Source organism: Leptospira paudalimensis (assembly GCF_026151345.1).
GTDB lineage: Bacteria > Spirochaetota > Leptospiria > Leptospirales > Leptospiraceae > Leptospira_A > Leptospira_A paudalimensis.
In genome coordinates this window covers 2,428,676-2,486,346 of the sequence record NZ_JAMQPR010000001.1, presented here as the reverse complement: position 1 = coordinate 2,486,346, position 57,671 = coordinate 2,428,676, and the positions used below count along the sequence as shown (strand labels likewise).

General features: G+C 39.3%; 58 protein-coding genes (2 of these 58 running past the window's edge). 34 read left to right on the top strand and 24 right to left on the bottom strand.

What is annotated here, in order from left to right; all coding sequences use genetic code 11:
* Together ND855_RS11570 and sppA are read right to left on the bottom strand one after the other, a co-directional pair.
* On the bottom strand, positions 1 to 49 hold the start of the coding sequence (locus tag ND855_RS11570) for an MBOAT family O-acyltransferase (protein WP_265358464.1). 1,379 nt of this gene lie to the left of the window's left edge; 49 of the gene's 1,428 nt are visible here — the first part of the coding sequence; the start codon lies at positions 47 to 49; the stop codon falls past the left edge of the window.
* Positions 50 to 69: 20 nt separating this feature from the next.
* A complete protein-coding gene (sppA, locus tag ND855_RS11565; RefSeq protein WP_265358463.1) occupies positions 70 to 1,068 on the bottom strand; it encodes a signal peptide peptidase SppA in 999 nt (332 codons plus the stop codon).
* Between the two features lie 55 nt (positions 1,069 to 1,123).
* Here sppA and ND855_RS11560 point away from each other — a divergent pair, with 55 nt between their 5' ends.
* A complete protein-coding gene (locus ND855_RS11560; protein ID WP_135604821.1) occupies positions 1,124 to 2,020 on the top strand; it encodes an aldose 1-epimerase in 897 nt (298 codons plus the stop codon).
* A gap of 219 nt (positions 2,021 to 2,239) precedes the next feature.
* Here the strand turns inward: ND855_RS11560 and ND855_RS11555 are convergent, their stop codons facing one another.
* Positions 2,240 to 3,088, bottom strand: a complete 849-nt coding sequence (locus ND855_RS11555) for a hypothetical protein (RefSeq protein ID WP_265358462.1) — start codon at positions 3,086 to 3,088, stop codon at positions 2,240 to 2,242.
* 34 nt (positions 3,089 to 3,122) lie between these two features.
* On the opposite strand from ND855_RS11555, the gene ND855_RS11550 reads away from it, so the two are divergent.
* The 5 genes from ND855_RS11550 (at position 3,123) to ND855_RS11530 (ending at position 7,162) form a co-directional block, all read left to right on the top strand.
* On the top strand, positions 3,123 to 3,887 hold the full coding sequence (locus ND855_RS11550; protein ID WP_135604817.1) for an LOG family protein: 765 nt from the start codon (positions 3,123 to 3,125) through the stop codon (positions 3,885 to 3,887).
* An 18-nt stretch (positions 3,888 to 3,905) separates the two neighbouring features.
* The gene (gene rpmB, locus ND855_RS11545; protein WP_100718729.1) at positions 3,906 to 4,190 is read left to right on the top strand and encodes a 50S ribosomal protein L28; all 285 of its coding nucleotides are present in this window, start codon (positions 3,906 to 3,908) and stop codon (positions 4,188 to 4,190) included.
* Between the two features lie 23 nt (positions 4,191 to 4,213).
* A complete protein-coding gene (locus tag ND855_RS11540) occupies positions 4,214 to 4,864 on the top strand; it encodes an endonuclease III domain-containing protein (protein ID WP_135604815.1) in 651 nt (216 codons plus the stop codon).
* A gap of 793 nt (positions 4,865 to 5,657) precedes the next feature.
* Positions 5,658 to 6,569 carry a UbiA-like polyprenyltransferase gene (locus tag ND855_RS11535; protein WP_135591278.1) on the top strand — a complete coding sequence of 304 codons (912 nt, stop codon included), beginning with the start codon at positions 5,658 to 5,660 and terminating at the stop codon, positions 6,567 to 6,569.
* The gene (locus ND855_RS11530) at positions 6,566 to 7,162 is read left to right on the top strand and encodes a UbiX family flavin prenyltransferase (protein ID WP_135604814.1); all 597 of its coding nucleotides are present in this window, start codon (positions 6,566 to 6,568) and stop codon (positions 7,160 to 7,162) included. The genes ND855_RS11535 and ND855_RS11530 overlap by 4 nt, the downstream gene beginning before the upstream one ends.
* Here the strand turns inward: ND855_RS11530 and ND855_RS11525 are convergent.
* On the bottom strand, positions 7,146 to 7,559 hold the full coding sequence (locus ND855_RS11525; RefSeq protein ID WP_100718725.1) for an acyl-CoA thioesterase: 414 nt from the start codon (positions 7,557 to 7,559) through the stop codon (positions 7,146 to 7,148). The genes ND855_RS11530 and ND855_RS11525 overlap by 17 nt on opposite strands.
* Before the next feature lie 66 nt (positions 7,560 to 7,625).
* On the opposite strand from ND855_RS11525, the gene pyrB reads away from it, so the two are divergent.
* The 12 genes from pyrB to ND855_RS11465 all read left to right on the top strand — a co-directional run bounded on the left by pyrB (position 7,626) and on the right by ND855_RS11465 (position 17,032).
* Positions 7,626 to 8,558, top strand: a complete 933-nt coding sequence (gene pyrB, locus ND855_RS11520; protein ID WP_265358461.1) for an aspartate carbamoyltransferase — start codon at positions 7,626 to 7,628, stop codon at positions 8,556 to 8,558.
* The gene (locus ND855_RS11515) at positions 8,551 to 8,919 is read left to right on the top strand and encodes a DUF2203 domain-containing protein (RefSeq protein WP_100718723.1); all 369 of its coding nucleotides are present in this window, start codon (positions 8,551 to 8,553) and stop codon (positions 8,917 to 8,919) included. The genes pyrB and ND855_RS11515 overlap by 8 nt, the downstream gene beginning before the upstream one ends.
* Positions 8,903 to 10,129 carry an LL-diaminopimelate aminotransferase gene (locus ND855_RS11510; protein WP_265358460.1) on the top strand — a complete coding sequence of 409 codons (1,227 nt, stop codon included), beginning with the start codon at positions 8,903 to 8,905 and terminating at the stop codon, positions 10,127 to 10,129. Before ND855_RS11515 ends, ND855_RS11510 begins: the two co-directional genes overlap by 17 nt.
* A gap of 52 nt (positions 10,130 to 10,181) precedes the next feature.
* Positions 10,182 to 11,171: an adhesin OmpL37 family surface protein gene (locus tag ND855_RS11505; protein WP_265358459.1), complete on the top strand. Its 990-nt coding sequence runs from the start codon at positions 10,182 to 10,184 to the stop codon at positions 11,169 to 11,171.
* A gap of 1 nt (position 11,172) precedes the next feature.
* A complete protein-coding gene (locus tag ND855_RS11500) occupies positions 11,173 to 11,811 on the top strand; it encodes a hypothetical protein (RefSeq protein ID WP_265358458.1) in 639 nt (212 codons plus the stop codon).
* A 47-nt stretch (positions 11,812 to 11,858) separates the two neighbouring features.
* Positions 11,859 to 13,064, top strand: coding sequence for a helix-turn-helix domain-containing protein (locus ND855_RS11495; RefSeq protein WP_265358457.1), 1,206 nt, complete (start codon positions 11,859 to 11,861; stop codon positions 13,062 to 13,064).
* 141 nt (positions 13,065 to 13,205) lie between these two features.
* The gene (rho, locus tag ND855_RS11490; protein ID WP_100726389.1) at positions 13,206 to 14,609 is read left to right on the top strand and encodes a transcription termination factor Rho; all 1,404 of its coding nucleotides are present in this window, start codon (positions 13,206 to 13,208) and stop codon (positions 14,607 to 14,609) included.
* A gap of 10 nt (positions 14,610 to 14,619) precedes the next feature.
* A complete protein-coding gene (gene rpmE / locus ND855_RS11485; RefSeq protein WP_002973045.1) occupies positions 14,620 to 14,820 on the top strand; it encodes a 50S ribosomal protein L31 in 201 nt (66 codons plus the stop codon).
* Positions 14,821 to 14,867: 47 nt separating this feature from the next.
* Positions 14,868 to 15,662, top strand: a complete 795-nt coding sequence (locus ND855_RS11480) for a pentapeptide repeat-containing protein (protein WP_265358456.1) — start codon at positions 14,868 to 14,870, stop codon at positions 15,660 to 15,662.
* Entirely contained in the window at positions 15,659 to 15,847 is a 189-nt protein-coding gene (locus ND855_RS11475) for a hypothetical protein (protein WP_265358455.1), read from the top strand. Before ND855_RS11480 ends, ND855_RS11475 begins: the two co-directional genes overlap by 4 nt.
* 54 nt (positions 15,848 to 15,901) lie before the next feature.
* Entirely contained in the window at positions 15,902 to 16,261 is a 360-nt protein-coding gene (locus ND855_RS11470; protein WP_100718918.1) for an STAS domain-containing protein, read from the top strand.
* Positions 16,262 to 16,267: 6 nt separating this feature from the next.
* Positions 16,268 to 17,032, top strand: coding sequence for an LA_1326/LA_4305 family lipoprotein (locus tag ND855_RS11465; RefSeq protein WP_265358454.1), 765 nt, complete (start codon positions 16,268 to 16,270; stop codon positions 17,030 to 17,032).
* Here the strand turns inward: ND855_RS11465 and ND855_RS11460 are convergent.
* The 7 genes from ND855_RS11460 to ND855_RS11430 all read right to left on the bottom strand — a co-directional run bounded on the left by ND855_RS11460 (position 17,021) and on the right by ND855_RS11430 (position 27,055).
* Complete coding sequence (locus ND855_RS11460) at positions 17,021 to 18,703, bottom strand: DUF342 domain-containing protein (protein WP_265358453.1); 1,683 nt, start codon at positions 18,701 to 18,703, stop codon at positions 17,021 to 17,023. The genes ND855_RS11465 and ND855_RS11460 overlap by 12 nt on opposite strands.
* The gene (locus ND855_RS11455; protein WP_265358452.1) at positions 18,704 to 19,771 is read right to left on the bottom strand and encodes a glycosyl transferase; all 1,068 of its coding nucleotides are present in this window, start codon (positions 19,769 to 19,771) and stop codon (positions 18,704 to 18,706) included.
* Positions 19,768 to 20,601 carry a TrmH family RNA methyltransferase gene (locus ND855_RS11450; protein WP_265358451.1) on the bottom strand — a complete coding sequence of 278 codons (834 nt, stop codon included), beginning with the start codon at positions 20,599 to 20,601 and terminating at the stop codon, positions 19,768 to 19,770. Before ND855_RS11450 ends, ND855_RS11455 begins: the two co-directional genes overlap by 4 nt.
* A 17-nt stretch (positions 20,602 to 20,618) precedes the next feature.
* Complete coding sequence (locus ND855_RS11445; protein WP_135591292.1) at positions 20,619 to 21,455, bottom strand: class I SAM-dependent methyltransferase; 837 nt, start codon at positions 21,453 to 21,455, stop codon at positions 20,619 to 20,621.
* On the bottom strand, positions 21,452 to 23,413 hold the full coding sequence (locus ND855_RS11440) for a SpoIIE family protein phosphatase (RefSeq protein ID WP_265358450.1): 1,962 nt from the start codon (positions 23,411 to 23,413) through the stop codon (positions 21,452 to 21,454). The genes ND855_RS11445 and ND855_RS11440 overlap by 4 nt, the downstream gene beginning before the upstream one ends.
* A gap of 16 nt (positions 23,414 to 23,429) precedes the next feature.
* Complete coding sequence (locus ND855_RS11435) at positions 23,430 to 24,719, bottom strand: citrate synthase (RefSeq protein ID WP_265355406.1); 1,290 nt, start codon at positions 24,717 to 24,719, stop codon at positions 23,430 to 23,432.
* A gap of 68 nt (positions 24,720 to 24,787) precedes the next feature.
* A complete protein-coding gene (locus ND855_RS11430) occupies positions 24,788 to 27,055 on the bottom strand; it encodes a lytic transglycosylase domain-containing protein (protein ID WP_265358449.1) in 2,268 nt (755 codons plus the stop codon).
* Between the two features lie 48 nt (positions 27,056 to 27,103).
* On the opposite strand from ND855_RS11430, the gene ND855_RS11425 reads away from it, so the two are divergent.
* The 7 genes from ND855_RS11425 (at position 27,104) to ND855_RS11395 (ending at position 32,853) form a co-directional block, all read left to right on the top strand.
* Positions 27,104 to 28,303 carry an LBF_1011 family protein gene (locus ND855_RS11425; RefSeq protein ID WP_265358448.1) on the top strand — a complete coding sequence of 400 codons (1,200 nt, stop codon included), beginning with the start codon at positions 27,104 to 27,106 and terminating at the stop codon, positions 28,301 to 28,303.
* Positions 28,304 to 29,077, top strand: coding sequence for a hypothetical protein (locus tag ND855_RS11420; RefSeq protein ID WP_108959555.1), 774 nt, complete (start codon positions 28,304 to 28,306; stop codon positions 29,075 to 29,077).
* Positions 29,078 to 29,145: 68 nt separating this feature from the next.
* Positions 29,146 to 29,586 carry a bactofilin family protein gene (locus ND855_RS11415; RefSeq protein WP_002973191.1) on the top strand — a complete coding sequence of 147 codons (441 nt, stop codon included), beginning with the start codon at positions 29,146 to 29,148 and terminating at the stop codon, positions 29,584 to 29,586.
* Complete coding sequence (locus ND855_RS11410; protein WP_265358447.1) at positions 29,587 to 30,516, top strand: PdxA family dehydrogenase; 930 nt, start codon at positions 29,587 to 29,589, stop codon at positions 30,514 to 30,516.
* Between the two features lie 7 nt (positions 30,517 to 30,523).
* Positions 30,524 to 30,946, top strand: a complete 423-nt coding sequence (locus ND855_RS11405) for a hypothetical protein (protein WP_265358446.1) — start codon at positions 30,524 to 30,526, stop codon at positions 30,944 to 30,946.
* Between the two features lie 15 nt (positions 30,947 to 30,961).
* Entirely contained in the window at positions 30,962 to 32,083 is a 1,122-nt protein-coding gene (locus ND855_RS11400) for a DegT/DnrJ/EryC1/StrS aminotransferase family protein (RefSeq protein ID WP_265358445.1), read from the top strand.
* A complete protein-coding gene (locus tag ND855_RS11395) occupies positions 32,083 to 32,853 on the top strand; it encodes a hypothetical protein (RefSeq protein WP_238760678.1) in 771 nt (256 codons plus the stop codon). The genes ND855_RS11400 and ND855_RS11395 overlap by 1 nt, the downstream gene beginning before the upstream one ends.
* A gap of 5 nt (positions 32,854 to 32,858) precedes the next feature.
* Here ND855_RS11395 and ND855_RS11390 read toward each other — a convergent pair whose 3' ends face one another.
* From ND855_RS11390 to odhB, 7 genes are all read right to left on the bottom strand, one after another.
* Positions 32,859 to 33,227 (bottom strand): TRL-like family protein, encoded by a 369-nt coding sequence (locus tag ND855_RS11390; protein ID WP_265358444.1) that lies wholly within the window; start codon positions 33,225 to 33,227, stop codon positions 32,859 to 32,861.
* Positions 33,202 to 33,531 (bottom strand): TRL-like family protein, encoded by a 330-nt coding sequence (locus tag ND855_RS11385; protein ID WP_135651756.1) that lies wholly within the window; start codon positions 33,529 to 33,531, stop codon positions 33,202 to 33,204. The genes ND855_RS11390 and ND855_RS11385 overlap by 26 nt, the downstream gene beginning before the upstream one ends.
* A complete protein-coding gene (locus tag ND855_RS11380; protein ID WP_265358443.1) occupies positions 33,528 to 33,845 on the bottom strand; it encodes a TRL-like family protein in 318 nt (105 codons plus the stop codon). Before ND855_RS11380 ends, ND855_RS11385 begins: the two co-directional genes overlap by 4 nt.
* Entirely contained in the window at positions 33,842 to 34,681 is an 840-nt protein-coding gene (locus ND855_RS11375) for a hypothetical protein (protein ID WP_265358442.1), read from the bottom strand. Before ND855_RS11375 ends, ND855_RS11380 begins: the two co-directional genes overlap by 4 nt.
* Before the next feature lie 197 nt (positions 34,682 to 34,878).
* On the bottom strand, positions 34,879 to 37,647 hold the full coding sequence (locus tag ND855_RS11370) for a 2-oxoglutarate dehydrogenase E1 component (protein ID WP_265358441.1): 2,769 nt from the start codon (positions 37,645 to 37,647) through the stop codon (positions 34,879 to 34,881).
* 34 nt (positions 37,648 to 37,681) lie between these two features.
* Positions 37,682 to 39,088 carry a dihydrolipoyl dehydrogenase gene (gene lpdA, locus ND855_RS11365; RefSeq protein ID WP_265358440.1) on the bottom strand — a complete coding sequence of 469 codons (1,407 nt, stop codon included), beginning with the start codon at positions 39,086 to 39,088 and terminating at the stop codon, positions 37,682 to 37,684.
* Positions 39,089 to 39,096: 8 nt separating this feature from the next.
* On the bottom strand, positions 39,097 to 40,329 hold the full coding sequence (gene odhB, locus ND855_RS11360; protein ID WP_265358439.1) for a 2-oxoglutarate dehydrogenase complex dihydrolipoyllysine-residue succinyltransferase: 1,233 nt from the start codon (positions 40,327 to 40,329) through the stop codon (positions 39,097 to 39,099).
* A 158-nt stretch (positions 40,330 to 40,487) separates the two neighbouring features.
* Here odhB and ND855_RS11355 point away from each other — a divergent pair, with 158 nt between their 5' ends.
* Together ND855_RS11355 and ND855_RS11350 are read left to right on the top strand one after the other, a co-directional pair.
* Positions 40,488 to 41,021 carry a gamma carbonic anhydrase family protein gene (locus ND855_RS11355; protein WP_265358438.1) on the top strand — a complete coding sequence of 178 codons (534 nt, stop codon included), beginning with the start codon at positions 40,488 to 40,490 and terminating at the stop codon, positions 41,019 to 41,021.
* 120 nt (positions 41,022 to 41,141) lie between these two features.
* Complete coding sequence (locus ND855_RS11350; RefSeq protein ID WP_265358437.1) at positions 41,142 to 41,783, top strand: hypothetical protein; 642 nt, start codon at positions 41,142 to 41,144, stop codon at positions 41,781 to 41,783.
* 94 nt (positions 41,784 to 41,877) lie between these two features.
* Here ND855_RS11350 and ND855_RS11345 read toward each other — a convergent pair whose 3' ends face one another.
* Positions 41,878 to 43,638, bottom strand: a complete 1,761-nt coding sequence (locus ND855_RS11345) for a GAF domain-containing SpoIIE family protein phosphatase (RefSeq protein WP_265359390.1) — start codon at positions 43,636 to 43,638, stop codon at positions 41,878 to 41,880.
* A 208-nt stretch (positions 43,639 to 43,846) separates the two neighbouring features.
* Here ND855_RS11345 and nirK point away from each other — a divergent pair, with 208 nt between their 5' ends.
* The 4 genes from nirK (at position 43,847) to ND855_RS11325 (ending at position 47,863) form a co-directional block, all read left to right on the top strand.
* Positions 43,847 to 45,241, top strand: a complete 1,395-nt coding sequence (gene nirK, locus ND855_RS11340; protein WP_265358436.1) for a copper-containing nitrite reductase — start codon at positions 43,847 to 43,849, stop codon at positions 45,239 to 45,241.
* A gap of 123 nt (positions 45,242 to 45,364) precedes the next feature.
* The gene (locus ND855_RS11335; protein ID WP_265358435.1) at positions 45,365 to 46,075 is read left to right on the top strand and encodes a formylglycine-generating enzyme family protein; all 711 of its coding nucleotides are present in this window, start codon (positions 45,365 to 45,367) and stop codon (positions 46,073 to 46,075) included.
* On the top strand, positions 46,072 to 46,689 hold the full coding sequence (locus tag ND855_RS11330) for an SCO family protein (RefSeq protein WP_265358434.1): 618 nt from the start codon (positions 46,072 to 46,074) through the stop codon (positions 46,687 to 46,689). The genes ND855_RS11335 and ND855_RS11330 overlap by 4 nt, the downstream gene beginning before the upstream one ends.
* 112 nt (positions 46,690 to 46,801) lie before the next feature.
* Positions 46,802 to 47,863 carry a BPSS1187 family protein gene (locus ND855_RS11325; RefSeq protein WP_265358433.1) on the top strand — a complete coding sequence of 354 codons (1,062 nt, stop codon included), beginning with the start codon at positions 46,802 to 46,804 and terminating at the stop codon, positions 47,861 to 47,863.
* Positions 47,864 to 47,891: 28 nt separating this feature from the next.
* Here the strand turns inward: ND855_RS11325 and ND855_RS11320 are convergent, their stop codons facing one another.
* The 4 genes from ND855_RS11320 to ND855_RS11305 are packed head-to-tail and all read right to left on the bottom strand — an operon-like array spanning position 47,892 to position 53,207.
* Positions 47,892 to 48,632: an SDR family NAD(P)-dependent oxidoreductase gene (locus ND855_RS11320; RefSeq protein ID WP_265358432.1), complete on the bottom strand. Its 741-nt coding sequence runs from the start codon at positions 48,630 to 48,632 to the stop codon at positions 47,892 to 47,894.
* Positions 48,633 to 48,635: 3 nt separating this feature from the next.
* The gene (locus ND855_RS11315) at positions 48,636 to 51,038 is read right to left on the bottom strand and encodes an ATP-binding protein (RefSeq protein WP_265358431.1); all 2,403 of its coding nucleotides are present in this window, start codon (positions 51,036 to 51,038) and stop codon (positions 48,636 to 48,638) included.
* A gap of 41 nt (positions 51,039 to 51,079) precedes the next feature.
* A complete protein-coding gene (locus ND855_RS11310) occupies positions 51,080 to 52,024 on the bottom strand; it encodes a sigma-70 family RNA polymerase sigma factor (protein ID WP_265358430.1) in 945 nt (314 codons plus the stop codon).
* A gap of 1 nt (position 52,025) precedes the next feature.
* Entirely contained in the window at positions 52,026 to 53,207 is a 1,182-nt protein-coding gene (locus ND855_RS11305; RefSeq protein ID WP_265358429.1) for an NAD(P)/FAD-dependent oxidoreductase, read from the bottom strand.
* A gap of 101 nt (positions 53,208 to 53,308) precedes the next feature.
* On the opposite strand from ND855_RS11305, the gene ND855_RS11300 reads away from it, so the two are divergent.
* Positions 53,309 to 54,559, top strand: coding sequence for an OmpA family protein (locus tag ND855_RS11300; RefSeq protein ID WP_265358428.1), 1,251 nt, complete (start codon positions 53,309 to 53,311; stop codon positions 54,557 to 54,559).
* Here the strand turns inward: ND855_RS11300 and ND855_RS11295 are convergent.
* Positions 54,552 to 56,060: a malate:quinone oxidoreductase gene (locus ND855_RS11295; RefSeq protein WP_265358427.1), complete on the bottom strand. Its 1,509-nt coding sequence runs from the start codon at positions 56,058 to 56,060 to the stop codon at positions 54,552 to 54,554. The two genes, ND855_RS11300 and ND855_RS11295, sit on opposite strands and share 8 nt — an antisense overlap.
* 70 nt (positions 56,061 to 56,130) lie before the next feature.
* Between ND855_RS11295 and ND855_RS11290 the strand changes: the two genes are divergently transcribed.
* Together ND855_RS11290 and ND855_RS11285 are read left to right on the top strand one after the other, a co-directional pair.
* Complete coding sequence (locus tag ND855_RS11290) at positions 56,131 to 57,330, top strand: metallophosphoesterase (RefSeq protein WP_265358426.1); 1,200 nt, start codon at positions 56,131 to 56,133, stop codon at positions 57,328 to 57,330.
* A 138-nt stretch (positions 57,331 to 57,468) separates the two neighbouring features.
* Positions 57,469 to 57,671, top strand: partial view of a methyl-accepting chemotaxis protein gene (locus ND855_RS11285; protein WP_265358425.1) — the beginning only. 1,579 nt of this gene lie beyond the right edge of the window; only the first 203 of its 1,782 coding nucleotides appear in the window; its start codon is at positions 57,469 to 57,471; the stop codon falls past the right edge of the window.

Below are 57,671 nucleotides of genomic sequence, written 5' to 3'. Positions count from 1 at the left end.
AATAGGTAAGCGCAAATAAAATTAAATACGGAATCGAATTGAATAACATGAATTAGGTAACCTTAAAATTTAGATATCCCATAGGTATAAAAACTTCGAGTTCGTATTTGTTCCAAGAAGTTTATCAGCGATACCAAATGAAATAGGATTTCCTTTCACGTCAGTTGCTTGGTAAATATTTTCCACAGGTACTTTTCCTCTTTGGTAAGTAACAATACGAGGTGATCCTTGTGGGTTGCCTTCATACTTAGGGTGTTTCATGAGTTCGATTACAAAATTATCAAAATAACCGATAAAATCAATCATCCCTTCTTTCTGTGCTTGTTCCGCTGTGAAGATCCTTCCATCACAAATTTCTTTGAGTCTGGATTCAGAAACTTTAGGTCTGCCTTTTTTCACAACATCAAAAAAGCGAGCATACAAACTATCAATGATTGACTGTAAAATTTTTCTTTGTTCCGCAGTCATTTCTGTTGTAGGTGAACCAAGGGCTTTGTTTGGACCAGAGGTAAAGGATTGGTCTTTCACTCCAATTTTGTCTAAACCTTCTTTCACATTGATCCCCGACATGATCACACCCACAGAACCTGTAACAGTTGTTGGGTGGGCACCAATGGAATCTGTTGCCATTGCAATGTAATAAGCACCACTAGCAGCTGTATCCATAAATCCTGCAAAAACAGGGATCCCTTTACGTTCTTTGAATTTTTTCACTTCTTGGTAGATGATGTCACTTGCCGTAACAGTTCCACCAGGAGAGTTGATTTTTAAGATCACACCTTTGACATCAGGGTCTCTCTCTGCACGTTTGAGTGATTCTTTCACTCTGACGACCATCGAATCAGAAGAAGGTCCAAAAAAGGATTCTTTTCCTTCATCAGAAATCATCCCTTCGATGGAGATAATTACGATTTTTTCTTGATCCTTTCCAGCAATGAGTTTCTCTTCGAATTCAGACTTAGCTGTTGGAGGGAATAAATTCATACTATTCCCAATGACACATGATTCTGTAAAAAGAATCGAAAGAAGAACGACGGAACTAATTAGACCAAACTTTCTTAAAGGCATACAAACCTTTCTAAGATGGCAAACTCTGACTTCAATCATTTTTGGGAGATAAATCTTGCACCTACTGAAAACAAAATACTCTAGTTTTGGGACAGAACCCACTGGAGGTGGCCAATGGTTGCATTTGAATCTCCATTCTCCCGTAGATGGCTCCAAAGTTTCTGTGGTTGCAGGCCACAAAGCCCCAGATCCATTTTTTGCTTCAGGTTCGTTTTTGATGTTTCCCTGGGTCAATCGATTGGAACCAAACCCATGGGCGAGAGAGCCATTTTATCCGAGTATCCATTGGTTGACAGATGGGAACGGAATCCCTCTCCATGGGCTCTTCCACAACCTGCCAAGAACCATCCTTTCCGAAACACAAGGGGAGATGGAATCCATTGTCAAATTTTCCATGGACATCCCAAAAACTTGGGAAGGGACATTACTTTCCAAAATCCAAGTGACGGAAGTGTACCAACTTACTCCTTCGGAACTCAAAATCATCTATGAATTAAAGAACCAATCAGAAGAAGAATTTCCCTTTGCACTTGGAATCCATCCCTATTTCCGTTGGAACGAAGAAGAAAGTATCGATGATCTATTCCTCATCGGATCTGGATTCCACCAGATTAAACTCGGAGATTACCTTTTACCTGAACGTATATTAGGTGGTGAGTTGTTACTCAATGGTGAACTTCCACTCATGGGAAAAAGTTTGGATGATTTGTACGGAGCCGCCGGAAATGAAACTCCCTACATTGGTCTATTTTCGATGAACAAAAAGGAGAAGTTACTCATCTCTGGTGGGAATTTTTACCAAGTGTACACTCCGCAAGATAGAAGGTCAATTGCGATTGAACCGATGACAAGCACTGGCAATTTTTTACATTTCCCTGGTGCAAATCCTAGTCTTATCAAAGCACATTCCGAAAAAAAAATTGAATTTTCGATTCGTTTGGATCAATTCTAAAAAAAAATATTCTCTTTATCGAACAAACTGTCTAACAAAAAAAAGAGGATAGTTCCCCAATGTCAGATGCCCTAGTGAATACTTGTAAACAAATTAGTAAAAACCTTTTGGAAATCAAATATTTCGCAGAGAAAAAAAACACTAGCCGAACTTCTGTTTACCGAGCTTTACAAGACCAAAAGATCAATGAAGTCGTGATCGGAAAAAATTCACGTTTCATTATTTTAGATGATGCTGCGAAGAAATGGAAACCTGGTAGACAGGCCTAAATTCATATTCTTCTCCGATTAAGTTGGTTTCAACCCAATCCGTTGTTTCTCCTTCGTTCCATTGGTTCCAAATTTCATTTGGGATCAAGGATCGAATGGAAGTTGGAACCAATGGTTTTAATCCAAAATAAGGTAATAAGTACTCGTCAGATTGGTTTTCGAATAGATAACCTAAAAAACTAAAATAAACCTTACCTAAACTTTTGTCCAAATGAGTGTCTCTTGTTTTGATGTAACACTCACCAAATTTTGGGTAAGGTGTTTTAAATGTTTTATGATGGAATTTGTATTGGATTCCCTTTAGATACCCAATCCTGAGTATCAGTTTGGATGCCCCTGAAACCATTTGTAGATGGCGATGGTCGATCGGGTTCTCTAGTCCATCCATATCCAAACTGGCATTTACAATTTTTACATTTCCTAATTCTAACTGAGATGGTTCCTTCCACCACTGTTCTATGAATTTCCAATCTGTTGTTTTCTTTTTAGGTGTTGTTTGATTTTCGATGTTTGATCGTAATATGTCTGTTAAGTGAGACTTCTTCTTTTTTCCAAATGACTTGGGAAATAAAAAAAAGGTAATCGTTTCCAAATTCGAGAACTCATACAAAAAATCGAAGGAAACGCTCGAATGAGACAATGCTTCCGGTTTGGTTTTCCAGGCGGTGACTTGGAAGGGATGGAAGTTGTGAAATCCCGATTCTTCCCAATCAAGGATCCTTTTTTGTAATTTGGTTTCTACAATAGGGAGATGTTTTAAGGAAATTGAGAGTTCAAATGTTTTTGGGAATTTCCACATCTTTTATACCAATCGGTCGATCTATGATAACAAGATGAATGATTTAGCCTTTGAGAATCAAAGTTTTTTATGGGGGAATGAAGCAGGGCCCATACGGATCCTTTCGGAATACCTACATCCCAAGGCGGAGTTCAATGAACATGGAATTACTGATACCATTGTTGTTTTTGGATCGGCGAGGATCCCGTCTCAGGAAAAAATCCAACCCGGAAAACCTTCACCCTTAGAAGGCTTAAGCCAATACTACGAGGAAGCCAGAGAGTTTTCCCGATTGATTTCGGAATGGGCAGAAGTTTTAAAACTAGATGCCCCAAATCGTAATTTGCTCATTTGCACAGGAGGTGGACCTGGGATCATGGAAGCAGGGAACCGAGGTGCCAAAGAAGCAGGGGCAAAATCGGTTGCGTTAAACATTGTCCTTCCTCACGAACAACACCCGAATCCGTATGTGAACAAAGAACTTACATTTGAGTTTCACTACTTTTTTATGCGTAAACTTTGGTTTATGAAAACGTGCCGAGGGATGATTGCATTTCCTGGTGGATTTGGAACCTTTGATGAATTATTTGAAACCCTTACCCTTGTCCAGACTGGAAAAAAAAGTAGGATTCCCATCCTTCTCTATGGAACAAAATTTTGGACGGAAGTGATCAATTTCAAAAAATTAGCGGAGATGAAGCTGATTTCGGAAGAAGACCTACATTTATTTGGATTTGCTGACAGTCCAGTGGAGGCACTTCGATTCTTTCAGGAAAAGATTCGTTTCGAATTGACCCATTCTGAGGGTACAAAAACATAGCGAAACAAGGTAATAATTATGGCTAGAACATGTGTAGTAACCGGAAAAGGAACAACGGCTGGGAACAACGTATCCCATTCTCATAAAAAGAATCGCCGTATCTGGAAGGTGAATGTGATCACAAAAAAAATCTTCTTGGAAGACGAGAACCGTTGGGTTCGCGTTAAGATTTCTACACGTGCTTTGAGAACCCTTCGTAAAAAAGGTTTGAAAGTGGCAATCAAAGACCACGGCGGTGATATCTCCGCAATCACTCCTAAAAAATACGTAGGAATCACTCCAAAAGCACAACCAGCAACTTAAATCTTAGATTTCGTTGTTCTGGATTGAAACGATCCAAAAAAACTCCCAATATCACCGAAGTATACCGTCTCCTTGAGGCGGAATTCGGTGTCGTCGAAACCCCCCTTACATTTACAAAACCTTATGAGTTGGCAATCGCTGTCATCCTCAGTGCACAGTGTACGGACGAACGTGTGAACCAAGTCACACCAGAACTCTTTCGTACCTTTCCGACTCTTGAGTCTTTTGCGAAAGCACCTTTATCCGCGATTGAGAAAAAAATCTTTTCCACTGGGTTTTATAAAAACAAAGCCAAAAGTATCCAAGGTTTTGCGAAAATGGTGTTAGCAGAATTTGGTGGTGAGATTCCTAAAACAATGGAGGAGGCAATCAAACTCCCTGGGTTTGGAAGGAAAACAGCCAATGTGGTGCTTGCTGAAATTTATGGTGTGGTGGAAGGGTTTGTTGTGGATACCCACGTAAAACGATTAACCAAACGACTTGGATTTACAAAAAAAACAGATCCCGTACAAATTGAACGGGAGATGATGAAAATCACGCCTAAGGAAATTTGCCGAAACCTATCTCTTTACCTAATATTTCTCGGTCGTAAGTACTGCCAGGCTCGCCGGACGTTTTGTTCGGATTGTCCTCTTTCTTCCCTATGTCCTTCTTATTCGGAGTCGGTTTCATAAGACCTTCTTCTGTTTCCGATTCCTTTCTCTGTTTCCAAGAACGATTGCGGTCTGTTAAATTGATGGATTCTACTTTGTAATCCAAACGAATCAGGTTTCGTTTGCGATAGTATAAATTTAAAGTACCAAGTCTTCCGTAGTCTTTAGGGCATTCCACTTGGTGGACATTGGAAAGGTAACGAAACCTTGCCTGTGGTTTCCCTTCGACGAGTAAAAATACTGGGAGTTCGGGATTGTTTTGAACCGGGATGAGAGGGATTTTCATTTCGTCTTCTGAACTGACATATACGATCCAACCATCAAATTCGTCGGTGTTTTTCGCATTTAAGAGCCCGTCTATGGAACCTAAACCGAGTTTGACGGGGCCATGGTCCATTTCGATGGTTTTTGTCAGGTTAAATCCATCGAAGGGGAATTCTAATGGTTTGTCTTTTTGGGAAAATGGGTACAACATGTACCCTTTCCCTCGTTTCAGATCTAAATCCATTTTTTCCCGTTCCACAAAACCAAGGAGGGCACTGAGACCACCACGCCCTTCCTCATCCATTTTTGTGAAAAGTTCCTTGCCACAGTGAAAAAACATACGTAAAGGTCGGTCTTCCAGGCTTTCATGCGCGAAACTGGAAGAAAGTGAAAGAAAGTACCCAATTGTCAAAATAGACCAAAGGTTTCTTTCAAGAAAGGAAAGACGGATATTCATATTTTGTGACCTTGGTTCTAAGAACGGAAGAATTCGAAACAGAATGAACCAAAAAACCTGATCTCTGTCTAAACTAAGGGCAGAAAGGATGCCATGAACTTCTTCAAAAATCTATTTCTCTACGCTAAAATGGTTAAATTTTCCCATACACTTTTTGCTTTACCTTTTGCTGGGATCAGCTTCGTCCTCGCTTACCTTGAATCGAGTCTCGATACAGGTGATCTGCTTCGAATCGGTGCCCTGATCCTTGTTTGTATGGTCAGTGCTCGTAGTGCTGCCATGGGTTTCAACAGGTATGTGGATTCAGAAATTGATGAAAAAAATCCCCGCACTCAAAATCGAGAAATCCCTGCCGGGAAAATTTCTAAGGTATCGGCGTTACTCTTCATAGGGCTTTCTGCCTTCATTTTTATCTTTGCTAGTTTTTTTGTGAACAAACTGGCTTTCTTACTTTCCTTCCCCGCACTTTTCATTTTATTTCTGTATTCTCTCACCAAACGGTTTACTTTGTTTTGCCATTTGGTTCTCGGTTTTGCGATCTCTCTGGCGCCACTCGGTGCTTGGATTGCCATCACAGAAACTGTGAATTTAGTTCCCATTTTATTTTCACTAGGACTTTTATTCCATATTTCCGCATTTGATGTGTTATATGCCATTCAGGATATGGATTTTGATGCCAAAGAAAAACTCCATAGCATTCCTTCCAAATTAGGGGAAACTAAATCCCGTATCATCGCTGTTATCTTGCATACTCTTTCGTTTGTATTTTTTATCCTCGCAGGGATTAGTGCCGAACTTGGGTTTATGTATTTTTTAATCCTCTCTGTGATTGGGATTTTGGTGTTGTATGAACACAAAATCTCTTACCAATACAAACAAAAGGATCTCCCACTTATTTTTTACCAAATCAATTCCTGGATCAGTGTAGTTTTGTTTTTGGCCATCCTATTTGATAAATGGAATGAGTTTTTACTGAAGATTTCCTCTGGAATTAGTTTTCGATGAAACTTGTTGTGGGTCTCGCAGGTGCTAGTGGTAGCATTTATGCTGCTCGATTTTTAAAAGCATTGTATGAGATCGAAGGGGAAACCTACATCACATCAAGTCCCGCATCTTTACGTATCTTTTCAGAAGAATACGAAACGACAGTGAAAACCACTGAAGACATTTTGTCTTTTGTGGAAGAGAAGTGGAAGGTAAAACCCAAACACAAATTCCATGTTCGTAATTTTTTTGATATCGGTTCTGACATAGCCAGTGGTTCCAATGTTTGGGATGCGATGGTTGTGATCCCTTGTAGTATGAAAACCGTTGCTTCTATGTCCGCAGGTCTCACAGAAAACTTAATCGAACGAGCCGCCGATGTGACCTTAAAAGAAAGAAGGCGTCTCATTGTAGTCCCGAGAGAAACTCCCTACAACCGCATCCACCTCAGGAACATGTTAGCGTTAGATGAAGCAGGGGCCATCCTCTTACCTGCATCCCCTGGTTTTTACCAAATGCCAAAATCTTTGGATGACCTTGGCGATTTTATCACGGGGAGGATTTTTAATCTAATCGGTCTCCCCCAAACTCTGTTCCCTAAGTGGGAGGGGTAAAGTTTCTAAAATACGCAGTTGGTTTCCCATTTTCACCTAAGCATACGTAGGTGATGTCACTTTCGATGACGGCGGCCATTTTCCCTGTTTGGGGGTGGTTAGTAATGGCAAGTGTTCTGGAAGTGATGGAAGATTTTCCATATTTTACAATCTTTCCATAAATTTGGATGATGTCACCTGCCCTTGCTGGGGAACGAAACACCACATTGTCCATACTCATCGTGACGATATTGGTGTACCGAATTTTGTTCATGACATACATCGCCATTCCCTCATCAATCCAGGAGAGCATTTTCCCACCAAAAAGATTGTTATGGTAGTTTAAATCGTCTGGTTGGACCAAGTGTTGGGTGACTAGTTCCATATCCCGCAGTTTGTTCTGAATTGTCTCGACCATAAATACCAAAAAATATGTTTTCGATTTATTCGATACCAAAAACCCTAGAGAAAAGATTTCTGCCCTATGTATGAATACTCCCACAAAAACATTTTAGACACCTTACAATTTTCCAAAGAAGACCTTAATTTCCTAATCGAAAAAACAAATCGAATGAGTGCCCTACATGAATCGGGAAAGGCGTTTGGGATCCTTCACGGGAAACTCCTGGCTTCCTTGTTTTTTGAGGCAAGTACCCGCACTCGGATGAGTTTTGAAGCTGCCATGGAACGATTAGGTGGAAGGCTCATCTCCACGGTAGGGTTTCAGTTTTCTTCCATTTCGAAAGGGGAAACTTTGTATGATACCATGAAGATGATTGAAGCCTATTGTGATATTGCTGTGATCCGCCACCCCGTCGAAGGTTCTTCTCGGATTGCCGCAGGTGCAGTCAACATCCCTGTGATCAATGCAGGAGATGGGGCAGGGCAACACCCGACACAAGCACTTCTCGATTTATATACCATCTTTTCGGAAAAGAAGAAAATAGATGGGTTAAACATTGCTTTCATCGGGGACCTAAAGTATGGACGGACCATCCATTCGCTCATCAACCTCTTACGCCATTATCCAGTGCATTTGTATCTCATCAGTCCCGAAGAATTAAAACTCCCTGAAAAGTACAAAAAGAACTTAGAAGGTTTTCCCATGACTTGGGAAGAAACAACCGACATCAAAGCCATCTGGGATGCAGATGTTGCGTATGTGACACGAATCCAAGAAGAAAGGTTTCCTGATCATAGAGAGTATGAAAAACTAAAAGATATCTATAAAGTGAATAAGGAACTTGTCCTTGCGTCCAAAAAAGACACAACTATCCTCCATCCACTCCCTCGTGTGAATGAACTATCCACTGATGTGGATGATTTGCCAAATGCAGCTTACTTTCGTCAGGCGAAGTATGGAGTTGTTGTCAGAATGGTTTTACTCTGCCTAAGTCTTGGGGTCAAATTTGACTAAAAAAATTTGGACTTTGGAAGAAGCAAGGGAGATCTTACCCCTTGTCAGAGATATCACAAAAGAATACTATGTTAAGGCAAGTGTTCTCGCAGATGATGTACGAAACAAAATGTTACCTGAAAATGTTTTGGAATCGAAAGAGGAAGAAATAGGGGACATCATCAAACATTGGACAAACGAAATCTTAAATTTGAAAATTGATGTTAAGGGTTTGTGGCTCGTAGACTTCGATCATGGCAACGGATTTTACTGTTGGACATGGGGCGAAGAAGATGTGTTATACGAACATGGTTATCATGAAGGATTTAGATCGAGAAAACTCATAGAGGAAAATAAAGAAGAAAATGACTCAGATAAATGAAAACTATTTAAAATTAAAAGCGGGATATTTATTCCCTGAGATTGGAAGAAGAGTAAAAGCTTATTCAGAAGCCAACCAAAATGCAAAAATCATCCGACTTGGAATCGGAGACGTAACACTTCCACTTGCACCAACCATTGTCAATGCAATGGTAGATGCGGCCAAAGAAATGGGAAGTGCAGGTGGATTCCATGGGTATGGACCAGAACAAGGGTATTCTTTCCTCATCCAAAAGATCATCGCTCATGATTATATAGCACGTGGTGTACAAATCGCAGAAGACGAAGTATTTGTTTCTGATGGATCCAAATGTGATTGTGGAAACATCCAAGAGATTTTTTCCCTCGATAGTAAAATTGCCGTCGTAGACCCTGTATATCCAGTATATGTAGATACAAATGTGATGGCAGGAAGAACTGGAGAAGTAGGACCTGATGGACGTTATGCGAACATCATTTATATGCCTGCGACTGAAGAAAATAATTTTGAACCTGATTTTCCAAAAGAAAAACCAGATATCATTTATCTTTGTTATCCGAATAACCCGACAGGAATGGTCGCAACCAAAGCCCGTCTCACAGAATGGGTGAACTATGCCAAAAAAATGGGAAGTATCATCCTTTACGATTCCGCGTATGAGTCTTTTATCCAAGACAAAGAGATTCCAAAATCCATTTATGAAATCCCAGGAGCCAAAGAAGTGGCAATGGAATTTCGTTCCTTCTCCAAAACTGCAGGGTTTACGGGAACTCGTTGTGCCTACCTTGTGATCCCGAAAGACCTAAAAGGAAAAACAAAATCAGGAGAAGAGGTGAGTTTTAACTCTCTTTGGAACAGACGCCATACAACCAAATTCAATGGTGTATCGTATGTCACACAGAAAGGGGCGGAAGCTGTGTTTTCCACCCAAGGACAAGTGGAGATCAAAGAACAAATTTCCTACTATATGGAAAATGCAAAACTCATTCGCGAAGGTCTTGCTAAGGCAGGTTACAAAGTGTTTGGTGGAACGAATGCTCCTTACATTTGGTTAAAAACCCCACGTGGACTCAAATCTTGGGAATTTTTTGACGAACTCCTAGGAAACGCACAAGTGGTTGGAACTCCTGGATCTGGGTTTGGACCGGCTGGAGAAGGGTATTTCCGACTTTCTGCGTTTGGAAAACGAGAAGATGTCATTTCTGCCATCGAACGCATCCAAAAAATGTAAAATTTAGTCCTGGTTTTTTCCATAGCTCCGATATATAAAACAAGGTAGAGCTATGGGAAAATGGAAATTCATCCTCTTTTTTGCAATGGTTGTGGGACATATCTCCCACATCAATGCAGTATCTCCAGAACAAACGAATTTGGGGATTTTGATCTTTGAAAACAAAGAAAACTTAAATTTTATCAATGTGGCACTCAGTAATTTGGCTCCTTCACAAGAAGAAGCACAAAGCACTGCCCAACCAGGAACAACCCAAACCCCAGATCCTTCCAAAAAGAATTTGGATTTTGATTATTTCAAACTCCTAAAAGCAGCAAACCAATCTGACTTTAGTGGAAACATGTGGTACTTACAAAGTAATTATGTGTATGGATTCCGCCAACTCAGACAAGCCCAAGGGGAACTCAAAAATATCTTTGAAATCGTATTACAAAAATACATCGAAGATGCAAGAGCACTTTTGGAAGCAGCAGCGCCTGCCATCATCAGATCAAATGATAGCAACGCAAAAGCTTTGTTACGTTTAGGTTTTCGTGACCTTCGTTCCTCGGAAGATCTTTACACAACTGGTCTCAATTCAAGCCCTCACCAATACCGTTATAAACTTACGCTCTACAAAGAAGGGATTTTGACACTTCGTCGTGCAAAACGTTTTGCCATCCTTGCGATGATTTATAGCAAAACTCCAGATGAGGATAAACCTGAATACCAATACCGTTCCAATGAAGACCTAAAAGAAGCTCGTAACGAAGAAAAACAACGTAACTACGAAAAGGTGAGAGATACCCTCATCAACTTCATTGAAAACAAACGTATGGAAAGAACTGTTGTCCCTCCAGGAAACCCAGATGCAAAACCATTGGATTTACTAGAACAACATGATGATAACTACGGTTTCATCACTTCTAAAAAATTAGATCTACTGCTTGAAGCTAATGCACAAATCAAAGAGACGGAAGGGGCAAGACGTGAATCAGTTCCTCCAACTCCAAAATTTGATGAAAACGGCAAAGCGATTTATCCGGAAGAAAAGAAGAAATAAAATGAAGTTTTTTACAAGTGTGATTTTACTTTCTTTTTCGTTAGGACTCGTTGCCAAAAGTACGATATCTTACCGGGAAAGGAAAAAACAATTGGATGGAAAAATTGCACTTGTATTAGAGCTGAAAGAACACCTTAAACTTGAACCTGAGGTAGGAAAATCTTCTGTTGAATCCATTCGTGACCAAGTAGAAGAAACCTACCGCGTAGGAAAACGTGCGGAAATCGAAAAAGTTTTAACCCTTGCGGAAGGTGAGATCCTCATCACACAACGAAAACTTTGTATCCCCATGGAAGAAGTCACAACTGGGCTCTACCAAAAAGCCATGGGGCATTGGATCCAAATGGAAAATGACGAAAAGTCTGGGTCGAGTCGATTGGAGTGGGATACAAAAGATAAAATCCAACGTTATTTAGTGATGGCAAAAAGTGAAAAAGACCATGCAAAAGAATACTTTTTGTCTGGAAATTACCAACTTTCCCTACATACCTACAAACGATCGCTAGTGTATAGTTTACTTACGTTACGTACCCAAAAATCAGAAATTCCAGAAACCTACCAAAGTGCAGATACCGCATGGGTGCAACCCATTTGGATGAACCTCCACAAACAAAAGCAAAACTCCATCCAAGAAAACTAAAAAATTTTCATTTTCATTCACACTAATTTTCAAAGAATGACTGCTTAGTGAAGTTTGAATCACTTTATCGTCATTTTTTGCTCACAAGAGCCACTCACATTCCCGTTGTAAACGAGAAGGGGGAACTTGTTGGATTACTTTCCAAAGAGAGAGTCCATCGTGAGTTGTCTGACCTCGGGAAAGAAAGAGAAGATCTGGACAAAATTCCTTTAGAGATTTTGGAAACAGAACTGAACGAATCCATTCTATTATATTTTAAAGAAACTTCTCTCATTCCCGTGATTGGCATAGATGGTGATAAAAAAGACAATTGGGACAAACCAAGATTCCTTGCAGCTTTCACCAAACTAGAATCCAAACAAGTCCGAGATCCAAAACTGGATGGTATCGAATCCAAACTCGAGAAAAAAAAAGAAAACGTGGATTCCGTCCAGTGGTTTATGGAACTCATCCTTTCCCATTTCCCTGATGGCCTTTTTGCAACTGACGTAACAGGTGGAACTATTTTTTATAATGAAAGTTTTGAAAGGGATATTCTCACAAAATCATTGTTTGATGACTCGATAGAAACTGCTGAGAAGTATTTACACAATTTAAATAGAGAAGTCCTCGCATCTTACCTAAAAGAACATGATTTGAGTTTGGGAAAAGAAGCGGATACAAATGTCCTAACAACCATGTTACCAGACTTACAATCCCAAGTAAGGATCATCACTTTAAAAAAAGAGAAAAAGGTAGTTGGATTTTTGTACCATTTTGTTTCAAGTAGTGTTGGTTTTGGGGCTGGAAAAACAAAATCGGAATTCCCTGATTTGGACATGGCTTTTTTTTCGAAACTCCCTCTGGAAACTGTCCTTGCGGAAATGGAAGCCCACTATATCCACAAATCCTTACAAAGGAATTCGCAAAATATATCCCATGCTGCAAGTGAACTCGGTATTCCACGTACAACCTTACAAAATAGAATTCGATTTTTAAATTTATCGGAACGTTTCCAAAACAATAAAAAGGAACGAGTGGTCATCCCGAGAAAACGATCCGAAAAACAACTGGATTCGGAAAAACAGTCCTCTTCCCAACCCAAAACATCGCAAAAAAAACAAAGGCTCCCTAAGAAAAAACAAAATCCAAACTCAACCAAAAAAGGAAAATCAGAGAAACGAACCACTTCTCCTCCGAAAAAACAAGGAAATGGGAAACAAGGGACCAAAACGAAGGCAAAACCAACACAAAAGACAAAAAAAAGACGTTGACGAAAATGGTGCAGAAACGATTTTTTCATTACCGTTTGAGAAAACACCTCCGCACTTCGCTGTTTCACTTGCATACATAACTTGCACAAATGGTTTCCCGAATTTTATCAAATACTCTAACAAATCAATGTAGAACAATCTATGGCATCACGCAAACAAGAAGAAATCCAAGTTAATCCCCCCGAAGAACCAACTGAATATACAAATGGCATCATGGACCAAGACGATGCTTCCGAACCACCGAAACAATTTAAGAAAAAAAAGAGCCGGTATGAAGGACCTATTCCTCCTCCACTTGATTTAGTAGAACTCAAGAAAAAAAACATCAATGAACTTGCTGACCTTGCGAAAGGTTTGGGAGTGGAAAACACTCATGGTTTGAAAAAACAAAACTTGATGTTCGCTCTCCTACAAGCACAAACCGAAAAAGATGGACAAGTGCATGCTGCCGGGGTAATGGAAAGACTTCCTGATGGTTATGGTTTCTTACGATCACCTGACTACAATTATGTGCCAGGTCCAGATGATATTTATGTTTCTCCATCTCAAATTAAGTTATTTGGTCTTCGTACGGGGGATACTGTAACAGGTCTTATTCGGCCACCAAAAGAAGCAGAACGATTTTTTGCGATGTTACGAGTGGAATCCATCAATGGTTTCCCTGTTGAAGTTGCTCAAAAGAGAAATTTATTTGATAACTTAACACCTCTTTATCCTAACGAAAGGATCAATATGGAATTTGATCCAAGCCATTTGGATACACGTGTGATTGATCTTATGTGTCCAATTGGAAAGGGACAAAGAGCACTCATTGTGGCTCCTCCAAGAACTGGTAAAACAGTTCTCATGCAATCCATTGCCAATGCGATCACTCGTAACCACCCAGAAATTTTTCTCATCGTTTTACTCATTGATGAACGTCCGGAAGAAGTAACCGACATGGCTCGCCATGTAAAGGGTGAAGTTGTGAGTTCTACGTTTGACGAACCAGCACAACGACACGTACAAGTGGCTGAGATGGTCATCGAAAAAGCGAAACGACTTGTGGAACACGGCAAGGATGTGGTCATCCTTCTCGACTCGATCACAAGGCTTGCCCGTGCTTACAACCAAGTGGTTCCCACATCTGGAAAAATCCTTTCCGGTGGTGTGGACTCCAATGCCCTCCACAAACCAAAACGTTTTTTTGGTGCAGCAAGGAATATTGAAGAAGGTGGGTCACTCACCATCATCGCGACCGCCCTCATTGACACGGGTTCCCGAATGGACGAAGTGATTTTTGAGGAATTTAAGGGAACGGGAAATATGGAAATCCATTTGGACCGAAAACTCGCTGACAAACGAATTTTCCCTGCCATCGACATCAACCGCTCAGGAACTAGGAAAGAAGAACTCCTCCTACCACAAGACACCCTCACTCGTGTCTTTATCCTTCGAAAAGTACTTTCTCCTATGAGTATCACCGAAAGTATGGAACTATTGATTGAAAAAATGCGTGGCGCGAAGACAAACGACCAATTCCTCGCCAGCATGAATACGAACTAAAAGGGCCACCATGAAAACTGACATCCATCCAAAATACGTTGCTGCCAAAATTAAATGTGCTTGTGGTACTGTGATTGAAACACGTTCCACTGCAGGGGACATCAGTGTGGAAATTTGTTCCAACTGCCACCCGTTCTTCACAGGAAAATCCAAACTTGTGGATACAACAGGCCGCGTAGACAAGTTCAAGAAAAAATACAAAATGAAGTAAGAGGTCTTTGCCTCACAACCGTCTAAACTATAACGGGGGAACAACTCATGGCAGTAATGGACTTTGCTCGCTACAAAGAAATCAACGACCAAAGGATGAATTACCGTGAGATGGAAGACGCAACTGTTGTCTCCTATTACCGCAACACAGGTTGCGGAGACGGTTACCGCATCTATCTTAAGTTAAACGAGAATCAAGTTGTGGAAGACGCAAGTTATACCACAACAGGTTGTGGGTTTGGGATTGTGGCACTTGCCATGGCAACTGAATATGCCAAAGGGAAATCCATTTCTGATTTAAAAACCCTTACCCCAGAAACTCTCGAAACATTATTTGAATTCCCAGAACGTAGGAAAAATTATCCAGAATCGGCTGTTGCTGCTCTCAAAAAAGCGGTAGAAGATTTTGAATCGGGCCAAGGTGTTCCGAAAGAAAATCGAATCACAAAAGCACAAACGATGGAACTCCTTCATAAACAAGGCCACCTAAGGGAGGCTAAGTTATCTAGTGTCATGTTAGAAAAAGAAAAATTGGACGGAGTCGATTTTTCAGGCGCTGACCTTCACAATGCCTTCTTACAAAACTCTAGTTTTGTGGGAGCGAACTTCCAAGGTGCGAATCTGAAGGCTTCTTTTTTTAACGGAGCAGATTTGCGTAACGCCAATTTTCGAGGTGCCGACCTACGTTTTGCAAAACTAGCTTCGGCCAAAATTGAAGGTGCTGATTTTACTGACGCCATATATGATATTGGAACTCGGGTAGACCATAGCCAAATGTACATCTTTGATGTGATGAAAAAAGCAGGGAAAGATCTCTATTTAAAAACTGGGGAAGGGGAATGAAACCTGGCGATAAAGCTAAACTCACCAAACAAACCTTTCTCCATAAAGGGATTTTTATTTTTACTGGTTCCACCGTTGAAATCAAAGAGATCCAAAATGAGAAGGCAATTGTCGTTTATAATGACAAAGAAGGATACCCTCACGATTTAGAGATGGATCTCGCTGATTTGGCACCAGTTTCCTAAGCCCGATTTTCTTGACACAAAAGAAGAGAATCGTAACGTATTGTTAATCCAAGTATGTTGATTCAAAGCCACCGTCAGGAAAACCACCTGTTACTCTCCATCCAAAGGGATGTCCTGATGGAAAATTCACGCGAGTTTTACCAAGAGTTTGAGAAAGCAATTGAAGGTTCCAATTTTGGGAAACTGACAATGGACTTTCATTTGGTGAAATTTTTGGATTCGAGTGGGATTGGAGCTGTGATCAAAGCATCATCTGCCCTTCACAACCGTGGTGTGGAAATTTTTGTGACCAACCTCAATAAAAATTTAAACTCTGTTTTTCGTTTGTCTGGGCTGAATCATATCCTTTCGATTTTGACTTTGGATGAATACCTTTCCAAATTCCCAGAGTTCCAACAAACTCTAGAGGCTTAAACTAATATGAAATTCTTTTCACTCCTTCTACCATTTTTCCTTTTGATCGGTTTTTTACAATCCTGTGCCTCTGGAGTTAAATCGAGATCCTTACTCTTTCGAAGTAATGAGTTTGCGATTTATACAGTTGCAAGGGACAAAATCAATTTAAAACAAGAAACCTCAGTTGCCAAAACATTCGCTCACCCAGTAGAACTTACGGAAGATAAAATTTTAGACCTACTCGGTAATATTCGATTCCGAGAAGAGAGTTCCTATGGAGATGTGAACCAATACATCTTTGAAGAAAAAGAAATCAAAGAGTTTGCTCTCGATTTGGTGGATGGATTACAAAAATTAAAACCAGACCAACTATTACTTGTGATCTCAAAATACAACCCAGTGAAATCTGTGGTTTCTCATTACTCAAGAACTGCGTTTTATATTTGGTCAACAGACACATCCATTGAGATTTTATTTGGCGAATTACAAAAAGAAATCTCTTATGATGAACAAGGGAATTATTTTGATTGGTCAAACATCCCTGATATCCCTTTTGAACATTTCCCTCAATCTACTTATGTTTTACAAGGACAGGGTTTTAGTTTTAAAAAGGTAGGCGGGTTTCGTAACCGCCACTGGCTTGTGTTTGATAAAACCGACTTGTCGAAATTGAAATTTGAAAAACGAAAAAAAAATTCGAATGAAATTTCTAACTCAGTGGATGCGGATATGAAAGCAGATAAAAAAATATCTCGAGATGAAGAGGATGGAGTGTTATTAGAGGAGTAAGTCATCCTCTTTTCGAATCACATTTCGTTCTGTTTGAATAGAACCATCGGTTCCTAAATAAAATTTCGTCTTTCCGACAAGTGAACTCATTCCCATCCGGTAATTTTTCCCTGCACCAAAACTCAAGTCCACACCTGGGTATACTTCTCGTTCAACGTCTACAAAGGCATCTGGATTTGGTTCATAGGATCCTAGTGCAGTTTCAAACTGTTTGATTTGAGTTTCTAAAACTTTTGTAAATTTATCATTGGCATCTTTTAATTTGGTGATGGTATCTTTTTCTTCTTGGCTCAGTTCTTTTTTTTGGCTTTTTTCCACAAGTTTTGTGAGTGTGAGTTGGACTTTATGAAGGGTGATTTCTTTTTCTGAAATTTCTTTTTTCATTCGGTTGAGCTCATCTAAGAGTTCAGGTGGAGTACCGATGGCTACCTTGGTTTTCGTTTCGACGACAGCACCGAGTTTCGCACAAGTGAGTGAATTTCCTGCAATGATGGTTCCTCCAATCACTTCTCCACGACCACCGATCACACGGATAAAATCCTTTGCTGAAATTTCCGAGTGCATCACAGCTTCTTCGACAAAAATAGAACCTTGGGCTGTGAGTTTTCCTTGTTCTACAAATTTGGCGTAAATATTTCCTTCTGATTCGATGTAACCTTCTCCTCGGCCCATAAAACCACCAGAAAGGACAATGTCACCTTTGGCTTTGAGAAAGGCTTTTCCAACAGAGTTACGAATGATGATACTGCCACTGGTTGTAAGACTAAATCCGTCTCCAATTTTTTCTTCCACAATGATGGTACCAGGAAAATCAATATTCCCAGTGGAATAATCCACAGCTTCTAATTGGATCACTTCATCTACTTTGATTTCCCATGCTGCTGATAGAACAGGACGACCTGCAATTTTAGCGTACAGTTTGTCCTCTTTCAGTTCTACATTTGGTCCAAGGATCCATTCGACAATTTTTTCTTCTTGGTAGGGTAGGATGGTGCCTGTAACTGTTTTGCCAAACTCACCTTTTTTCGGTGGGATTTTTTCAGCGATTAAGTCACCCGGTTTAACGGATTGGATGACACCAATGTTTTTATAATTGATTCTTCCATGTTCATCTTCTTCTAACTGTGGTTTGTTGTCAGATCGGAAGTAAATTTTAATTTCACCATCTTTGCCAGGGATCGGTTGGACACCTCTTGCAATGATATACGGTACAAAAAATTCAGGATTTTTGATTTGGTTTTGGATGACAGAATCGATGATCCCAACTGAAATTCCGACGGCTGCGATTTGTTCCCTTAATTGGTATTCGGTAAGGAGTGGCCCACCATGTTTCGGAGGGTGGAGTACCATTTTTGCTTCCATACCATCATCGGAAACACTGATGTCTGCATAAGAGGGAACTGGATCCCCTTTGGACCATGTTCCAATTTCTACTGGTTTTCCATCGGCAAGCACTACGATTTTTTTTAATTGTTCGGTTTGGTAACCTTCGACTCCGAAGAGTTGCACACGTGCAAGGACATCTTTGTATTCTACTTTTTTGCCTTTTGCACCAGGTTTGGTGATTTTTAATATGGCTTTTCCATTGGAATTTTCGATTTGGAAATAACCATTTTCGGATGCTTCCAAGTCTTGTAAGATTCGATCGGTATAAGAGTCAGGGCCTGGCATTTATGTATATTCTAACAAATGACGAACCACATCTTCTTCACCATTTGTTTTTAGTTCCGATTTGGGAGTCATTCCATCCACTGTTCTCATGTATGCCAGGGCTTCTTCAAATTCACAAGAAATAATTTTTTCTAACGGCAAATAGACCGATTGAAAATACAAATCAAGAGCACCAACGAGATAAAGATACTCGCTGAAGTCTCCACGATCTGTATAAAGAATTGGAGTTTTTGCATAATAACATTCTGCTAAAATTCCATACCCAGGTTTTGTACAAACAAAATCAGAAGCTGCCACCAAATCCGGGTAATGTGAGACTTCAGGTACCAAAATTCCATCAGATTGAATGCCAGGAACTCCAAACGCAACAAGTTGGATATGATTAGGCAATAAATCTGTATGTAACCTATGTCCTTCTAAACCGTAAGCTCCAAAGGAAAGCAGGATATAAGTGATTTCATCTCGGAACCCAAATTGTTTACGAGCCATCTCCTTCGATAGAGTTGGTTTTCTCCCAACAAGACCGATACTCGATCGTTCTAAAAAATTGGGCATAGGGCATTGAAAAGGTAAAACCAGAGCCTCTGTAACAAACCCATATTCCACTTCCAAATGGTCGCTCAAATTTCCGAAGTAAGAATCGGATTTTGCATAATTACGATAAATAAAATCCCATGTAAAATTTCCAATGAAGACACTGGGAATCCCTGTTTCCAATGCAATTGTAATCGGGAAGGAAGAACTATCGGTAAGGATCAGAGAGATTTTGTGATCCTTACAGTATTTGGTTTCTTCCTTTAATAAAATGGATTTGGATTTTTCAAATTGGATCAGTTCCTCTTTTGTGGTTTCAATGTCTATGGAAAGTGAATCTTTTTGTGAGATACCTACATCTAATTTGAGAGAACGCAGTTTTAATTTGGGATGTTCATAGTCGATAAAACCGATACGGGTGCTTATTAAATGGATTTCTTCAATGAAATCTTCGTTTAATAACCGTTTAATGATGCTCCCCGAGCGACTAATATGTCCGAACCCATGGCCTGATATATAATAATAGAGTTTCATTTGGATCTTTGGCGGATGGATTCGTACAAAACAATTCCACAGGACATAGCTAAATTGAGAGAATCTGCTTCACCGAGCATGGGAAGGTATAATGTTGTATCTGCGAGTTCTTTAGCAATCGGACTCAGACCATACTGTTCACTGCCAAACAAAAAAACAGATTTTTCTTTCATGTCCACTGAACTGTATAAGGTTTTCCCTTCTGGTGTGACCGCATACCGTTTGTATCCTATGTTATGAAATTCAGATAAAACTTCCTTTAAGTCTCCGATGTATACAGGGAGTGTGAAAATAGTTCCAGTGCTTGCTCGGACCACATTGGGATTAAATAAATCAATCCTTGGGTCTGTTACAATCACAAGTCCAACACCAGCACCTTCAGCAGTCCGAAGGATGGTGCCAAGATTCCCTGGTTTTTCGACACCTTCGATGATGAGGATGGGATTGGTTTGGATGGAACTAAATTGTTCCCATGGAATATTTGCATTTGGTGTGTCTGCAACAGCAATGAGACCATCAGGCCGATCTCGATAGGATATCTTTTCAAATATTTTTCTTGGTAATTCGTAAATCGGACAACGAAGGGACGAAATGAGTTCTTCCTCATTTTCTCCTAAAAAACATTCGGGAGAAACGAATAGACTCGTAATCTTTACCGGCAAACAAGGGATAGGTGAATTTTGATTCCCTGTGATGGCTTTTTTGATTTCTCTATAACCTTCGATGAAAAATTTTTTTTCTTCATCTCTGTTCCTTTTTTCTTTGAGGCCGCTGACCCATTTGACCTTTGGGTTTGAGAAACTTGTGATGTTGAATCGTTGTTGTTTCATAGAAGGCAAAGTGGAACTTATGATTTTTTAAAAAATGTACAAAAACCTGCAGGGTATTTTTTTCCTGAAGTTTCTGGGATATAAAGTTCAGTGGTTTCGTAATTCCCTTTGGTTTTGATCCGAGAAGAAAGAATTCGTTCTAAGGTGAGTGGGCTAAAACCTTGGCTATGGCAACTGAGTATGACAAATTCTGGTTTGGAGTCAGAGAGTTCCATCAGTGCATCCATAAGCTCTGATAAGTTTTCTTCAATTTTCCAAACTTCTCCTTTGGAACCACGACCAAAACTGGGTGGGTCTAGGATGAGGCCTTGGTATTTTTTTCCACGTTTGATTTCACGACGGATGAACTTCATCACATCATCTACGATCCAACGGACTGGTTTGGAATCGAGTCCTGAAAGTTTTGCATTTTCCCTTGCCCAGTCCACCATACCTTTCGATGCATCCACATGGCAAACACTCATGCCTGCATCAAGGCAAGCCAGTGTGGATCCACCAGAATAGGCGAATAAATTTAATACTTCGAGGCCTTGTTTTTTTTTGCCAATCTCTCGGATCCGGTTCCAATTGGTTTCCTGTTCTGGGAAAAGACCAATATGACCAAAGGGAGTGAGTTTGATTTTGAAAGTTAAATTCGAAAATTCAATGGTGAAACTTTCTGGAACTTTTTTTTGGAAATTCCAATGTCCTGAGCCAGAATCATTTTTAATATAAGTGGCATGTAAGTCTTTCCAGATCCCAGGAGTTTCTTTGCCATAGGCGGAAGTAGGGGAGGATCGTTGCAGTTTGTAACCGCCCACAATTTCTAATTTGGATAGGTCACCGGAATCCAATAATTCGTAACTTTTTGTCATACCAATTCCAGAAAAATAAAGGTTAGGTCGTCCTCCCAGTCTTTTATTTCTCGATTTGAAAATGACTCCAACTCTTGGATGAGTTTTCCCTTAAACAAATGGTTGGGAAGTTCACGGTTTGTTTTTAAAAAATCGATAAGGCCTGCATCACCGAACATATTTCCTTTGGGATCAAAACATTCCAGGACCCCATCACTCAAAAGTAAAATGCGGTCTTTCGGGAAAACGGGATATGTGATTTCATCAATTTGGATTTCAGGGAACACACCTATAATTTTCCCTTTGGGATGGACTTTGATGATTTCTCCACTTGCCCTTTGTAAAAATGCACTCGGGTGACCTGCACGTCCAAACCTCCATACATTTGTAGAACTATTTAAATACAAATAGGAAGCAGTCACATATTGAGGAGAACAGTTTCCGTATAAAACTCGATTCATTCCTTCTAACACCTGTTTTGGGGATGAAATCGAATCTTTTTGCGTTGTAAAAGCAACTTTACCCATCGCTGAAATGAGAGAAGCAGGAATTCCATGACCAGATACATCACATAAAACAATTCCTAGTTCGTATTGATTGGGAGAGTGGTATTCATAAAAATCCCCACCTACATCTTTCATCGGTTGGATGTAAATTTGGATTTGTAATCCTTTGACATCTGGATTTGTTTTGGGAAGGGATTGCATGAGAATGTCACGAGAAATTTTCCGTTCCCTTCTAAGGCTTGTGACTTGGGCAAGAGCCAAATCTTTCTCTTGGCGGAGTAATTGGATTCGATCTGCCAAAGCAAATGCAAATAATGTGATATCAGCAAGGGATGCGATGGGAAATAACATCTCTTCTAAAAATGAATTACTTGGTAAAATTCCAAACTTGAGTAAACCATATACGATACATGTTAAGAGTAATAAAAAAAATGCGATTGAGATATAATAAAAAGACCTGATACGTTTTTTTAATCCCCAAACCAACATACCAAATAAAGTAATACAAATACTAACTGATAACCAACTCACACCGATTGATGCTTCAGCGATTCCACCAAACAAAGCGATACAAACATTAAATAAAGAGAAGGCACCTAAAAGTTGATACAACCTAGTTGTCCTAGGTAAGCGTACTTTGATTTTTAAAAAATTAGCTGTGAATAATACGAAGAAAAAAAGGCAAATACTAAAAAAGACAGGGATACCGACTCGTTTCCAATAATACGAATTTGGAACAAAAAAGTATCCCCAAAATCCAAGGAGGGATAATTGGCCGAGTCCAAAAAAGAAAACATATCCTATATAGAAAAAATAACTTTTGTCTCTGACAAAAAATGCGATTGCTAAATTGTATAAAATGATAATTCCTAAACTTCCAAAAAATAATCCATAAACCCATTGGTTTAAATAATCTTCTCTTTGAAGGTTCCTTTGGTTTGTGAAAACAATTGAAAACTGTAAGGAGATATCGGATTTGATTGCTATTAGTATGGTTTCTTTTTGGTGTCCCAAACGAAACACAAAATTCCTATGTGGGAATTCTCTTTGGAACATAGGTTGTAAATGCCCAGATTTAGAAACAATGAAACTGTCTCCATCATGTTTATGATACAATTCCACCAAATCGATATTATGTGCCTGAATTAATAGAAGAGGGAATTTTGTTGGATTGGGAAATTTTTCTGGATCAAGTCGTAACCATAATGTTCCTTTTAAGAAACCAAAATTGACAAATTCATCTTGGACTTGTTGAAACTTTCCCTCTTTTAATACGGAGTCGACTCCCGTATTCGATTTTGTATCGATCCAATAACTAAATTCCTTTGTTGCAATATATTTTTCCCCAATATCTTCCTTATCCACGGAATAAACAGGAAAGTTGAGAAAGAAAAAAACTTGGAATAGGAAAGTGATTTTGAAAAAGGATGACTTCAATGGTAGGTAGGGACAAGGGAAAACTCCCTTGTCCATTTTTGTTAGTATCGTCTTACGCTTGTTTTTTTGCTGTTTCGTAAGAAATTTCTTTTGGACCAGTGTAAATTTGTCTTGGACGACCAATTTTTAAATTCGGGTCTTCAATCATTTCTTTCCATTGTGCAATCCAGCCAGGTAATCTTCCCATAGCAAACATCACAGTGAACATGTTTGTAGGAATTCCGAGTGCCCTATAAATGATACCGGAATAGAAGTCTACGTTCGGATAGAGTTTTCTTTCGACAAAGTATGGATCATTGAGAGCTGCTTCTTCCAATTCTTTTGCGATGTCAAGGAGTGGGTCTTTGATTCCAAGTTTGTTTAACACTTTGTCACAAGCAACTTTGATGATTTTGGCACGTGGGTCAAAGTTTTTGTAAACACGGTGACCAAATCCATTCAATCGGAAACTGGAGTTTTTGTCCTTGGCTTGTTCTACGATTTTTTTCACAGACAAACCACTTTTTTTAATCCCTTCTAACATCTCCAAAACTTCTTGGTTGGCTCCACCATGGCGAGGCCCCCACAGAGCAAGGATCCCTGCAGAAATGGCACCATACAAGTTTGCAAGTGATGACCCTACAAGACGTACAGTAGAAGTAGAACAGTTTTGTTCATGGTCTGCGTGAAGGATGAGGAGTAAGTTGAGTGCAGAAACAATCTCCGGATCGATGTGATAGTCTTCTGCAGGAACAGCAAACATCATATTGAGAAAGTTAGATGCATAATCCAATTCGTTTAACGGATGGATGATAGGTTGGCCAATCGACTTTTTATACGCATACGCCGCGATGGTTGGGAATTTTGCAAGTAGGCGAATGATGGAAATTTCTCTATGTTCCTCATTCATTGGATCATAACTATCTTGGTAGTAAGTAGACAAACAACCCATCATACAAGACATGATCGCCATCGGGTGTCCATCTTTTGGAAATCCATTGAAGAGACGTTTGAGGTCTTCATGGATCATTGTATGTTTCGTGATTGAACTATTCCATTCTTTGAGTCTGGCATCATTTGGAAGTTTTCCATAAATGAGTAAGTGAGCAACTTCGGTAAAGGTTGACTTTGCTGCTAAATCTTCAATGGGAATTCCGCGGTATCTTAAAATTCCTTTTTCCCCATCCAAAAAGGTGATTTCACTTGTACATGCACCTGTATTTAAATAACCGGAATCAATCGTAACATAACCTGACAATTGGCGGAGTTTTGTAATATCAATTGCCTTCTCGTCTTCACTTCCCGCTACAATCGGAAGTTCATACTCTTTTCCATCCACTTTCAGAATAGCCTTTTCGGACATATCTTCTCCTGTATATCTCTGTCTATTTCAAAGAATAGACAGGGGAAAGGGAGGGGAAAAGCCATTTTTTACAACTTGTGGTATTTTTTCATGATATCGTATGCGTAGTAATTCGAAACCACAATGCGACAATAGTCCCTTGATTCTTTGTAAGGTAAGTCTTCCAGAAAATGATTAAAATCACCGGAGTAGACAGATTTTTTCCATTTTCGTAAATTCCCAGGTCCACCGTTGTAAGCAATGGATGCCCATTTCAATTCATTCCCATTCGATTTGAGTAAATAGGCTAAAAATTTTGTTCCCAACCGAATGGAAGTATCTGGTTCGTAGAGTGAGTAAGACGAAATTCCCATCCTTTGGGCAAGTTCTCTTCCTGTGGCCGGCATGATTTGCATAAGACCACGAGCGTTCGACCTCGATGTTGCCGTTTCCTTAAAAAAGGATTCTTGGCGCATCAGTGCATATATATTGTCTTCTGAGATTCCGTTTTCATTCGCGTACTTGGAGACTAAATTTTGGTGAGGCCTTGGATACATCCGAACAGAAAGGGAAGTGGGAAGTAAAATCGGATCGTCTGGGATGAGGTAACGTTTGAGTAAAGACCTTGTATGAAATGCCGAATAATAGGTGTTACGCGTAAGGTCTCCGATTCCAACTAAAATTTCATCTTTTTCATCTTCGGATAAATTTTCTCTTTTGACATGGAAGTTGACTAGATGGAGACCCAGGCTATCTTCTCCCACGCGGAAGTATTCTTTGGCTAGGTTCAAAAGTTTATGGCCTTGGATCCTTGAACTCATTCCTCCCAATTTGTTTCCGAGTTCATAAGAGTCCTTTGGATACACAAAACCTAAATTACGGCCAATGAGGGCACTTGATTCTTCCGGAATACCAGCTGTGTAGGACAGATACTCAAATAAATATTCTTTGTTGTAAGTTGGATTTTCTGGTTTATTGGATTCTTTAATGGTCGATAAAAACTCTTCTCTGATCACACGAGTGTAATAGGAACCTGGGCAAAGTGCATAGTATCGTTTTAATTCTTTTTTAAATCGTTCCGTTTCTCCGTTTTCTTTTAAGGAACGTAAATACCAATACACAAGCCTTCCTTTGACAGGTAAGTTTGGAATTTCAGCGAGAGCTCTTTCAAATTTGGCAAGTGGTGCATATTGTGATTTTTCACCTTTACGATCGACTAAGTATTCGATCAGTCGGTCTTGGTAAAATAAGTTAAAAGGGTATTTGCCTAAGTATAAAATAAGATTTTCAAAATAGAGTTCTTTCTCACCTAACCTGTCGTAGGAAGCAGCGAGCACACGGTAATACCCAGCATCTTTTCCTGGAAAGGTTTTTAAAAGTTCGATGGCTTGTTGGAATTTGTTTTGTTGGTATAAAGTGTCAGCAAGTGCGACAATCCAAGACGAGTCCATATCTACGAAGGCTTTATTGGCGCGTAAAACTCGAAATAGTTCATTTGTTTTTCCTACTTTGGTCAGGACAGAAGTTAGGTGTTTAAAACCTTCGTAATAATTCAGACGGCTAGAAAAAAGTTCAGGTCTTGAGCGAAACAAAGCTTCTTTGTCATTTGAATTGATGGCAGGTAAAAATAATGTGAGCTCTGATGGACTTAATTGTAAAATACTACCACTCCCTTTGTATTTACCCCAATCGGATGCGATCATTTGCACGGTTTGGTCTTGGAGTCCTTCTTTTTGTAAACAACCAAGCCATTCTTCTGTAGCACCTTTTTCGTCACCTAAAATCAGTTTTGCTTTTCCATATCGATACAAACTATCACCCGTTAAAAGGTAACGTTTGTGAGAATCTTGGATGGATTGGACTTTATCTAAAATTTCCTTCCATTGGTTGTTCGAGGCAAGTAATCGGATTTGTTCATCCAATACTTTTCGACAAATCGGATCTTCTTCCATATTGAGCCGATTCAAAAACTGAATCCGTTCGATTGGAGTTAAAAAGTTTTTTGCTGTGATCTCGTTGTATAATTTCCAATAACTCAATTTGAAAAGAGTGGTTTGGAAAGGCATGGTTTGCGTGAGAATCTTCCTTACTTCTTCTTCATTTGCATCAGTGACAAATACACCTCGGATGAGAGATAACAAATACCGAAATCGTTTCTCCTTGTCTCCGTTAGGTGATTTTTCATGGAATTCAATGAGAGTGTATACTTCACTTTCCCTGGATGGAGATGTATTTCTGAAATGAGATTCAATTTCTCCCCATTGGTGGGATTTGATTAGATACTGAAGGTCTGTTTCGGCAAGTAATGATGTTGTGAAAAAGAGAAGAATTCTACTTGCTAACCAAAAATGCCTCATGCATACTTCCTATGATTACGAATTTAGAGAGGGAAGGTTCCCCTCCTTATGAGCTTACAAACAGAATACAAACTGCGCTGGCCAGAATACAGAATCGAATTCCATCCAACGGAAGAAATCCCTAAAAAAGTTTCTCTCCAGGAGTTATGGCCAGACCTACGTGCCTTTTTTTCAGGTTACCAGTCTCGTTTTGCAAACTATCTCTTCTATTTATCGACCGATTTCTCTGGGGGGTTCAGCCTTTGTTCGGTTCTTTCCGAAAATGATGCGAGCTTTCGTTTCCACGATCCTGTTTTACAATCACCTACGGCTTTCCCCAAAACAAGTTTGGAACTGATTTGGAAACTCTGCCAAAACCGTGAATTTGAGGAAATGGAACGAGAGGATTGGGAACTCATTGGTTATGGACTTTTGTATGAAGGAAATGTTCCTGAATTCCGGAAATGGGTTCTCACCACAAAAGAGTTTTTTGGGCAAACCGATGACAACCGTCGTTTTTTAACCCTACTTGGTTGGGAATATTCTGAGGTTCCATTTGAGAACTCCATCTTGCATATGTTAGTTGAATATGCAAAAGGCAAATTCGAAAAAATCCATTTTCCAACATTGGTGGATGCTGCATTACAAGAGTCACATTGGCAACTTATAGGTGTATTGTTCCATGCCATTGAACTTGGTTTGTTACCTGAAAAGGAAGCATTTCGTGTTTGGAAGTTTATGATTGGATTTTATGAAGAATGGGAAACTTGGGAAAAAGAAAAGTTCCAGTGGGTATCTTTTGGAAAAATTCCTCCTTTTTCTGCACTTCGGTATGCAAAACGTTATTTGCCTCATTCTGTTTTTTTGAAATACCAAACGGACTTAGAGACTGAACTACGCGGGGATTGGATGAGTGGTAATGAGTTTGGGTATGAACTCACACATACAATGAACCCGTGTATTGATACCGTGGTAAGGTTTAAGAATGAAGGGGAAGAGTTTGAAAGGGAACTAACATCTGAATATAATTTAAAACCGTATTCGTATCTGATCCCGTTACAACTTGCTTGTATCCAGTTTGTGAAAAAAGAATATGATCAGTTTTTAAAACTCTATCAAAAATCAGGTAGGCTTAAACACTTACCATTGGCTCTCAATCTGTATTGGAGAGTTTTATTAGCAAAAGGGGATAATACTTTAAGTTCTGCCATCAAACGTTCATTAGAGAATGGTCATGAGTCCATCACATTACCGGAAGGTTGGGAATAAATGCCTCTTACGCAAGAACAGATCATGGAACTCTCCAAATTGCAGAAAATGCTAAGGAATTTGGAGAAAATTGAACGTAATGCTAAAAACGATCTTCAAAAAGAACGTGTAGCCTTTGACATCGAACGTTACAGACGTCGTATGCAAGAAGTTTCTCCGGATGGAATTCCAGATAACTTGGAACAAACCATGCGGAATGCAAAAACGAGAGAAGAAAATCCAGAAAACCTCAAACACAAAATCATTTCACAATACCCTGTGATGAAAATCACTCCCAATTCCAATGATAGTGAAATCAACCAAATTGGAACTCTCATCAATATTATGGATTTGGAATACATTCCAATCCTTGGGGATGCTCATATCAAATTTGACTATTCCCATGCAACAGAACGTGACTCTGTATTAAAATATATGGAGAACCTTCGTAGGAATATGAAGATCCTTGTGGAAACAATTGAGGAGTATGCGGCAGCAGACAAACAAGAGTTTCGCGAACAGCTCTCTCGGATGAAAAACAAACAATCTAGGATTTTCATTGCTGAGTCATTTGAGACCTTGGGTAAGTTCCGCGACTTCCTTGTTGCCGTAAACAATGACATAAAAGATGGAAACAATGTCATTATGAACATGGAAGAACCAATCAAATTTAATCCACGTTTTGAAAAGGCAACGGTTTTAGAAGGTCGTTCCATTATGGAAGGACTCCGAGAATTTGAGGAATTTGCCGAGGAAGCATGTGATTTGATTCGTCTCCCGTCGTTTCGAAAGTAAAAAAACCTTTTCATTCCTAGGGGGAAAGAGGACACTGTGAAAAATCACATACACGGACTCGCAAACGCATGGCATTAGTCAAAAATCAGACCGAAGTTACCAATTCAACTATTGGTGAGAATTCTTACTTCAACGGAAAATTCTTCATCAATGGATCTCTCAAAATTGACGGTAAATTCGAGGGAAAATCCCTCCAAGCCGAACACCTCTACATCGGGGTAACTGGAAAGGTCAAAACCAATATTACAGCTGCGAGTGTGATCGTAGAAGGGATTGTGGTAGGGAACGTAACGGCTAGAAACCGCGTGATGCTCCTTCCTACTTCTAAAATCCTTGGGGACATCAAAACTCCCGAACTCATCATCCAAAACGGGGTGATCTTAGAAGGTCGTTGTATGATTTCGAATGACCTCAAACACAGTGCAAAAGACCTCATCGAATTGGAATACTCCAAAGACTCACTCAGTGTAGAAAAGATTTTTGGGAAACAACCAAACGCCAAAGAATAATTGAAAACCATCTTCATTTCGGAAGGGGACCCGACGAGTATCAATTACGAACTTTTGGGTTCTTCCTTCCCACTCTTAACATCTTTAGGAAAACACCACCGCATTTACCTCATCCGAGGGCCTCACAACCAAACCCTTTCCAAGGCCAAACAGCTCACAAAACCCGTAGACGAACCTGGATTTTATTCGATTTCCTGGGGGACTGGAAAACCCAAATCCTTTGTCCTTGGGAAACCATCCAAAACCTCAGGGAGAATGGCTTACGACTCGCTCCTTGCGGCCATCGACTTCCAAAAACAATTTGGCGGTGACCTCATCACTCTCCCTCTCTCCAAAGAGTGGGTTCAAAAAGCTGGGGTGAGGGGATTTCGTGGTCATACGGAAACTTTGGCAGAGGCTTACAAACGACCTACCTTTATGATGATGTCTGGGGAGAGGCTGAATGTGATTCCCTTAACCACTCACGTCCCCTTGAAGGATGTTGTGAAAGAACTAAAATCATTCGATTGGAAAGAACTAAAGAATGCAATCCTTCGATCTCCTTACCTAAACCAACCTAGCATCGGTTACCTTGGCTTAAACCCACATGCAGGAGAAGGGGGAAAAATTGGCACTGAAGAAACCACAATTCTAAAAACGGGAGTTGGTGTTCTCAGAAAGGCAAAATTGACAGTGGAAGGTCCACTTTCTGCAGATTCTGCATTTTTACCAGGAGCCAAACTGTACGATTTGTATTTGGCAGGTTACCATGACCAAGGCCTCATCCCATTTAAATTGCTTGAAGGAAAGAAGGGTGTGAATATAACCTTAGGTCTGGATTTCACACGAGTGTCCCCTGACCATGGAACTGCCTTTGGCATTGCCGGAAAAGGATGTGCTGATCCCACGGGACTCATCTCCTGTTTAGAACGACTTGTGGAGACAAAATAAAACCAATATGACTCTTTTGGAAACCTTAGCTTTTCCCGTTTTATTCATTTGGTTTGTGGGACTTCTTCTCACTTTTTTTCGAAAGGACCTTGAACCACATTGGAAGTTCTTTTTCTTTCTTGTGTTCTGTTTTTACCTCGTTCAATTTTTCCCTGAGTTTTGGCTCGGGGTCACTCGTTGGAAGGAAAACCCCAAAGGAGAAGTGCTCCAGTGGATTTCTGCCATGGGGAATTCCATTTATGTGTTTTTGTTTTTTTTATGGCCCCTTGTCCTCATACGAATTTATTATTCTGCATCCAATAATTTAAGTAAAACCTTGATTCCAACACTTGCCTATGGGACGGTTCTGTATTGGGCATTATTTTTTCTTTGGACCTTGTATTCAAAAGAGTTCAATGAATGGCTTCATCAAATATTTGCAAATAAGTAAAGAAAAGGGCGAACAATGGCAGTTCCATTTATAGATATCAAACGATTTGAACCAGGATTTTTGGACACCTGGAATGAAAAAGTAAAGTCCATGTCAGAAAACGCACAATTCATTGGCGGAAATGAAGTGACTGATTTAGAAACAAACCTTGCCACTTGGGCAGAGACCAAATATGCGATTGGTTGTGCGAATGGAACCGATGCCTTACAACTTGCGTTACGCGCTGTTGGAGTTGGTCGTGGTGATAAAGTATTATTACCAGACTCTACTTTTTGGGCAACCTTCGAAGCGGTTGTAAATGTGGGAGGAGATCCTTACACTGTGGATACAAACCCAGTGGATTTACAAATGGATTTCCAAGTGTTCCAAGAAGCGGTCGAAAAAGTAAAACCAAAGGCAGCTCTTGTTGTTCATTTATACGGATGGGGAACTGCAAAGATTGAAGAACTCCGTAAGTTCTGCAAAGAAAAAAATGTAGCCCTCATTGAAGACGGTGCACAGTGTTTTGGTGTCAAACACAATGGAAAATCTCTCTACAAAGAGGCACTGATCTCAACAACTTCCTTTTACCCTGCGAAGGTGTTAGGTGCTGCAGGTGATGGTGGTGCTGTATTCACAAATGATGAAGAATTATCTGTTGTTACAAGACGACTTGTGAACCACGGAAGAACTTCACATTACGAACACGGACTTGTAGGTTGGAACTCAAGACTTGATTCGTTACAAGCAGCATTTCTCAATCTCTCACTAAAACACTTACAAAAAAGAATCGAATCACGAAAGTCTTCACAAAACATCTATTATAAGGAATTACCAGGACTTGGGATTGGAGTGATCCAACCACCAAAAGGGTATGATGAAAATGGATACTGTAACGTCACTTTGGTGGATCCAGAAGTTCGTCCCAAAATAGAAGCCGTCTTAAAAGAAAAAGGAATTGGTTTTGGAAATATCTATCCAGGTGCAATGTCAGACCAACCTGGGGCTAAACCATACCTCATTGAACGATTTGGAAACGAAGGAAATGCTCGCCGGATTTCAAAATCAGTTCTCAACTTTCCTCTCTTTGCTTATATGACAAGTTCGGAAATGGATGAAGTGTTGAGTGCGATCAAGGCGTATAACGCTAGTAAATAATGGAAAAACTTCGGGTAGGAGTCTTTTTATTCTTTTTACTCATCCTTGCGGTGTTAACTTTTAGTTTGTCTAAAAGTTGGCGCCTCTATGATGGTGGTTATGAAGTGACTGTGGAGAACCCAGAGTCAAAAGAAAAAGACACCTCACCTGAACCTACTGACAGTTTAGATTTAGAAGATGGGAATGGTAAAATTTATTGGAAACAATACTTTATCTACCCACATGGGCTTGTGACCGAATCAGGTGGATTTGGACCTGATGGCATTTTAACACATGCGCGTAATTTATATTCGATTAGTTTGAAGGATGGGAAAATCCAAAAACTTTTCCCTCATGATGTCTATATTTGGGATTTTTTTGTGGGAGAGTTTTCTAAAAAATCAGTGGCCAACACCATTGATGATCCAAAGGAAGATGTCCTACAAATTGAGAAAAAACTTTTGATCTTCGCTGTGACAGAAGATAGCAATTTGGATGGAGTTCTCAATTACAAAGACCACAAATTTGTGTATCTCTTTGATCCAGAAACAAATAAATTAGATTCCGTATTACCGCAAGGGTATCATTTCAGAAAACTTTTATTTAATTCTTTGAGAAATCACCTAACTTTGATTTTGGGAAATAATCCAGAACCTCAACCAAAAAATGTTAGGAAAAAACTCCCTGAACCAAACATCAAACTTCATGTATATGATTATGATGTAATCACGACAAAAGGAATCTTAAGTGGTTCATTAGAATCCCTGACAACTTCTGAACAAAACCAGTAAACGAATCATTCCCCCCAAACTTGGACACAATCTTCATTAAAGATTCCCATGATGGTTTTGTTTGCAAATTCTACCGCTGAGATTTTTTTAATCCCTGCTTTTTCAGCGGCGTCCCGAATATTGCCACCACGTTTGAAATAATACATATTTACATATAAGTATGAGTTTGTACAAGAACGTCCTACCTTTAGTATTTTACCTTCAGCGAGACTTGCCGCAATACCTGGATTCCCGGTTTGCGAACCATCCCGAGAACTATGAGTTTCGTTGATCACAAGAGAAACAAAAGGCACTCGATACTCAGGGATACATTGGTATGTGAGGCAGAATAAACAAAAGATGCTGAACTTATAAATTTTTTTGGCCATGCACATAAGTACAATACTTCCCATAGATAAATAAAAATTCCACCAAGTGGTGATCGATATACGAAATTTTGATGATCCCATTCTCTTTTGCGATACTTCCTGCCCCAGCATTACCCCACGAATACAACCGAAGGAAATGTTGGACACAACCTGTTGCGATCGTATCTTCTTTTACATTATTTTCAGGATCAAAGTCTCCATCAAAATGGATGTTGGTGTAAAGTAGGCCAGGTAAAGGTTTGTACACTTCACCATAAAAACAAGAAACAGTAAAAAAAGTAAGCAGAAGTAAACCAAGATAAGGTTTCATCGTTCAATTTCTCCAGTCAAAATAAGACAATGCCTGACGATCACAAAGGTTAGGATGGAATGAACTTGGATATCAATAGATCGGATTCTTGTGATATTGGAAATTCGTTTGGCTTCTTCAATACTTGCATCTCCTGTAGAGATCAAATAAAGATACGAAAATGCACATGCTTTGCCTTCAACCGATCCTTCCGCTTTGCCTAATTTTCCTGGGTAATTGTCCTCTCTATATATAGAACCCAAGCGACAGTTTTGTGAGGTGATAATTAATAAAACTAGTAGGAGAATCCATTTTACAAATTTAGATCCATTCATCTTTGGTCTTTACTCACATTATCTAAGTTAAAGATAACACCAAATTGAAAACCCACTTGTTCAAATGATTCGCTGGAAAAAGAATTTGATTTTAACATTCGTTTCATGCCATGTAATTCAAAGGAAAATCCAAATTCGGGAGTAAGGTAATAATTGATCCCTAAAGCAGCTCTTCCGCTAACACCCATACCACTTGCCATTAAACTTTGTAGGTATAGGTTTGTGTAACCCATTGACCGATAAGAAGCATTGAAGTTAACAAGTCCTAATTCTAAACCAACATAAGGATCAAATTTATTTTTTGTTAAGAAATGATAATTGAGTCCAAGACCATACACTCGATCTTTATAGAGTGTATATTTGTTTTGAGAATATTCTAAAAAGGGAGAAAATCCTGTTGGGTTACTTCTATCGATAGAGATAAATTGATCAGATCTTTCTCCTTTTACGGAATTTGTGGCATAGGATAGAAAAATTCCCAGATGATCCGTGAGTCCATATTCGAAAAACACTCGCCCAGTTTTACCGGGCTCAACCTTCCCTTCAGGTAATGGGATGACAGATGGAACGGTTTGTGTAGCTAACAATCGTACGGGTAATAACCCATATTGGGTTTGAGTTTTCATTGCATTTTGTAAGGATGTTTCTCTTTTTTGAAGGCTACCTCCCGTATAAACAGTTTCTCCACCTTGTAAATTTAAGTAAAATCCACCTTGGTAAAAACCAATGGGATACTCTGCTCGTGGTGTAGGTGTTTGCGAGAAAATGGGTAAAAATCCATTCAAAATCACTAAAATAGATAAAAATAACCATTTAGAGAGAAAGTTTTGATTCATTCGCAAATTCTAACGGGTGCTTGTTGGTGTGTCAATGGAAAAGATGTAACATTTGGAAAAGAATTTCCTAAGGAAAGGAAATAAAAAACCCCAATTTGATTTGGGGCTTTTAGGTTTTCGTTTGGAATCAAATAAGAAGCAGTGGTCAATTCTTTACAGAATTATCATTCCTGCTCCCTAATCGATCGGTGTTTGTTTTAAGACAAAGCATCCTTTACTAAATCGTCTTGTTCCTTTAAGTGAGTGACTACGTGTCCACAAGCTGGGCTTGGGAATTCCGAACGACCTGCATAATGTAGACGTTTGTTTTCCGGCATCACTGCTTCGATACGATCTCTCACAAAGAACCAAGCACCTTGGTTTTTCGGTTCTTCCTGTACCCATACAAATTTTTTCAGTTTTCCGTAACTCGTGATCATTTGTTTGATATGGTTTTCAGGGAAAGGATAGAGTTGTTCGATACGAACGACTGCTACATTTTCTAATTTTTGAGCATCAATCGCCTTACGTAAGTCATAGTAAACTTTACCCGAACAGAAGAGAAGTTTTTCTACTTTTTCTGGTTTTGCCACTGGATCTGGAAGGATCTTTTTAAACGCACCCGTTGTGATGTCTTCCAAACTGGAAGCTGCATCTTTCAACCGAAGGAGTGACTTCGGTGTCATGATGATGAGTGGCTTTCTAAAACTTTGTAAGATTTGGCGGCGAAGGATATGGAAATACTGCGCTGGAGTGGTGAGGTTTGCCACTTGGATGTTGTCGAGTGCACAAAGTTGTAAGAACCTTTCAAGCCTTGCGGATGAGTGTTCTGGACCTTGGCCTTCGTAACCGTGTGGTAATAAACAAACAAGACCCGACATCCTTTGCCACTTGATTTCAGAACTAGAAATGAACTGGTCAAAGATGACCTGTGCATTGTTAGCAAAGTCACCAAACTGTGCTTCCCACATCACGAGGCTACTTGGATCCGCAAGGGAATAACCATATTCAAAACCAAGGCAGGAGTATTCCGAAAGAGATGAGTTTACAATTTCGATCTTTGCTTGTTTGTCGCTGATATGATTGAGAAGTGTGAGTTTTTTACCATTCATAATATCCGAGAGTGTTGCGTGCCTATGAGAGAATGTTCCCCTTTGCGCATCTTGTCCCCCAAGTCGGATTGGAAATCCATTTTCCAAAATCGAACCAAAGGAAAGTGATTCCGCAAATCCCCAATCAATCGGAAGTTCACCAGCCCCCATTTTTTTACGGTCTTCCAACACTTTGATGTGTTTTGGATTGGCTGTAAATCCTTCTGGAAGGGTCGTTACAGCTTTCACAATTCCACCTAATTGTTGTTGGAGGAGTTCCGTATGGACATCCGAATCTAAAGGTTCTTTGGTGTATCTTGACCAAACCCCGCCTAGTGTATCCACTGTAATGCGGGTGTCTTTTTCCTTTGCTTGTTGGAAGGAAGTTTCGAGTCCTTGTTGGATCCCGTCTTTGATGAATTGGATTTCTTCTTTTGTAATGTCCCCACGTTGTAATAATTTTTCTTCGTAAAGAGAAATTGTTTTTGGGTGTTTTTTGATGATGTCATACATCTGAGGTTGTGTGAAAGTTGGTTCGTCAGTCTCGTTATGACCAAGCCTTCTATAACAAATCAAATCGATGATCACATCTTTTTTGAACTTTTGACGGTATTCTAACGCAAGTTTTGTGACGCGGTATGCTGCTTCTGGGTCGTCTCCATTCACGTGGAAAATAGGAACTTGGAACCCTTTGGCAAGGTCTGTTGCATACAATGTAGATCGTGATTCACTTGGGAGAGTGGTAAATCCAATTTGGTTATTGATCACAATGTGGAACGTTCCACCCACAGTATACCCTTCTAGGTTCATCATGTTGAGTGTTTCTGCAACCACCCCTTGGCCGGCAAATGCAGCATCCCCATGGATGGCAACTGGCATAAATTTCGAACGGTCCATGTCCTTGGCCATTTCTTGTCTTGCTCGGACAGATCCAAAAATCACTGGGTCTACAGCCTCTAAATGAGATGGGTTGAAGGCAAGGGATAGTTTGACTTCTTTTCCATAATGGGTCATCACATGGTTGGAATAACCTAAGTGGTATTTTACATCTGCATAACCAAGTTGGCCTGGGTTTAGTTTTTCTTCAAACTCAGCAAAGATAAGGCCTGCAGGTTTACGGATGATGTTTACAAGAACATTGAGTCGTCCTCTATGGGCCATACCAATGACAAGGGCATCCATTTTATGACCACCCGCTTCTTCCACAAGGGTATCAAGCATCGGGATCATGGTTTCCCCACCTTCGAGAGAAAAACGTTTTTTCCCTACGAATTTTTTGGCGAGGAAGTTTTCAAAACTATCTGCTTGGTACAATTTTTCAAACAAACGTAAGGCGGTCTTTTTGCTGATTGGTTCGTTGTTGGCAAGTGGTTCCATTCGGTTTTGTAACCACTCACGTTCCTCATCATTGACAAGGTAGTAGTGTTCACAACCTATCGAACCACAGTAAGTTTTTTCAAACCAATCAATGACATTCTTCAGTTTTGTTTTTCCAAGATTGTTGATCCCTGAATCCACCTCTGTATCGAGATCGGATTGTTTGAGGGCTTTGATTTTGAGATCAATGAATTCGCGGTTAGGTTTGTTGATTCCGAGTGGATCTAGGTTTGCAGCTAAGTGACCTTGTCTCCTGTAAGCATTGAGAAGGTTGATGATACCAAAATCACTGAGGGATGAATCTTTACGGTGTTCGGTGGATGTGTAATTTACATATCCATTCCCATTGAACCCACCTCCATTCGAACCATTGTTCGAAACTGAGGATCTTTCTAATTCCCCAAAAAAATCGATCCAATCCTTAGATAAGGAAGACGGGTCTTCCTTAAATTGTTTGTAATACTCTTCCAATAATACAACGTTATCGCCGTATAAACTCATCATCTGATCGGTTGTCATATAATCTCCCTAAAACAACAAAACAACTGTTTCATTACGAATGGATGGACCATTTTGCGTCAGCATCCATCGCCGCTTCTCTGAGGACTTCGGAAAGAGTGGGGTGAGCATGTGTAGAACGAGCAATGTCTTCTGCACTCGCACCAAACTCAAACGCCACTGCAACCTCTGCAATCATGTCAGAAGCCCTTGGTCCTACGATGTAAACCCCAAGGAGTTTGTCCGTTTTTTTGTCAGCGAGGACTTTCACTTGTCCATCCGTTTCGTTCATGGCTTTGGCACGAGCATTGGGTTTGAACATGTACTTACCCACTTTGTATTCAATGCCTTTGGCTTTTAGTTCTTCTTCTCCAAGACCTACCCATGCCACTTCTGGCCAAGTGTAAACGATCCAAGGAATGGCTTTGTAATTCACATGACCATACTTTCCGCAAATGAGTTCGGCAACGGCAATGCCTTCGTCTTCTGCTTTGTGTGCAAGCATAGGTCCATCAATCACGTCACCAATTGCATAAATATTAGGAATGTTCGTTTGGAATTTGTTAGGTTCTACTTTGATGCGACCACGGTCTGTCATTTCGATTCCAATTTCTTTGGCACCAAGTCCATCTGTATTCGGACGACGGCCAATGGAAACAAGCACCTTGTCTCCTTCGAGGATGGTTTTTTTCCCATCTTTGCCTTCGATTTCCACTTCAACTTTTTTCCCTTTCACCTTAGCACCGTGCACTTTGGTTTCGAATAGAAAATTGATCCCTTGCCCAGTGAGAAGTCTTTCGGCAAGACTTGCCATCGCTTGGTCAGCAGTTCCAAAGAGGCGTGGCATGAGTTCCACCACAGTGACCTTCGCACCAAGTCGTAACCAAACAGAACCAAGTTCGAGTCCAATCACTCCTGCACCTACAATGATGAGGTGTTCTGGAACTGCATCGAGAGCAATCGCGTGATCCGAGGTAATAATGTTTTTTCCATCCACAGGGAGTGGTGGGATTTCAATTGGAGAGGAACCAGATGCGATGATGATGTTCGTTCCAGAGATAGATTCTTTTTTTCCATCTTCTGCAGTGATTGCAATTTCGTTTTTGGAAATGAAACTTGCATGACCCAAATAACGAGTGATCTTATTTTTTTTCATCAGGTAATCAACACCCGATGTCACTTCAGTTACCACTTTGTCTTTACGAGCCATCATCTTCGCGATGTCGATTTTGACATCTTTCACGGAGATCCCGTGGTCGCTTAGTTTATGTTTGGTTTTGTGATACTCTTCTGAAGAATCGAGAAGGGCTTTGGAAGGAATACAACCTACGTTGAGACAAGTCCCCCCGAGAGTTTTTCTTTTTTCGATAATGGCTACTTTTTTCCCGAGTTGGGCTGCGCGAACCGCAGCCACATACCCACCAGGACCTGCACCAATGACAACGATATCATATTGTTCCATATTGGTAACTATACCTCAAAGAGGAGTCTTGTTGGATCCTCTACCATTTCTTTGATCTTCACAAGGAACTGCACTGCTTCCTTACCATCCACAATTCTGTGGTCATAAGAAAGAGCCAGATACATCATCGGACGGATGACAATTTGGTCATTCACAACTACCGCACGTTTGACGATGTTATGCATTCCAAGAATTCCAGATTGTGGAGGGTTGAGGATTGGAGTCGACATCATGGATCCATACACACCACCATTGGAGATGGAGAAAGTTCCCCCTTCCATATCTTCGAGTGAAATTTTTCCGTCTTTGACTTTGCCCGCAAGCCTTGCGATCTCTTGTTCGATTTGTGCAAAACTGAGAAGGTCAGCGTTACGAACAATCGGAACCACAAGTCCTTTTGGTCCACCCACTGCGACTCCGATGTCATAGTAGTTTTTGTAAACAATGTCTGTTCCACGGATCTCTGCGTTGATCGCAGGGTAAGCTTTTAATGCTGCCACTGCTGCTTTGGTAAAAAGGGACATGAACCCAAGACCCACACCGTGAGTTTCTTTGAACTTGTCTTTGTATTTATTGCGAAGTTCCATAATCGGAGCCATATCCACTTCGTTAAACGTCGTGAGGATCGCTGCCGTGTGTTGTGCACTCACTAGGCGATTAGCAATCGTTTGGCGAAGTTTAGTCATTGGCACAACTGTTTCTCTAGGACCTGCGTTTGCCGATACCACAACTGCTTTGGGAATCTCTGGACTTGGTGCTGCGGCCTTAGAAGGACCAGCGGAATTTGCACCACCTTTTTCCATATAAAGGATCACATCTTCTTTTGTGATTTGTCCGTTGCGACCAGTGCCTGGGATTTTGGAGGCATCTAATTTATTTTCTTCAATGAGTTTACGCGCAGCAGGAGGGAGTTCCTCATTCACTTTGCCCGTGTTAGGTTGCGCACTTGGCGTTTCTGCTTTGGGAGCAGGGGCACTGGAACTAGCAGGAGTAGATGCTACGGCACCTTCTTCGATGGCACCGATGATGTCTCTCACATGTACCACATCCCCCACCTTTTTGGAGATGGATTTTAATACCCCTGAGGTAGGAGCAGGAATTTCTAATGAGACTTTGTCTGTTTCTAAAATTGCGAGCACTTCGTCTACTTTTACGGCATCGCCTTCTTTTTTGGTCCAAGCACTGATAGTCGCTTCGGTTACGGATTCCCCCATCTCGGGGACTTTGATGTCTATTGCCATGAAATATTCCTTAGCAGGTTTTTAGAGAAAAATAGCGTTGTTGAGGAGTGAGATCCCATTTGAATCTAAGACTACCGTAACTTACTTAAAGGTAAAAACGCAAGCGGAAAAAACGAAAAGACCTTGAGTTTCAGTTTGGACACCGATGTGTAGCAAGTATGATCCGTTCTTTCCAAGGCCATATACCTTCTATCCACCCCACTGCCTGGGTGGCACCTTCCGCTGATGTACTTGGGAAAGTCAGCATTGGGGAAGAGTCCTCGATTTGGTTCCAATGTGTGTTACGAGGTGACGTCAATACCATCACCATTGGCAAACATGTGAACATCCAAGACATGACACTCGTACATGTGGCAAGAGATTTGTATCCTGTCACGATTGGGGATTATGTATCCATCGGCCACCATGCGACCATTCACGGTTGTGTGCTGAAGGATCATAGTTTTGTGGGGATGGGAGCCATGCTTATGGATGATGTGGAGATCGGAGAGTGGTCCTTTGTGGGTGCCGGATCCCTTGTCCCACCTGGGAAAAAAATCCCACCAGGCGTTCTTGTGATGGGAAGTCCCGCCAAAATCATCCGAGACATCACAGACAAAGACCGCGAGATCATCACCCGCACGGCAAACAATTATACCAAGTACAAAGAAAATTATCGCAACGAAGGGATTGGGGGCACATCCCTTTCCTAACGGAAAGGGACCGGGTGATCCGCTGCAATCTTCCGCTTACGCGAAAGGATTTCCGCTACTCCCCCTTGCGCGGAAATCCGCTTGCAGTTGGGATGGTAATATGGCAGAATAACGGGACGTATGAAATTCCTGATTCGTTGTTTTTTCGCATTTGTTTTCCTTACTTTAATTTCTTGTAATTTTCATTATTTTGCATTGGCAAATGAATCGAATCAAACACCAGTTGATCCAGATAAAATCACTGGGGATAAAATCAGATTCCATCTCATTCGTGTGGAAGAATCTCCAAAAGCCAATTTATACAATTCGCCAGCTCTTGAATTCGAACTGGCAAAATCAAAACTTTTCAAACTCAGCCGGACTTCCAAATTAAACCTAACGTATACAACCAAAACGGGAACAGATTCGGCAGGTATTTCTGCGATTATGTTTTTACTCACACTTGGGATTTTTCCCTCGTTTGTCGAAACCCATTCCAATGTAACCTTCACACTGATGGACCGCGAAGACAAAAAAATCATTCGTGATTACACATACCCAATCCAAGGTCGTAGGATTATTTCTTGGTTGACCATTCCGTTTTATATTGTCCTTCCGATTTTCTCTGATTCGGTGGATGGGGGTTCAAATTTTGAAACTTCCAATGTATCCTTACGGATGTTAGTGGAGGCATTTGAATCTGATTTAGCGAAAGACTGTTTGGAAAATCCAGAGTTACTCGAAACCTTACGAAACAAAGGAAACGAATCCATCGATCTTTGAAATCCTTGGTTCTTTGGTCAGAATGTTCTAGTTTAACGGAATGTGTTTATAACCAATAAGACTAACATCAAAGTAGATTTTAATAGTTTAAGATTTACTTTCGATCGACAATGAGAATTGTCACATCATCTGCAAATTCAACCGAACCTACATAATCCTTTGCTTCTTGGATGAGTAGGTTTGCACATTCTTGTGCTACGTTTGATTTCCCTTTCGTGATAGCCATTTGGAATAATTCGTCATCATAACGTTTGTTATGGTCTTTTGACATATGTTCCGTAATTCCATCTGTATAAAGTACAAGCCTATCCCCTTTACCAAAAGAAAATGTTTTTTCTTCATAATAAAGATCTGGAATGAGCCCAAGGATTTTCCCTTTTACATCCAATGGTTTTGCTTTTGATTCTCCCGTTTTGAGAAGGAAAGGTGCATGATGGCCTGCATTGGCGCAGAGAATGGAATTTTCTTTGATGTTGATGATTCCATAAAATGCTGTGAGAAAATTTCCAGCCAATTTGCCAAACAACATATGGTTGAGTGTTGTTAAAAATATAGAGGGGCTTTGTTTGATTTCTGGTTCAAAGTTTTTTAAAACCATATGGGACATGGCCGCTAAAACTGCTGCGGAAAGTCCATGCCCTGAAATGTCCGCAATCAAAATGGAATAATGGTTCTCATCAATTTGTGTTACATCATAAAAATCACCACCAACTTGTTCGAGTGGGATGTGTGAAACTCCATAACTCAATTCTTTTGTCTCTGGTAAAACAGACGGCATGATTTTTTGCATGATGTTTTTCGCACGACTGAGTTCTTTTCCTGTGTCTACAATTTGGTGGAAGAGTTGCGCATTTTTAATCGTATTACTGAGTCTTGCCGCAATGTTTGTAAGTAGGTCTAAATCGGAATGTTGGAAAGCATAACCCGAAAGTTTGTTATTGATGCTAATCACACCCAATAGTTCGTTTTGGTAAATGAGTGGTGCCGATATCAAAGATTTGGATTCAAACTTATAAGGTGAAAGTTTATTATAACGAGGGTCCATATCTAAATTATGAATGAGTAGGCTTTCTTTTTTTTCTGCGACCCAACCTGAAACACCTTTCCCATATGGAACTTTGATTTGATCATAAGCATCTTCCGGAATTCCTTTGGCAGCAAGGATCCCTAATTCTTGTTTGGTGTTATTTGCTAAGTAAATAGTTCCAGAACTTGCACCTAAGTATTCTAATACTCGGTTTAACATCCATTTCCCAAGTTCGTTTAAGCTCTTTTCCGAAACTGAAAGTTTTTCAAATTCATACAAAAGAGAAAGTTCTAAGATCCGTTTGTCTAAACTATCTTTTACGTTGGCATTTTGTATGGCAGTAGCAGCAACCTCTGAGAGAGAAATCAAATATTCTAAATCAGAATCATTAAAAATACGATCATTTGTTTTATTGATCACTTCCAGAGTTCCAATCAACCTTTCTTCAACAAAGAGAGGGACACAAATAAGCGATTTTGTTTTGAATCCAGTACGTTTGTCCATACTAGGATTGAATCTTGGATCTTTGTAGGCATCTACTAACGCGATTGGTTTTTTTTCTTTTGCTACCATCCCCACGATGCCTTCTCCTAGTTCCAATCTAGCATATTCTTGGATGATCTCTCCTTTTTCACCCAGTGCAACCTCACAGTATAAAAATTCATCATTTTCCAAGAGGAAAAGGGAACTTGCTTCTGCTTCCAATAAATCCTTGGAGTATAACATGATGAGAGGAAGTAATTGGTGCAAATCCAGGTTTGCATTGAGAATGGAAGAAATATGAAGAAGACTTCTGAATTTGCTCAGGCTAGTTTGTGGGTCTGTCATAGAGGCAACATACCAATTTTTCCAATTGATTCCGATCCGTCGATTTAGAATTTTAAGTGTTTTCATTTTGGATGAGGGAAAAGGTAAACTTCCGAAAAATCACCTTCTTAGTGTTTTTTGATCTCAATGAATCAATCTTCTTGACTTACATCAATGTTAGAATACAAAAAACTGCTTACACTTCAAAACATAGGAAATCGTAAATCATATGAATTTCATAAAATCAAAACAAACCATCTTTTATCTGTTCCTTTTATTCCTATTTACCTTTCTTTTTCAATGTGGAAAAGAAACAATTGAGGAAGCAAAACTAACATATGCACCACAAGTGCCTCCCCACATTGATCGCACTTACGAAGCAAAAGTCATCGTCAATATAGAAACGATCGAGGTTGTAGGTCGACTCGCTGACGGAGTCGAATATACATTCTGGACTTTTGGTGGATCTGTGCCTGGGCCTATGATCCGTGTCAGGGAAGGGGACCAAGTGGAGTTCCATTTAAAAAACCATCCTTCTAGCAAAATGCCACATAACATCGATTTGCATGCTGTCACTGGGCAAGGTGGTGGTGCAGCGGCTTCTCTCACAATCCCAGGACATGCTTCTAAATTTTCGTTCAAAGCTCTCAATCCTGGACTTTATATTTACCACTGTGCTACCTCTCCTGTGGGAATGCACATTGCAAATGGAATGTATGGACTCATCTTTGTACAACCAAAGGATGATCTACCAAAAGTGGACAAGGAATACTATGTAGTCCAAAGTGAGTTTTATACAAAAGGGAAAAATGGAGAACCAGGTTTACAATCATTTAGCATGGAGAAGGCGATAACTGAAATTCCAGACTACGTAGTGTTTAATGGTTCTGTCGGTTCATTGGTGGAAGATAGGGCGATTACAGCAAAAGTAGGAGAAAAAGTTAGATTGTTTGTTGGGAATGGTGGTCCAAATTTAGTTTCTTCCTTCCATGTGATTGGAGAGATTTTTGATCATGTGTATACAGAAGGTGGAATATTGCCAAACCAAAAAAATGTACAAACCACTCTCATCCCTGCCGGGGGATCTGCTATTGTTGATTTTACGGTTGATGTGCCAGGGACTTTGATACTCGTAGACCATTCCATTTTTAGAACATTTAACAAAGGTTCACTTGGGATGCTGAAAGTAGAAGGTGAACCCAATCCAAATGTTTATTCTGGAAAACAAGAAGATACTGTTTATTTACCGGAAGGACCAGCCATCCAAAGGATGGTAACTGAGGTAAAACCAAAAGTTTCTGCCAAAACCAAAGAGGAAGTTTTGGCGAATGGAGAAAGAGTTTATAAGTCAGTTTGTTCCGCATGTCATATGAAAGAAGGCCAAGGTGTTGCGGGAGTTTTCCCACCACTAGCAAAATCAGATTTTTTAAACGCTGATAAACAAAGAGCCATCCAAGTGTTAAAAAAGGGTTTGAGTGGGCAAATCACAGTGAATGGTCAAAAATACAATAACGTAATGCCTCACCTAGAACTTTCCAATGAAGAAATTGCAAGTGTATTGAGTTATGTTTACAGCAAATGGGATAATAAAGGATATATGGTAACTGAACAAGAAGTGAGGTAACCATATTTGGAAAGGGAAAGAAATCAAATGGAAAAACGAAAGAATTGGACAAAATTGAAACATCAAACAATCCTTTTGCTGGTCCTAGTTTCGTTTGTTTCCTTTGGTTCCCTGCAATCGGAAATGATCAAGATCCCTTCGGGGAAATGGAAACCCTTTCTGAAAGACGGATCTTCTTTGCCGAATGCCCAAGTGAAAGTGAACAGTTTTGAGATGGACGAGTATCCTGTCACCAAGCAAGAGTTTTACGAATTTACTTTGTTGCATCCAGATTGGAAAAAAGGAAAACCATCTTCTTTATTTGTAGATGCTGGTTACCTGGCAGATTGGAAAAACGGGAAACCTAAGGAATCTGATATGTTGACACCTGTGACATATGTGTCTTGGTTTTCTGCAGAAGCTTTTTGTGAATCAAAAGGCAAACGATTACCCACTGAATCTGAATGGGAATATGTTGGAAGTATTCCTCCGCAAGGTAAAAACCAAAAAGCGATTGAAGCAGTGATACTCAAGTGGTATGGGGAACCTAGGCCAGAAGTTTTGCCTAAGGTTGGTTTGTACAAAAACAAACTCGGAGTATATGACCAACATGGAATGATTTGGGAATGGGTGTATGACTTTAATAATACTTCTGTAACGGGTGATTCCAGGCAAGATTCAGATATTGAAAGTAGTCTCTTCTGTGGTGGAGGTTCACTGAAAGCAAATGATTTTTCGAATTATGCATCCTATATGCGATTTGGGTACCGCGCTGGCTTAAAAGGTTGGTATACGGCCAAATATTTAGGATTTCGATGTGTGACAGACCAGAATAAAAAGGAAGGTTCAAAATGAATCAAACGATTTCAAAATATTTTTCTTATCTTATGTTATTATCAATAGGAATTTCATTTTCTCAGTGTGACGAACATAATGCAAATCATCACCATGAACATGAACCTCTGTTAGTTACAGGTGAACCTGCACAAGGGAGTTTATTGGAGCTAAAAAGCCAATGGCAAAATGAAGATAATAAATCGGTAAGTTTTGTTGATTGGAAAGGAAAACCGTTTCTCATCAGTATGTTTTATGCTTCTTGTATTTCCATTTGCCCACGGTTAGTTTCTGATTTGGAACAGGTGGCAAAAAAAATCGAATCAGAATCAGGCAAAGTACCAAATGTCATCCTTGTGAGTTTTGATTCTGAAAATGATAAACCCCAAGTGTTAAAAGATTATAAAAAGAAGATGGGCCTTGGTCAAAATTGGACACTTCTCACGGGAAAGGAAGAAGACGTTCGGATGTTGTCAGTGGTTCTTGGTATCAATTTTAAAAAAATGGCAAGAGGAGAATTCAATCATTCTGCAGTGATCAGTTTATTTGACCGGGAAGGTTTGAATGTAACAAGAATCGAAGGGATTGGATCCAATGTCGACACGATGATTCTTAAGTTTAAAGAACTGAAGTGAGTTATAATCGACACCAATCCTTGTTTTTGATTGGTGTTGTGTGTTTGAGAATTGAATTGCCAAACTAACAAAAGCTTTTAATTTGATCTGAATCGAGAGAAGAGTAACCAATTTGAAAATTCTATCCTTATCAAAAAACATAAATACTTTGTTTTTTTTCGTTGTTATATTCTCTCTTTCTCATTTGTTTCTCTTTTGTAAAAAAGAGTCTGAAACCAATGAAGATTTGCTGAAAATTATTTCCTTAAACTTGTATGCGCGTTCTTGTGCAGGCCAGAACGCATTTCCTTCCAATGGAGCTGTTGGTTCTCTTATTCGTTATCAAATTGCCCCATCCCTAACCAATTCTCAAATCACAACGTTTAACGCACCTCACCAAGTATTCCCACCACAAACAGGTACAACCCAAAAAAACAAATTATCTGTTTTTTACCCTGGTACTGATTCTACTCCTTGTGAAATCAATGCGATTTTACAACAAGGTGCTACAAGAGGATACCATGTCATTGGGCTTAGTTATCCAAATGGTGAAGCTGTGAATACGATTTGTAACCAAGGTACTGCAAGGAATGATGCCAGTTGTTTTGAAATGGTTAGGCGTGAAATCGTAACAGGTGAATCTGTCTCTCCTTATGTTGCAGTGGACTCTGGCAATGCAATCGAAGGTAGACTTTTATCTTTATTACTTTACTTAAAGCAAAATTATCCAGGGCAAGGTTGGGACCAATATGTATCAGGTGGTTCGATTCTCTGGTCGAGTGTTTATGTCGGTGGGCATTCCCAAGGCAGTGGACATGCTGCTTACCAAGGAAAAATTCGAACTGTTGGCAGAGTTTCCATCTACAGTGGAGTTTCAGATTATAGTTTGCAAACAGCTTCCACCCCTTCTTGGTTTGGGCTCTCACAACAAGCACCTGCAGGTTCTTATTATGGATTGATCCATGAAAACGATTCAATTGCTAACCTCAGTGGTAATATGAATCAGGTAACTGATGTTTGGTTGAGTCCACTAGGAATGGTTGGGGCTTTGACTAATGTGAATGTCGGGAGTCCATATGGAAATAGCAAACGTTTGGTGACTACTTCTTGTAATGGAATGGGAACACTTGCAATGCACTCATGCCCTATGTTCAATGGATTCCAAAATGTTTGGAATTATGTAAGTTACCCTTAATCTTTTAGAAAGTAGGGAATCTTATTTTCTAAAATGCTGGAAGACGTTTGAATATCCATTCAGGAATGACTTGGATGATGAACATAATGAAACGCCAAGGCCAACGAATATAAACTTCATTCTTTTTGTTCAATCCAGCAGTGACTATTTTTTCGCCGGCTTCTTCTGGTGTTAACGTTAACCAAGGAATTAAATTGTGTCCCATTGACATCTTCGTATAGACTGGTCCAAGTAATATGGTACCGATGTGCACACCATTTGGAAAAACAAGTGCACGTAAACCAGAAAGGTAAGTTGTTAAACCAGACTTTGCGCTGCCATAAATGTAGTTTAATTTTCTGCCTCTGATCCCTGCAACAGAGCTAACGACTGTAATGATTCCCGATTTTCTTTTTTCCATACTTATCGAAATGGCATTCACAAGTGCAACAACTCCAGTAAAATTGATTTGAATGGTTTTTTCTAATTCTCTCCAATTTTCTCTGGCAAATGTTTGGTCCTCATAATAACCAACGAGGATATAAACATGATTTGGTTCTACATTCAGTCCCGAATAGAAGGAATCAAAAGATTGCATATTTGCGATGTCTAATTCATGGGTTTGAATTAAAATATTATATTTGGAAAGTATTTTTGTTTTTAAATCAGATAACTTTTGTTTGTCTCTACCTGTAATTGAAATAGAATGGCCTCTTTTGGCTAAAGATTCAACTACCCAAACGCCAATATCAGAAGTGCCTCCAATCACTAAAGAATGTTCCTTACTCACTATTTATTCCTTTGACCATTTTTTGATCATATATACTAATTCTTGCATTAAAAGAGGTTTTGTCATAAAATCATTCATTCCAGCGGAAAGGCATTTTTCTTTTTCTACTTCCATAACATTCGCAGTGAGTGCAATGATGATAGGTTGTTTTGTTAAAATTTGATTTTGCCTAATTAGTTTGGTTACTTGGATTCCATCCAGATCTGGCATTTGAACATCTAAAAATATAAAATCTGGTTTTTCTCTTTCGACTAATGCAAGTGTATCATTGCCATTTTCTGCAATTAGGGCTGAATATCCAAGTTTTTTCAAAAACATTTTTGAAACTTTCAGATTGATTGAATCATCATCAGCGATTAAAATTTTTGCAGGGTATTGTTCTGCTAAATGTTTTTCCCACTCTACAACTTTTAGAATACTTTGGTTTGTTGTTTCCGTGTTTGTATTGATTGTGTCATAAGTGAGTTCGACTGGGATTTTAACTTGAAAGACAGATCCTTTGCCTAATTCAGATTGAACAGAGATTGTTCCTGATAATTCTTCTACAATTTTTTTTGTGATCGTAAGACCAAGTCCAGTTCCATTTGTTTTTCCAGACAAGTGAGAATGGATTTGCATAAATGGTTCGAAGAGTTCTCCAATTTTTTCATTTGGGATTCCGATTCCAGTATCCTTCACTTGCAAGACCAATAAACTTTTTTTATCATCGATTGTTTCGGATGATACAATGAGTGAGATCCATCCATTTTCGGTAAACTTGACTGCATTGCCCAAAAGATTAGAAAGGATTTGAGTGAAACGCCTCTGGTCTGTGATGATTGTATCAGGAATTTCACCGTCGATCACTAAGTTTATTTTCACAGATTCGGTGTTCAGTTTCGATTTGAATAATTGCACCATATCATTTAAAAGTTTTTTTAAAACAATTGGTTCTAATCTTAATTCTAACTTACCTGACTCCAATTTTGTTAAGTCTAGAATATCGTTGATTAATAATAAAAGATTTTCACCGCTAAATTGAATTAAACTTAGATATTCCTTTTGTTCATCAGTTAAGTTGGTTTGTCCAAACATTTGGGTCATCCCCAAAATTCCATTCATAGGTGTTCGGATTTCATGGCTCATGGTGGATAAAAAAGCAGATTTAAATTTTACTTCTGCAAGAGCTAACTCTTTCTCTTGTTTGAGTTTTTCTCGATTCTTAAAATTTTGGATCATACGATCTGCTATGAATATAGCTTGTGATAACCCAAATACTAAAAATCCATATTGTGCGAGGTAAGCAGTGCCTTTTTTTGCAAATTCGGTTAAGATATCTAATGAAAAAAGTAACATTGTTGAAACGAGGGAAAATAGAAAAAATTTTGCACCAGGTTTTTTGATCAAAACTCCGTGAACAATTGGATACATTAATGAGAATAATCCAAGTAACGCTAATATTAAATGAAAGGATTGAATTTGTGAATAAATGGGAATTGGAAAATGAATTCCAAACAACAAAAGTATTGCACAGAAATAATTCGACAAATAGATAAACGAGTATTTTTTATCAGGATAAACTTCTTTCACATATCTTACAAAGGAAAGGTATAATAAAGTAAATGAAAAGCCATTTAGTCTAACCATGATTTCATAAACACCCATGGGAAGATAATTGTAAATAAGCCGAGTTTCACCAATACTAAGTAACCTAACAGATGCAAGAAAACATACAAACGAAAAATAGAGATGAGTTTTTTCGTCTCTCCAAAATAGAAATAAAACAAAGTGAAAAAAGGCAAGTGTGCCAAGTGATGCCATAACTAAAATATCACGGCTAGTGGCTTCAAAAAATGATTTGGTGATTCCTTCGTGTGTTCCAATTAGATATGGTGTCGCAATTCCGCAAACGTGATAATGAAAACAAGAAACTTGGATGTTTAAGTTGATTTCACTATTAATTCGAGAAGGAAGCGCAATGGTTTGTATATTGATACTGGAAATCTCTGACTCGCTATCAATTCCTAACTTTCCAGATTCATAAATTTTTTCTTCACCTACGAGGATTTTAAATGCATTCCTTGTGACACCGTTTTGTAAGTAAAATGTTTTTGCATCTGGATTCACTAAGATTTTTAACTGTAGGGTGGCATACCCCTCTTTATAGGGAACACCCATTTGATTTGTCCAGTTGCCAGGAATTTTTGTAAAATTGGAATGATCATTTTGAGTGGTTAACAATTGTTTCCACTCAATCTTCCATTCTCCATTTAAGGGAACATTCCCATATAGATCAAAATTCCAATTTCTTAAATCTAAGACTCCAGCTTTAGCTGTAGGTGGATTCGGTTTGTCATAAGAGTAACATCCTGCTAAAGTAAAGATTAAAAACGAAATCGTGACTTTCAGAATGAATCGAAGGAACATCTTTACCAATATGACGATAGGATGTAAGGTGATCCTTCAATCTATTTTCCAAAATTCTGGATTTTATTTTTGATCCATAAGTAGACCAAATGGAAATAGTTAGGTTTTCGTATATATCCTAATTTTCTTAATTGGTCCATGTTTTGAAACCCTTTCAATTTGTCTGGATTGGCAATGGTTAAAATTTCACTGATTTGGTTTCCTTCAATCATAATGAATTGAACAAAATTGGGGAATCCATCCTTCCCATAACCGATGGTGACGGGACTCCCATTCGCATAACCAAAGTAAACCGTTGATGAATTAATTGCCTTTTTTGTAGTTTGTTTTAAGAATATTATCACACGAATGATTCCAGGAATCGGAATCCTTGCTGCATGTACTTTTCCACCACCATCAGAATAAGCAACGACGTCATCTTTTAATAATTGGGAAAGTGCTTTCGTATCCTGTTGGAAACATGCCAAACTAAATTCCATTAATAATTTCTCTTGGTGTTTGGGATCTGGATCAAATTTTTTTCTTCTTTCTTTTAATGCCTGCTTGGCTCTACTTAGAATTTTCCTCGTGTATCCTGGGGTTTTCCCAATAATTTTTGAGATTAATTCAAAATCAAAATCAAACGACTCACGCAATATAAAAACTGCGCGTTCAAATGGATTTAATGTTTCCAGTAGAACTAAAAATGCAAAATTAACTTTATCATCATCGATGCTGGAAGTATACTCGGGAATTGGTTCTGGCAAATAAGGACCAATATAGGTTTCTCTTTTCCTCGACGCTTTTTTCAATAAATCAAAAGCAAGTCTTGCCACGATACTTCCTAAGTAGGATTTAGGATTTTCTACCTTCGAATGATTTACAGTGAGCCACCTTAGGTAACTCTCTTGTAGAATGTCTTCTGAGTCTGCATAACTACCAGTGATTCGATAAGCAATGGAAAACAAATAAGGTTTCCATTCTAAAAAGGATTGTAAATTTTCCAATTTATGATTCTCCTCGTTGGATCATTGGTTTCTGAAACGCATTTGTATTGCTAAGTCCATTCCCTTTGGGCCAAAAATAAAATCGAAACGGTAGATGTTTTTCCATACGTAATGCAATCAGTGTAAATCGGTTTACACTTTCTTTGATCAATGCTCCTAACTTTCCTTTGATAATTTTTTCTTTTGGAGAATCATCAAAATTTGTCCATTGGATGAGGCCATCGTTTCTTCCCAGTGAGACACAACGTCCAAAAAATTGGAATTCAAATGGAGAAAGATTTCGGTTGTGTAGTACATCGGACATTGTATCGGCAACATAGGCTCCCATAGGTAAGGCTGTAACACAACCCATCCGCAAATGGGAAGGTTCCAACTTCGCCGCATCTCCAGCAACATATACATTTTGGTATTGTTTGGATCGTAAAAAAGGATCAACATAGATTTGGTTCGATTCATTTGTGATAAAACCGGATTTTTTAAGTATATCATTTACTTGAAAGCCTGTACAGTTCAAAAGAATGTCGTAATCTATCTCGGTTTTATCCTGGAAATGAATTTTGTTCTTCTCTATATTCTTGATTACCTTCGATTCGATCACTCTGATCCCTAGAGATTCAAACTTATTTTTGATATATTCCTTTCCAACATTGGAAAATGATTTCGCAAAATAATTTTGATCCACAATGGTGACATTTGTGTTTGGATATTTTTCTTTCCATTCCGAGGCAAATTCAATTCCTGTTAGCCCGCCACCTAATATACATAGATGATCGATATTTTCTGGAACTGTTGATTTTAAAAATGTTTCCAATGACGCTTTTGATTGGATTGAATTTTCATTATCGATTTTGGTTTTCGAATTTTGGCTTCCAAGGCAGATCACCAAATAATCGTAATGGTATACAATCGGGCCGATGTTTGATTGGACTTTCACTTCATTCGAATTGGGTGATATCTTCGTAACTTGGCCAATGGTAAACTGGATCTTTTTCCTGATGAGATCTTGTACCTTTATTTTTTTTTCCTTTCTCCGAGTCGCCAGTTCGTGGAATCTTATCCTTTCCTGGAAATACTCAGAATTGGAAATGAGTAATACTTCTAAATTCTTATTTTGTTTTTGCAAACGATTGGCACAGAGTATACCCGCATAACCTGCACCTAAAATCAAAACCTTTGTTTTCATAGGAAACCTCCCTAACAAGACGAAGGATGGAGGTGGATTTGTGACAATTTTAGATAAAAAATGAACTTGCATTAACAAACGATATTGGAACAAGATCACCCATGCAGAAATGGAAGCAAAACCTTGTTTTTTGGGCAATTTTGATTTTTCCCTTTTATCCAGGTTCTTTCGTTTGGGGACAAGGTTTTGATAAGGGAAATTTTATCCTTTATGGCATGGGGATGGGTGGTGTCGGAAATAATTCAGGCAGCATTCAAAAGGCAGTTTTTAATCGCAACTTTCCAAATTATTTGGTGATTAATTCACCTTTCACAGACACGACATCCCGGTATCTATTATATGAATTTTATTCGAATATCACCGAAGATCGGACAAGATTATCAAGTCGCGGTGGAGAAGTTGGATTTGAATACGGATTGTTCCGATATTTTGGTTTAGGCCTTTCGGTTTCGAACCAAGTCATTACATCTTCTTACTTTCAAACTGTTGATAACCGAGTTGTTTTATTGTATTCATTACTCGCTGATACTGCAGCCAATCAGTTGGCACGTTTAGTGTCAGGAGATTTATACAGTTATGGAGCGCAAAGGAAAAGAGATGTATTTAATGCTTTGTCTGCAGATCTAAACTTTTTCATTCACTTTATGCCTAACCAACAATTTGATCCTTATTTTAGATTTGGTGGTGGTACCGGCGCAGAACGGTTGTATGGTGGTAATACGAATCGAGTTTTTGGTTCATTGGGAATTCGTTATCATTTTAATCATCTTTTTTTCATTAGCTCGGAAGTGGAACACGCAAATGTTTATATGGTGAACTATGAAGCACCATCGGCTGGTTATAGAAATAAAGGCAACTATGAGGAAACGGCTATCAAGTTTGGACTTGGGTTTAGTTTTGGCTCAAATCCAGAACCAGTAATCAGAGAAGAAACTCCAAAACGAGTGATTGATTCCATCCCTAATGATGACCAATTGAAAACAGCAAGTATACCGAATGAATCGAAACTCGAACGTTTTGTGTTCTTTGCAAGTGAGATATTTGATTTACCATCCAGTCGCATCCATTTAGAAGGACGAGCAAGGTTAGATGCGATTGCGAGAAGTTTAGAAAATGAATTTAAAGAATATGATATTCTCATTATTACTTATACTTCTCCTTACAAGGAAGACTTACCGGGGAACTTCGAAAATTATGATTTGGGATTTGAAAGAGCCCAAGCTATTTCTCGTGTACTGAGAGAAAAAGGTGTGAGCCCTCGTAGGATCATCGACTCCACACAAGGATCAGCCTTATACACTGTGGAGTCGAAGGAAAAAGTTGTTATCGAACTTAGAAAAAAAGTTAAGTAACCAAGGTTTTTAATCCTAACAATTCCTCTGTTCTTTTTCGACTCAAAGAGCAGAGGTTTGGATGATCTTTCATTGATTCACCAAAACTTGGAATCATGGTTTTTAACTTATCTCTCCATTCTTTGGATTTCATTTCATTTGGGAAACAGTCTGATAGAACTTCCAACATAATGGAAACAGAAGTTGATGCGCCGGGGCTTGCACCGAGTAGGGCCGCAAGCGATCCGTCTTGTGCTGAAACAACTTCAGTTCCAAATTCTAAGACACCACCTTCGTCCTCATCTTTTTTGATGACCTGTACTCTTTGGCCAGCGACAACTAGTTCCCAGTCTTCAGAATTCACTTCAGGGAAATATTCTCTTAATGCTTCAATTCGATCTTCATGAGATTGTATGGCTTGGCTAATCAGATACTTTGTCAAAGGAAGGTTGTGCATACCTGCTGATAACATTGGAAAAATATTATCAAATTCCAAAGATTTTACTAAATCCAAATAAGAACCTTTTTTGAGAAATTTTGTCGTAAAACCAGCGTAAGGTCCAAATAATAATTCTTTTTTCCCTTCAATGATACGTGTATCTAAATGAGGAACAGACATAGGAGGAGAACCAACATTCGCCTTTCCATAAACCTTTGCAAAATGTTCTTTGATGATGTTTTTATTTTTACAACGTAACCATTGGCCGCTCACTGGAAATCCTCCAAATCCAGAAGCCTCTGGAATATCAGATTTTTCTAAAAGAGGTAAACTTCCTCCACCTGCACCAATAAATACAAATTTTGCTTCATGGTGTTCTTTTTCATGAGTTTGTAAATTATGAGAAGTTAGGTGCCAATTCCCATTTTCGCTTCTTTCTAAATCTTTGACATCTTCAAAATAATGGACATGAACATCGGAGAAAGTTTCTAAATATCGAAACATAGCGCGCGTTAAAGTCCCAAAATTGACATCAGTTCCTAAATCCATTCGAGTTGCCGCAACTTTTTCATTCTGATCACGACCCTTCATGACTAGGGGGAGCCACTCTGAAATTGTTTTTGTGTCTTCCGTGTAGATCAGTCCATTAAATAGTTCATATTGTTTTAAAGCGGCAAATCGTTTCTCTAAAAAACGAACGTTTTCATCTCCCCAAACAAAACTAAAATGAGGAACTGAATGGATAAAATCTTCGGGATCGATTATTTGTTTGATACCTGCAAGGTAGGCCCAAAATTCTTTCGATATTTCAAAGGACTCAGCGATTTGAAGGGCTTTTTTAGTCTGTATGGACCCATCTTCATTTTCAACGGTATAATTTAATTCACAAAAAGCAGAGTGTCCTGTGCCTGCATTGTTCCAAGCGTTGGAACTTTCTCTTGCGGCTGCATCGAGTCTCTCTAAAACTGTGATCGTTAGGTGGGGGTTCAATTCTTTTAATAGAACTCCCAATGTAGCACTCATGATTCCTGCACCGATTAGGATCACATCTGACTTGGTTCGAATTGTATCTTTTTCTTTCATCCTATCCTTCTTGTATGAATAAAGGTCACTTTCTCAAACAAAAAACTGTCCAATATGTAGGGTAATCTCATTGAAAGCGTTCTTTGTATTTTTGTCAGTATTAACATCCTTACTTGGATTTATCTATTATTATTCTACCTTTCGTTTAATCTCAGGACTTTCACTGAATGGTCCCATCGTCACCATGATCCTTGTCGGAATTGGAGCTTTGGTAATCCTTGTTCCCTTAACTTATGCCTTTAGCCGACTGTCGAAACGGGAAAAAACCCAGACATTTTTCGCCTATGTCACTTTCACCAATTTTGGATTTTTTTCGATCCTTTTCACTTTGGTTCTCCTCATGGACCTACTACGACTTTTTGATATTGGGTTTGTTTCTGATTATTCAAGGTTTTTGTTTTCGACCTTACTTCATTTTGGGTTTCCGATTGATGGAGTGACAGAGGTAAAAAACTTCAGTTTGGCATTTTCAACCATTGTTGTTGCCACAGCTCTGAGTTCTCTTGGGTTTTACAATGCACATGTTCGACTAACTACCAAACATGTCAAAATTCCAGTTAAGAATTTACATCCTGATCTCCATCAATTTAAAATCGTCCAAATTTCAGATGTTCATATAGGTCCCACAATCAAGGAGAAATTCCTACGAAGAGTGGTTGGGAAAATCAACGCTCAAACTCCGGATGTTGTCGTGATCACTGGAGATTTAGTAGATGGACCGGCGGTTACACTCAAACACCACTTAAAACCTTTAGCGGATATCCAATCTAAATTTGGAACCTACTATGTAACAGGAAATCATGAATATTATTCCGGAGTTTTATCCTGGTTACCTGAGATTGAAGCGTTAGGGATTCGAGTTTTACTCAATGAGAACCAAACAATCCAAGTAGGGAATGCTAAATTATTAATGGCAGGTGTTACCGATTTAACTGCGGGAGCTATGATTAAATCCCACCAAACAAATCCTAAACGAGCCATGGCTGGTGGGGAAAATTCTGACTATAAAATTCTTTTAGCTCACCAACCGAATAGTGTGTATGAAGCAAACAAAGTTGGCTTTCATCTACAAATTTCTGGCCATACTCATGGTGGACAATTTTTCCCTGGTAACATACTCATATACTTTGCACAAAAATTTGTGGCTGGACTACATCGTTACAAGGATACACAAATTTATGTCAGTCGAGGTACAGGGTATTGGGGGCCTCCATTTCGTTTGGGAGCTCCTTCTGAGATCTCTGTATTGGAATTAGAATCTAACCTTTGATTGGAACCATTTTCGAATTTTAAATGTGCCAGGGAACGGTCATCCTGTTCTGTTCACTGGTAAAAAAAATATGAAAATAGATGCTTTCACTTTGCTTTTCTGAAAACTTTGACAAATCGCAAGGTAGGTTAGTGGAGAATGACAGAGAACCGTTTGATTAGGAAATTATCTATTGCCATTGAAGCTCCTTTATACCTTTTAATCTTCCCATATTTTATCAATTTTTGTTTATTCGCCTCTGGTTTTGACACAAATACTCTCATCCAACTTGCCTTACTCGGTACATTATTATCTCTTATTCCATTAGTTGTGGGAATCACATTACGCACTCGTCGTTTAAA

Coding starts and splice junctions, on each gene's coding strand:
- sppA (WP_265358463.1), bottom strand. CDS start 1,068: ATGCCTTTAAGAAAGTTTGGTCTAATTAGTTCCGTCGTTCTTCTTTCG.
- ND855_RS11555 (WP_265358462.1), bottom strand. CDS start 3,088: ATGTGGAAATTCCCAAAAACATTTGAACTCTCAATTTCCTTAAAACAT.
- ND855_RS11550 (WP_135604817.1), top strand. CDS start 3,123: ATGAATGATTTAGCCTTTGAGAATCAAAGTTTTTTATGGGGGAATGAA.
- rpmB (WP_100718729.1), top strand. CDS start 3,906: ATGGCTAGAACATGTGTAGTAACCGGAAAAGGAACAACGGCTGGGAAC.
- ND855_RS11535 (WP_135591278.1), top strand. CDS start 5,658: ATGAACTTCTTCAAAAATCTATTTCTCTACGCTAAAATGGTTAAATTT.
- ND855_RS11530 (WP_135604814.1), top strand. CDS start 6,566: ATGAAACTTGTTGTGGGTCTCGCAGGTGCTAGTGGTAGCATTTATGCT.
- ND855_RS11525 (WP_100718725.1), bottom strand. CDS start 7,559: ATGGTCGAGACAATTCAGAACAAACTGCGGGATATGGAACTAGTCACC.
- pyrB (WP_265358461.1), top strand. CDS start 7,626: ATGTATGAATACTCCCACAAAAACATTTTAGACACCTTACAATTTTCC.
- ND855_RS11510 (WP_265358460.1), top strand. CDS start 8,903: ATGACTCAGATAAATGAAAACTATTTAAAATTAAAAGCGGGATATTTA.
- ND855_RS11505 (WP_265358459.1), top strand. CDS start 10,182: ATGGGAAAATGGAAATTCATCCTCTTTTTTGCAATGGTTGTGGGACAT.
- ND855_RS11500 (WP_265358458.1), top strand. CDS start 11,173: ATGAAGTTTTTTACAAGTGTGATTTTACTTTCTTTTTCGTTAGGACTC.
- rho (WP_100726389.1), top strand. CDS start 13,206: ATGGCATCACGCAAACAAGAAGAAATCCAAGTTAATCCCCCCGAAGAA.
- rpmE (WP_002973045.1), top strand. CDS start 14,620: ATGAAAACTGACATCCATCCAAAATACGTTGCTGCCAAAATTAAATGT.
- ND855_RS11480 (WP_265358456.1), top strand. CDS start 14,868: ATGGCAGTAATGGACTTTGCTCGCTACAAAGAAATCAACGACCAAAGG.
- ND855_RS11475 (WP_265358455.1), top strand. CDS start 15,659: ATGAAACCTGGCGATAAAGCTAAACTCACCAAACAAACCTTTCTCCAT.
- ND855_RS11470 (WP_100718918.1), top strand. CDS start 15,902: ATGTTGATTCAAAGCCACCGTCAGGAAAACCACCTGTTACTCTCCATC.
- ND855_RS11465 (WP_265358454.1), top strand. CDS start 16,268: ATGAAATTCTTTTCACTCCTTCTACCATTTTTCCTTTTGATCGGTTTT.
- ND855_RS11460 (WP_265358453.1), bottom strand. CDS start 18,703: ATGCCAGGCCCTGACTCTTATACCGATCGAATCTTACAAGACTTGGAA.
- ND855_RS11455 (WP_265358452.1), bottom strand. CDS start 19,771: ATGAAACTCTATTATTATATATCAGGCCATGGGTTCGGACATATTAGT.
- ND855_RS11450 (WP_265358451.1), bottom strand. CDS start 20,601: ATGAAACAACAACGATTCAACATCACAAGTTTCTCAAACCCAAAGGTC.
- ND855_RS11445 (WP_135591292.1), bottom strand. CDS start 21,455: ATGACAAAAAGTTACGAATTATTGGATTCCGGTGACCTATCCAAATTA.
- ND855_RS11440 (WP_265358450.1), bottom strand. CDS start 23,413: ATGGACAAGGGAGTTTTCCCTTGTCCCTACCTACCATTGAAGTCATCC.
- ND855_RS11435 (WP_265355406.1), bottom strand. CDS start 24,719: ATGTCCGAAAAGGCTATTCTGAAAGTGGATGGAAAAGAGTATGAACTT.
- ND855_RS11430 (WP_265358449.1), bottom strand. CDS start 27,055: ATGAGGCATTTTTGGTTAGCAAGTAGAATTCTTCTCTTTTTCACAACA.
- ND855_RS11425 (WP_265358448.1), top strand. CDS start 27,104: ATGAGCTTACAAACAGAATACAAACTGCGCTGGCCAGAATACAGAATC.
- ND855_RS11420 (WP_108959555.1), top strand. CDS start 28,304: ATGCCTCTTACGCAAGAACAGATCATGGAACTCTCCAAATTGCAGAAA.
- ND855_RS11415 (WP_002973191.1), top strand. CDS start 29,146: ATGGCATTAGTCAAAAATCAGACCGAAGTTACCAATTCAACTATTGGT.
- ND855_RS11405 (WP_265358446.1), top strand. CDS start 30,524: ATGACTCTTTTGGAAACCTTAGCTTTTCCCGTTTTATTCATTTGGTTT.
- ND855_RS11400 (WP_265358445.1), top strand. CDS start 30,962: ATGGCAGTTCCATTTATAGATATCAAACGATTTGAACCAGGATTTTTG.
- ND855_RS11395 (WP_238760678.1), top strand. CDS start 32,083: ATGGAAAAACTTCGGGTAGGAGTCTTTTTATTCTTTTTACTCATCCTT.
- ND855_RS11390 (WP_265358444.1), bottom strand. CDS start 33,227: ATGTGCATGGCCAAAAAAATTTATAAGTTCAGCATCTTTTGTTTATTC.
- ND855_RS11385 (WP_135651756.1), bottom strand. CDS start 33,531: ATGAAACCTTATCTTGGTTTACTTCTGCTTACTTTTTTTACTGTTTCT.
- ND855_RS11380 (WP_265358443.1), bottom strand. CDS start 33,845: ATGAATGGATCTAAATTTGTAAAATGGATTCTCCTACTAGTTTTATTA.
- ND855_RS11375 (WP_265358442.1), bottom strand. CDS start 34,681: ATGAATCAAAACTTTCTCTCTAAATGGTTATTTTTATCTATTTTAGTG.
- ND855_RS11370 (WP_265358441.1), bottom strand. CDS start 37,647: ATGACAACCGATCAGATGATGAGTTTATACGGCGATAACGTTGTATTA.
- lpdA (WP_265358440.1), bottom strand. CDS start 39,088: ATGGAACAATATGATATCGTTGTCATTGGTGCAGGTCCTGGTGGGTAT.
- odhB (WP_265358439.1), bottom strand. CDS start 40,329: ATGGCAATAGACATCAAAGTCCCCGAGATGGGGGAATCCGTAACCGAA.
- ND855_RS11355 (WP_265358438.1), top strand. CDS start 40,488: ATGATCCGTTCTTTCCAAGGCCATATACCTTCTATCCACCCCACTGCC.
- ND855_RS11350 (WP_265358437.1), top strand. CDS start 41,142: ATGAAATTCCTGATTCGTTGTTTTTTCGCATTTGTTTTCCTTACTTTA.
- ND855_RS11345 (WP_265359390.1), bottom strand. CDS start 43,638: ATGACAGACCCACAAACTAGCCTGAGCAAATTCAGAAGTCTTCTTCAT.
- nirK (WP_265358436.1), top strand. CDS start 43,847: ATGAATTTCATAAAATCAAAACAAACCATCTTTTATCTGTTCCTTTTA.
- ND855_RS11335 (WP_265358435.1), top strand. CDS start 45,365: ATGATCAAGATCCCTTCGGGGAAATGGAAACCCTTTCTGAAAGACGGA.
- ND855_RS11330 (WP_265358434.1), top strand. CDS start 46,072: ATGAATCAAACGATTTCAAAATATTTTTCTTATCTTATGTTATTATCA.
- ND855_RS11315 (WP_265358431.1), bottom strand. CDS start 51,038: ATGTTCCTTCGATTCATTCTGAAAGTCACGATTTCGTTTTTAATCTTT.
- ND855_RS11305 (WP_265358429.1), bottom strand. CDS start 53,207: ATGAAAACAAAGGTTTTGATTTTAGGTGCAGGTTATGCGGGTATACTC.
- ND855_RS11300 (WP_265358428.1), top strand. CDS start 53,309: ATGCAGAAATGGAAGCAAAACCTTGTTTTTTGGGCAATTTTGATTTTT.
- ND855_RS11295 (WP_265358427.1), bottom strand. CDS start 56,060: ATGAAAGAAAAAGATACAATTCGAACCAAGTCAGATGTGATCCTAATC.